The organism is Vibrio sp. NC2 (assembly GCF_025195005.1).
GTDB lineage: Bacteria > Pseudomonadota > Gammaproteobacteria > Enterobacterales > Vibrionaceae > Vibrio > Vibrio splendidus.
This window is the reverse complement of record NZ_JANVFC010000022.1, coordinates 1-57509: the sequence shown is the minus strand read 5'-3', so window position 1 is coordinate 57509 and position 57509 is coordinate 1. Positions and strand designations below refer to the sequence as shown.

Annotated in this window: 56 protein-coding genes (1 of these 56 running past the window's edge); 30 read left to right on the top strand and 26 right to left on the bottom strand. The window is 43.8% G+C overall.

Going from position 1 to position 57509, the window contains the following annotated elements:
• On the top strand, positions 1 to 460 hold the 3' portion of the coding sequence (locus NX845_RS20210; RefSeq protein ID WP_017093702.1) for a hypothetical protein. It extends 101 nt beyond the left edge of the window; the window shows 460 of its 561 coding nt (coding positions 102-561); the start codon falls outside the window, past its left edge; it ends in the stop codon at positions 458 to 460.
• 335 nt (positions 461 to 795) lie between these two features.
• On the opposite strand, the gene NX845_RS20205 is transcribed toward NX845_RS20210, so the two are convergent.
• Complete coding sequence (locus NX845_RS20205; protein WP_260257094.1) at positions 796 to 2019, bottom strand: AraC family transcriptional regulator; 1224 nt, start codon at positions 2017 to 2019, stop codon at positions 796 to 798.
• A gap of 20 nt (positions 2020 to 2039) precedes the next feature.
• Between NX845_RS20205 and NX845_RS20200 the strand changes: the two genes are divergently transcribed.
• Positions 2040 to 4046, top strand: a complete 2007-nt coding sequence (locus tag NX845_RS20200; protein WP_065682794.1) for a TonB-dependent siderophore receptor — start codon at positions 2040 to 2042, stop codon at positions 4044 to 4046.
• A 211-nt stretch (positions 4047 to 4257) separates the two neighbouring features.
• Here NX845_RS20200 and NX845_RS20195 read toward each other — a convergent pair whose 3' ends face one another.
• The 6 genes from NX845_RS20195 to NX845_RS20170 all read right to left on the bottom strand — a co-directional run bounded on the left by NX845_RS20195 (position 4258) and on the right by NX845_RS20170 (position 10195).
• Positions 4258 to 5202, bottom strand: a complete 945-nt coding sequence (locus NX845_RS20195; protein WP_065682793.1) for an ADP-ribosylglycohydrolase family protein — start codon at positions 5200 to 5202, stop codon at positions 4258 to 4260.
• A gap of 192 nt (positions 5203 to 5394) precedes the next feature.
• The gene (locus NX845_RS20190; protein WP_065682792.1) at positions 5395 to 6321 is read right to left on the bottom strand and encodes an amino acid ABC transporter permease; all 927 of its coding nucleotides are present in this window, start codon (positions 6319 to 6321) and stop codon (positions 5395 to 5397) included.
• 134 nt (positions 6322 to 6455) lie between these two features.
• Complete coding sequence (locus tag NX845_RS20185; protein WP_012600468.1) at positions 6456 to 7265, bottom strand: transporter substrate-binding domain-containing protein; 810 nt, start codon at positions 7263 to 7265, stop codon at positions 6456 to 6458.
• A gap of 12 nt (positions 7266 to 7277) precedes the next feature.
• A complete protein-coding gene (locus tag NX845_RS20180) occupies positions 7278 to 8075 on the bottom strand; it encodes an amino acid ABC transporter permease (protein ID WP_009845515.1) in 798 nt (265 codons plus the stop codon).
• Entirely contained in the window at positions 8075 to 8821 is a 747-nt protein-coding gene (locus NX845_RS20175; RefSeq protein WP_311319419.1) for an amino acid ABC transporter ATP-binding protein, read from the bottom strand. Before NX845_RS20175 ends, NX845_RS20180 begins: the two co-directional genes overlap by 1 nt.
• Positions 8822 to 9046: 225 nt before the next feature.
• Positions 9047 to 10195 (bottom strand): iron-containing alcohol dehydrogenase, encoded by a 1149-nt coding sequence (locus NX845_RS20170; protein ID WP_065682791.1) that lies wholly within the window; start codon positions 10193 to 10195, stop codon positions 9047 to 9049.
• A gap of 193 nt (positions 10196 to 10388) precedes the next feature.
• Here NX845_RS20170 and NX845_RS20165 point away from each other — a divergent pair, with 193 nt between their 5' ends.
• The 10 genes from NX845_RS20165 to NX845_RS20120 all read left to right on the top strand — a co-directional run bounded on the left by NX845_RS20165 (position 10389) and on the right by NX845_RS20120 (position 17245).
• The gene (locus NX845_RS20165; RefSeq protein WP_004731459.1) at positions 10389 to 11273 is read left to right on the top strand and encodes an AraC family transcriptional regulator; all 885 of its coding nucleotides are present in this window, start codon (positions 10389 to 10391) and stop codon (positions 11271 to 11273) included.
• 210 nt (positions 11274 to 11483) lie between these two features.
• Complete coding sequence (locus tag NX845_RS20160; RefSeq protein ID WP_065682790.1) at positions 11484 to 11948, top strand: GNAT family N-acetyltransferase; 465 nt, start codon at positions 11484 to 11486, stop codon at positions 11946 to 11948.
• 198 nt (positions 11949 to 12146) lie between these two features.
• On the top strand, positions 12147 to 12497 hold the full coding sequence (locus tag NX845_RS20155; RefSeq protein ID WP_017081510.1) for a hypothetical protein: 351 nt from the start codon (positions 12147 to 12149) through the stop codon (positions 12495 to 12497).
• A 119-nt stretch (positions 12498 to 12616) separates the two neighbouring features.
• The gene (locus NX845_RS20150) at positions 12617 to 13078 is read left to right on the top strand and encodes a GNAT family N-acetyltransferase (RefSeq protein WP_241902545.1); all 462 of its coding nucleotides are present in this window, start codon (positions 12617 to 12619) and stop codon (positions 13076 to 13078) included.
• 578 nt (positions 13079 to 13656) lie between these two features.
• On the top strand, positions 13657 to 14904 hold the full coding sequence (locus NX845_RS20145; RefSeq protein WP_065682788.1) for a RidA family protein: 1248 nt from the start codon (positions 13657 to 13659) through the stop codon (positions 14902 to 14904).
• 237 nt (positions 14905 to 15141) lie between these two features.
• Positions 15142 to 15498 carry a hypothetical protein gene (locus NX845_RS20140; protein ID WP_065682787.1) on the top strand — a complete coding sequence of 119 codons (357 nt, stop codon included), beginning with the start codon at positions 15142 to 15144 and terminating at the stop codon, positions 15496 to 15498.
• A gap of 94 nt (positions 15499 to 15592) precedes the next feature.
• Positions 15593 to 15742 carry a hypothetical protein gene (locus NX845_RS20135; RefSeq protein WP_175400158.1) on the top strand — a complete coding sequence of 50 codons (150 nt, stop codon included), beginning with the start codon at positions 15593 to 15595 and terminating at the stop codon, positions 15740 to 15742.
• A 120-nt stretch (positions 15743 to 15862) separates the two neighbouring features.
• Positions 15863 to 16327 carry an acyltransferase gene (locus tag NX845_RS20130; RefSeq protein WP_017081516.1) on the top strand — a complete coding sequence of 155 codons (465 nt, stop codon included), beginning with the start codon at positions 15863 to 15865 and terminating at the stop codon, positions 16325 to 16327.
• A 70-nt stretch (positions 16328 to 16397) separates the two neighbouring features.
• Positions 16398 to 16916, top strand: a complete 519-nt coding sequence (locus tag NX845_RS20125; RefSeq protein WP_065682786.1) for a GNAT family N-acetyltransferase — start codon at positions 16398 to 16400, stop codon at positions 16914 to 16916.
• 44 nt (positions 16917 to 16960) lie between these two features.
• Positions 16961 to 17245 (top strand): YciI family protein, encoded by a 285-nt coding sequence (locus NX845_RS20120; protein ID WP_065682785.1) that lies wholly within the window; start codon positions 16961 to 16963, stop codon positions 17243 to 17245.
• 176 nt (positions 17246 to 17421) lie between these two features.
• Here NX845_RS20120 and NX845_RS20115 read toward each other — a convergent pair whose 3' ends face one another.
• Positions 17422 to 17868 (bottom strand): DUF417 family protein, encoded by a 447-nt coding sequence (locus NX845_RS20115; RefSeq protein WP_065682784.1) that lies wholly within the window; start codon positions 17866 to 17868, stop codon positions 17422 to 17424.
• 267 nt (positions 17869 to 18135) lie between these two features.
• On the opposite strand from NX845_RS20115, the gene NX845_RS20110 reads away from it, so the two are divergent.
• Entirely contained in the window at positions 18136 to 18498 is a 363-nt protein-coding gene (locus NX845_RS20110; protein WP_065682783.1) for a RidA family protein, read from the top strand.
• A 120-nt stretch (positions 18499 to 18618) separates the two neighbouring features.
• Here NX845_RS20110 and NX845_RS20105 read toward each other — a convergent pair whose 3' ends face one another.
• Together NX845_RS20105 and NX845_RS20100 are read right to left on the bottom strand one after the other, a co-directional pair.
• The gene (locus NX845_RS20105) at positions 18619 to 20205 is read right to left on the bottom strand and encodes a BCCT family transporter (protein ID WP_004731433.1); all 1587 of its coding nucleotides are present in this window, start codon (positions 20203 to 20205) and stop codon (positions 18619 to 18621) included.
• A complete protein-coding gene (locus NX845_RS20100) occupies positions 20205 to 20612 on the bottom strand; it encodes a hypothetical protein (RefSeq protein ID WP_065682782.1) in 408 nt (135 codons plus the stop codon). The genes NX845_RS20105 and NX845_RS20100 overlap by 1 nt, the downstream gene beginning before the upstream one ends.
• A gap of 43 nt (positions 20613 to 20655) precedes the next feature.
• On the opposite strand from NX845_RS20100, the gene NX845_RS20095 reads away from it, so the two are divergent.
• Together NX845_RS20095 and NX845_RS20090 are read left to right on the top strand one after the other, a co-directional pair.
• Positions 20656 to 23823: a chitinase C-terminal domain-containing protein gene (locus NX845_RS20095; RefSeq protein WP_065682781.1), complete on the top strand. Its 3168-nt coding sequence runs from the start codon at positions 20656 to 20658 to the stop codon at positions 23821 to 23823.
• Between the two features lie 295 nt (positions 23824 to 24118).
• Positions 24119 to 25582 carry a sensor domain-containing diguanylate cyclase gene (locus NX845_RS20090; protein WP_065682780.1) on the top strand — a complete coding sequence of 488 codons (1464 nt, stop codon included), beginning with the start codon at positions 24119 to 24121 and terminating at the stop codon, positions 25580 to 25582.
• A gap of 134 nt (positions 25583 to 25716) precedes the next feature.
• Here the strand turns inward: NX845_RS20090 and NX845_RS20085 are convergent, their stop codons facing one another.
• Positions 25717 to 25971, bottom strand: coding sequence for a YgjV family protein (locus tag NX845_RS20085; protein ID WP_010430226.1), 255 nt, complete (start codon positions 25969 to 25971; stop codon positions 25717 to 25719).
• Between the two features lie 268 nt (positions 25972 to 26239).
• Between NX845_RS20085 and NX845_RS20080 the strand changes: the two genes are divergently transcribed.
• The 3 genes from NX845_RS20080 to NX845_RS20070 all read left to right on the top strand — a co-directional run bounded on the left by NX845_RS20080 (position 26240) and on the right by NX845_RS20070 (position 28652).
• Positions 26240 to 26830 (top strand): DUF4136 domain-containing protein, encoded by a 591-nt coding sequence (locus tag NX845_RS20080; RefSeq protein ID WP_017093719.1) that lies wholly within the window; start codon positions 26240 to 26242, stop codon positions 26828 to 26830.
• Between the two features lie 178 nt (positions 26831 to 27008).
• Positions 27009 to 28193, top strand: a complete 1185-nt coding sequence (locus NX845_RS20075; protein ID WP_102444199.1) for a D-alanyl-D-alanine carboxypeptidase family protein — start codon at positions 27009 to 27011, stop codon at positions 28191 to 28193.
• A gap of 165 nt (positions 28194 to 28358) precedes the next feature.
• Positions 28359 to 28652, top strand: coding sequence for a YkgJ family cysteine cluster protein (locus NX845_RS20070; protein WP_017076090.1), 294 nt, complete (start codon positions 28359 to 28361; stop codon positions 28650 to 28652).
• A 266-nt stretch (positions 28653 to 28918) separates the two neighbouring features.
• On the opposite strand, the gene NX845_RS20065 is transcribed toward NX845_RS20070, so the two are convergent.
• The 6 genes from NX845_RS20065 to NX845_RS20040 all read right to left on the bottom strand — a co-directional run bounded on the left by NX845_RS20065 (position 28919) and on the right by NX845_RS20040 (position 34562).
• Positions 28919 to 30601, bottom strand: a complete 1683-nt coding sequence (locus tag NX845_RS20065; RefSeq protein WP_108092111.1) for an RluA family pseudouridine synthase — start codon at positions 30599 to 30601, stop codon at positions 28919 to 28921.
• Positions 30602 to 30752: 151 nt separating this feature from the next.
• Positions 30753 to 31373: a glutathione S-transferase family protein gene (locus NX845_RS20060; protein ID WP_065605157.1), complete on the bottom strand. Its 621-nt coding sequence runs from the start codon at positions 31371 to 31373 to the stop codon at positions 30753 to 30755.
• 38 nt (positions 31374 to 31411) lie between these two features.
• Entirely contained in the window at positions 31412 to 32443 is a 1032-nt protein-coding gene (locus NX845_RS20055; RefSeq protein ID WP_065682777.1) for an NADP-dependent oxidoreductase, read from the bottom strand.
• Between the two features lie 138 nt (positions 32444 to 32581).
• Complete coding sequence (locus NX845_RS20050) at positions 32582 to 33172, bottom strand: TetR/AcrR family transcriptional regulator (protein WP_029222534.1); 591 nt, start codon at positions 33170 to 33172, stop codon at positions 32582 to 32584.
• 156 nt (positions 33173 to 33328) lie between these two features.
• Positions 33329 to 33802: an FKBP-type peptidyl-prolyl cis-trans isomerase gene (locus tag NX845_RS20045; RefSeq protein WP_065682776.1), complete on the bottom strand. Its 474-nt coding sequence runs from the start codon at positions 33800 to 33802 to the stop codon at positions 33329 to 33331.
• Between the two features lie 133 nt (positions 33803 to 33935).
• Positions 33936 to 34562, bottom strand: coding sequence for a thioredoxin domain-containing protein (locus tag NX845_RS20040; RefSeq protein WP_065682775.1), 627 nt, complete (start codon positions 34560 to 34562; stop codon positions 33936 to 33938).
• A gap of 271 nt (positions 34563 to 34833) precedes the next feature.
• On the opposite strand from NX845_RS20040, the gene NX845_RS20035 reads away from it, so the two are divergent.
• Positions 34834 to 35469, top strand: a complete 636-nt coding sequence (locus NX845_RS20035; RefSeq protein WP_029222001.1) for an OmpA family protein — start codon at positions 34834 to 34836, stop codon at positions 35467 to 35469.
• Positions 35470 to 35581: 112 nt separating this feature from the next.
• On the opposite strand, the gene NX845_RS20030 is transcribed toward NX845_RS20035, so the two are convergent.
• The gene (locus NX845_RS20030) at positions 35582 to 35941 is read right to left on the bottom strand and encodes a glutaredoxin (protein ID WP_004731371.1); all 360 of its coding nucleotides are present in this window, start codon (positions 35939 to 35941) and stop codon (positions 35582 to 35584) included.
• A gap of 89 nt (positions 35942 to 36030) precedes the next feature.
• Positions 36031 to 37623 (bottom strand): nitric oxide reductase transcriptional regulator NorR, encoded by a 1593-nt coding sequence (norR, locus tag NX845_RS20025; protein ID WP_004731373.1) that lies wholly within the window; start codon positions 37621 to 37623, stop codon positions 36031 to 36033.
• Between the two features lie 349 nt (positions 37624 to 37972).
• Here norR and hmpA point away from each other — a divergent pair, with 349 nt between their 5' ends.
• Entirely contained in the window at positions 37973 to 39169 is a 1197-nt protein-coding gene (hmpA, locus tag NX845_RS20020) for an NO-inducible flavohemoprotein (protein ID WP_017078299.1), read from the top strand.
• Positions 39170 to 39307: 138 nt separating this feature from the next.
• On the opposite strand, the gene NX845_RS20015 is transcribed toward hmpA, so the two are convergent.
• Positions 39308 to 40255, bottom strand: a complete 948-nt coding sequence (locus tag NX845_RS20015) for a TDT family transporter (RefSeq protein WP_004731381.1) — start codon at positions 40253 to 40255, stop codon at positions 39308 to 39310.
• A 351-nt stretch (positions 40256 to 40606) separates the two neighbouring features.
• Positions 40607 to 42013 (bottom strand): H(+)/Cl(-) exchange transporter ClcA, encoded by a 1407-nt coding sequence (gene clcA, locus NX845_RS20010; RefSeq protein WP_017078301.1) that lies wholly within the window; start codon positions 42011 to 42013, stop codon positions 40607 to 40609.
• 541 nt (positions 42014 to 42554) lie between these two features.
• Here clcA and NX845_RS20005 point away from each other — a divergent pair.
• From NX845_RS20005 to NX845_RS19995, 3 genes are all read left to right on the top strand, one after another.
• A complete protein-coding gene (locus tag NX845_RS20005; RefSeq protein ID WP_065682774.1) occupies positions 42555 to 43538 on the top strand; it encodes a GTP-binding protein in 984 nt (327 codons plus the stop codon).
• A 182-nt stretch (positions 43539 to 43720) separates the two neighbouring features.
• Positions 43721 to 45007 (top strand): DEAD/DEAH box helicase, encoded by a 1287-nt coding sequence (locus tag NX845_RS20000; RefSeq protein ID WP_017078304.1) that lies wholly within the window; start codon positions 43721 to 43723, stop codon positions 45005 to 45007.
• A gap of 136 nt (positions 45008 to 45143) precedes the next feature.
• A complete protein-coding gene (locus tag NX845_RS19995) occupies positions 45144 to 45764 on the top strand; it encodes a LysE family translocator (protein WP_065682773.1) in 621 nt (206 codons plus the stop codon).
• A 267-nt stretch (positions 45765 to 46031) separates the two neighbouring features.
• On the opposite strand, the gene NX845_RS19990 is transcribed toward NX845_RS19995, so the two are convergent.
• Positions 46032 to 48068 carry a PhoX family phosphatase gene (locus tag NX845_RS19990; RefSeq protein WP_260257093.1) on the bottom strand — a complete coding sequence of 679 codons (2037 nt, stop codon included), beginning with the start codon at positions 48066 to 48068 and terminating at the stop codon, positions 46032 to 46034.
• Between the two features lie 254 nt (positions 48069 to 48322).
• Here NX845_RS19990 and NX845_RS19985 point away from each other — a divergent pair, with 254 nt between their 5' ends.
• From NX845_RS19985 to NX845_RS19965, 5 genes are all read left to right on the top strand, one after another.
• Positions 48323 to 48664, top strand: a complete 342-nt coding sequence (locus tag NX845_RS19985) for a YggL family protein (protein ID WP_004731398.1) — start codon at positions 48323 to 48325, stop codon at positions 48662 to 48664.
• A 387-nt stretch (positions 48665 to 49051) separates the two neighbouring features.
• Positions 49052 to 49735, top strand: a complete 684-nt coding sequence (locus NX845_RS19980; RefSeq protein WP_065682771.1) for a spondin domain-containing protein — start codon at positions 49052 to 49054, stop codon at positions 49733 to 49735.
• 9 nt (positions 49736 to 49744) lie between these two features.
• Positions 49745 to 50425 carry a spondin domain-containing protein gene (locus NX845_RS19975; RefSeq protein WP_004731401.1) on the top strand — a complete coding sequence of 227 codons (681 nt, stop codon included), beginning with the start codon at positions 49745 to 49747 and terminating at the stop codon, positions 50423 to 50425.
• An 82-nt stretch (positions 50426 to 50507) separates the two neighbouring features.
• A complete protein-coding gene (locus NX845_RS19970; RefSeq protein ID WP_065682770.1) occupies positions 50508 to 51239 on the top strand; it encodes a response regulator transcription factor in 732 nt (243 codons plus the stop codon).
• A gap of 66 nt (positions 51240 to 51305) precedes the next feature.
• Positions 51306 to 52679 (top strand): HAMP domain-containing sensor histidine kinase, encoded by a 1374-nt coding sequence (locus NX845_RS19965; protein ID WP_065682769.1) that lies wholly within the window; start codon positions 51306 to 51308, stop codon positions 52677 to 52679.
• Positions 52680 to 52831: 152 nt separating this feature from the next.
• Here the strand turns inward: NX845_RS19965 and NX845_RS19960 are convergent, their stop codons facing one another.
• The gene (locus NX845_RS19960; protein ID WP_065682768.1) at positions 52832 to 53305 is read right to left on the bottom strand and encodes an exoribonuclease R; all 474 of its coding nucleotides are present in this window, start codon (positions 53303 to 53305) and stop codon (positions 52832 to 52834) included.
• A gap of 157 nt (positions 53306 to 53462) precedes the next feature.
• Positions 53463 to 54392: a DMT family transporter gene (locus NX845_RS19955; protein ID WP_065682767.1), complete on the bottom strand. Its 930-nt coding sequence runs from the start codon at positions 54390 to 54392 to the stop codon at positions 53463 to 53465.
• Between the two features lie 149 nt (positions 54393 to 54541).
• Here NX845_RS19955 and NX845_RS19950 point away from each other — a divergent pair, with 149 nt between their 5' ends.
• Positions 54542 to 55000 (top strand): Lrp/AsnC family transcriptional regulator, encoded by a 459-nt coding sequence (locus NX845_RS19950; RefSeq protein WP_017078313.1) that lies wholly within the window; start codon positions 54542 to 54544, stop codon positions 54998 to 55000.
• A gap of 169 nt (positions 55001 to 55169) precedes the next feature.
• Here NX845_RS19950 and NX845_RS19945 read toward each other — a convergent pair whose 3' ends face one another.
• Positions 55170 to 55412 carry a hypothetical protein gene (locus NX845_RS19945; RefSeq protein WP_017062621.1) on the bottom strand — a complete coding sequence of 81 codons (243 nt, stop codon included), beginning with the start codon at positions 55410 to 55412 and terminating at the stop codon, positions 55170 to 55172.
• Positions 55413 to 55681: 269 nt separating this feature from the next.
• On the bottom strand, positions 55682 to 56257 hold the full coding sequence (locus NX845_RS19940) for a hypothetical protein (protein ID WP_260257092.1): 576 nt from the start codon (positions 56255 to 56257) through the stop codon (positions 55682 to 55684).
• Between the two features lie 96 nt (positions 56258 to 56353).
• Between NX845_RS19940 and NX845_RS19935 the strand changes: the two genes are divergently transcribed.
• Positions 56354 to 57031, top strand: a complete 678-nt coding sequence (locus NX845_RS19935; protein WP_065682765.1) for an SH3 domain-containing protein — start codon at positions 56354 to 56356, stop codon at positions 57029 to 57031.
• Positions 57032 to 57509 lie beyond the last annotated feature (478 nt).

The window sequence follows — 57509 nt, the reverse complement described above, 5'->3', positions numbered from 1 at the left end:
AGCTATTGGTATTACTACGAAGATCATTAAGGTTGGTAGTGCTTATCCGTGTGATACTTTTTCGATTCTAATGTACGAAAAGATTGGTGATGAACTCGCTCAAGAACCGGAGACGCTGAGAATGACAGTCTACGAAGATCTAGAGTACGTATTGTTTGATAATATCAAGCCAGGTAGTTACGTTGTTAAAGAAGCACGCTGCAATGTTCCAAGAGGGATCGCTGTAGACGGATATAAACGTTACCACTCTATCGAAATGTCGAGTGAGTACATGGTTAAACCCAACACATTGACTTTAACTGATGACCTAATCTTTGCTGCTCAGGAAACTGAGAAGGACTTTTATTTCACAGTTGAATCAAGTGAAGAAGTTTCCATTTACCTTGAGGGTCTGCTTGCGGTATCAGATACTATCGGTGAAGAGTGGAATATAGAAACTCCTAAGAGTCAGCAGCTCTAATCGTTCGTCGGCTCCAAAGTACTAGCTGCCTTAAAACTGGTTAACTTAGCTGGAAATTGTAAATAAACTCAATGGTACGCTGTGTCATTGAGTTTATTAGTTTTGAGGGGCGACTTAGATTTGATAGTCAGTAATGCCCGAATGTTACTACTACAGAACTGCACTCTTCATTGAGCCTCCTTTTGGCTCCTAATTGTTTGCCTGCAATATCTTCGAAGTAAAAACCTTGCGACGATACTACCCCAAAACCTGTTTGTAGCATCGCTAGAATCAGAGTTATCGACATTCATTTCCCAATTTTAACTCGGAATTATTAATCTTACTGGTTTCAGTAACTAACGGTTTCTTGCGACTGAACTTTTTACAAGTTCATGGGGCGGAACACCAAAAGTTTTCTTAAAGGCGCTGGTGAAGTTAGAAGGATGCTGATAACCCGCTTCATAGGCCGCTTCGGTTATCGAAACCAAACCGCGTTCTAAGTGTTGTCGCGCGATGTCTAGACGTCGGTAGCGGATATAACCGTTAATAGTCAGGTTGTAAGACTGCTTAAATCGACGCTGAAGATTGGAAATGCTCATCGAGAACTTACTCGCGATGCTTTCAAGGCTGAGTTGTTGATCTAGGTTGATTTCAATGTAGCTGATGATGTCTTCAATCTTGGCATCGAAACTCTTTGATGTACTGGCCATATAAAGGTTTACACTCGAGTTTGTATTGTGTGAGGCGATGACTGGATCTGTGCTCTCTGTATTTGTGAGGTCATCATCGGAAGTACATAGCTGACAACATTGAATCGGCATCTGCGACAGGGTTTGAGCAAGTAACTGCTGGGTCAGAGTCTCTACGACAAGCTTATCTTGGAAGTTGGTTGGTGTCGCTTGGCTGGTAAGTGCGTTCGTGAGTTGAATGATGTCAGCGTTAATCTTTACGTTGTAAAACGCCTTATGTGAATCGAGGAATGATTTGCTAGAACAGTGGTCACTTAAACGAGGCTCGACCCATTGCGGTTTAACCAAGATGTTGATCTTATTTATCTTATTACCTTGGATTAAAGATCGCCTAAAGTTGGCAGGCTTGGCAAGGTTAACCACCACACCTTGTGGGCCAGAGTTGGCATCGAGATCGAACTCGAGATCGTCGTAACCAAAGGTGAGCTTTCCCTCAAGAAGAATCGTAATCAGGATGGCGGAGTGGGCGGTCGATACGATGTTGCTATCGACCAATTCAACACAACGACCGCCATGTACAAAAATCTGGTCATTGTATTGGTAAGAAAGGAATTTCCCCTCAGCAAGTGACGTTTGCTTGGTTTGGCCTTGCGTCACGATGATCTGCTTTTCCGTCTGTTCTAGTTTTTTGGTCAGGGCTATTTTCTTAGTTAATGTCGATTTTTTGGCTAATACATTTGCTTTTGCCACAGCCGTTTCGGCAAGTTGAGTCTGCTTTGATGTTACTTCACCCATTTGACCGTTCCTCATAACATCTGTGCGTTTTTGCATAAGCAAATCATCTGTGCATTTACAAATTACAACTCTATCATGTTTGAGAATTATTATCATTTACATCTAGGATTGAATTTATGGAAAGCCCCGTCAGCTCAACAATCAAGCTTTCAGCCCTCTGTATTGCTATTGCCAGCGCGTTTAGCAGCCCTGTAACTGCAGAGGAGAACACATCGCACTTTGATGAAGTCGTGGTGTGGGGAACGAGAGTATCAAGCAACACTGAATCGATCATTGCCGATGACATGTCACTCAAGCAAGCTGACCATATGTCAGATCTGCTGCGTGAAATCCCTGGTGTTGATGTTGGGGGAACGCACTCGGTCAACCAACGAATTACTATTCGTGGCTTGAGTGAAACTGACTTAGATATTCGACTGGATGGTGCTTCTCAACACGCAAATATGTTTCACCATATCGGTAACTTAACCCTAAACCCAGACATATTGAAGTCAGCGGATATTCAAGTGGGTAATAACTCGGTGACGCAAAATGGGTTAGGTGGCTCAGTACTGTTTGAAACCAAAGATGCCAAAGACCTGCTTCGTTACGACGAGAGTTTTGGTGCTCGTGTTTATGGCGGTTACGCAACCAACGCAAGCCAGCAAGGTTCACTCACTGTGTATGGTTTGTTGTCAGATAACGTCGATGCCATGCTTTACAGTCATTACATGAGTCGTGATAACTTCGAAGACGGCGCCGGTAATGAAACCTTTGGGTCAGAAGGTGATGTTTACAACATTCTCGGTAAGATTGGTTTTGAGCCAAGTGACTTACACCGCTTTGAACTTTCTTATGATCTGTATCGTGATAGTGGTGATTACAGCCCGCGTCCAGATATGTCAGGTGGTGCTAACGAAGGCTTATCTAGCGATATCCTGATTCCAACTGATTATGACCGTGACACTATTACGGCAAGTTATGAACTGCGTGGCGAAAGTCATCAAGGTAACGTCACTCTGTACAACACAGAGACCGAGATTCAGCGCGATGAAAGTGTTATGGCACCGCGTTGGCCATCGAACCGCTTATCTAACAATACGGCGAAAAACCAAAACTTTGGCCTGAATGCTAAGTTCCAATCGGACTATCGCCTGATGTCATTTGATAATATCGCGACTTATGGCTTTGACTACATGGACAAGTCATCGAGCAGCTATTACGGCAGCAGTAAGTTTATGGATGAGTCAGCAATTTCTACCGCACTTTTTGTTGAAGACCAGTTCTACTTTACTCAAGCCTTTTCGATCACTGCAGGTGTTCGTTTTGATGATTACCAGCGTAAAGCCGAAACAGGAAACGATGACTTTGACGACGTAACATGGTCGTTGGCAACGCAATGGGACGTGACCCAAGATTGGACGCTGTTCGCGAGCACCCGTTCGCTGTTCAAAGGACCCGAGTTGATGGAGACCTTTATTGCTTACCAAGACGCAGCGTTCTTAGCTGACGACATTAAGGCTGAAACAGGGCAGAACACCCAAGGTGGTGTGCGCTTCGATAAACGTTTAGATAATCACTTTATTGGCGCAAACTTAACTGTATTCCAAACCAATATCGATGATTACATTGCCGAAGAGTATCAGCCCGCAAACCAGAGTTACTTGATTTACAACTTAGGTGATGTCGAGATAAAGGGTTTTGAGGCGAGCTTGTCTTATGGTTACGAGATGTTTAACAGCAAGCTTTCTTATGCTCGTTCAGATACTAAAAACAAAGACACAGGCGGCGCTGTCGCGGGTGGCAATGGACGCAGTATTGATATGGGCGACAGCATCACGTTAACACTGGACTATCAATCTGAAGCGTTGGAAACGATTTTTGGTTGGAATTCAATGTTTGTTAAAGACGAAGACAATGTATTCGATGGTCAGCCGATCAAAGAAAGCTATGACGTTCATAACCTGTATGCTCAGTGGGTGCCATCAAATGTGGATGGATTGTCTGTCACCTTTGGTATCGATAACGTGTTTGATGAGCAATACACCTCACACGCGTCTCGTTCGGGTACAGCAAGAGGCTTTACCTTGGATGACTATGAACCAGGTCGTAACTACAAGCTTTCCGCTGCTTATCGGTTCTAGAGAAGGTTCTAGTTCTCAGGGTTGGTTAGCGCAATAAACTGGCGGTCGTAGGGATCCGCAAAGGTTATTGACCAAAACTGAAGCTATTCCTTTAAGTCATTCTTTTAAGTGATTACTTTTAATGATTACTTTAGGTGGCTAGTGAAAAGAAAAGCGCCTTTCGAGCTCTTGAGCAAGAAAGGCGCTTTTGCCTTGTTCGTTATTGTGGGAGTCATTCAATAGGCAAAGACAGCACACCGCCATTGAGTTCGACTTGTTTTAGCCATTCGGTTGGAATTTCGCCATCTTCTTCGTAGAAACACGCCGCTAATACAGCGCCAATCACAATCGCACGCCCGCAGCTGTCCCCACCACATAAGATGTTGTCTCGAATACCTTGTTTAAAGCTCTGGGCCCCCGCAATGATGCGAATCAGCAAGGGAAATGCGGCACTCAATTCGCAATGCAATCCAAACTTCTTCGCGGCATCTGTAATCGAAAGCTCCGGATCAGCCAATGCTTCGTCGATTTGATCGTGTATAAACTTGCTGCAAGTTTGTCGCGCCATTTCTACCGACTGCAAGGGCGAGTTGCCTTGAATTGCCGCTTGAACCAATAGGGTGATGGCTTGCGCCCACTCCACTGCTTTGTCGTTATTGTTAGTGACTCGCACCGCACTCTCTACCATGGCTGGCAAAGTGTGAGAGGTGTAAGTACACGCCACCAATGGGATGATCTTTGAGACGGCAGGAAGTTGCGTATCGTCTGCGCCACAGGCAGTAATCGGGGCGTCCTCTAGTTCTAATTGATGGATGTTCAGCAAGCTCATGCGCGTCGCTTTATCAATGTAGCCTTGCCAACTGCTACCAAAATCAAACCAGAAGCGGAAATGTTGAATATAGTTCGCTTCATCGTATTTTTGGTTGTCGACTAAGCTGTCGACCATCGCCAATAACTGAGCACCATATTGCGATTGCTCACCTGCGGTTTTACCTTGGTGCGCAAAGTAGCCTTTGTCTTGATAATCGAACCGATTCGGTGAGCGAAATTCAGGCTCAAAACCAGCAACCTGTAAGATCCTCTCTTGGTCATACAGCCAATGTAGCCCCATTGAAGCGGCGTCTCCAACCAATGCGCCAACAACGGCGTAAAAAGCTCTTTCTTTATGATTGTCCATGTTGAGTGATGTCCTTGAGAAGAATCAACGTAGTTCGATACGTTAAGTATAGTGATTAGGCGAGCATTTTGCTGTGTTTCTAAGAAGAAATATGAAGGGATAAGTCCTGATTGGTCAATAGCTTAAACCAATCAGGTGAAATTGATAAGGGCGATGAATAGTCTGGTGAATTCGTATTTTTGATTGGTGGTGTTATTGATGGTTGAGATAGGCACTAGAGCGCTGCTCAATTACTTTGAAAAGACGTGAAAGCGCAAAGCACAAAGCAAAATATACGAAGCCTACAATGAGCCAGATCTCAAAGATCAAACCTGAAGAGTTTGCCATTTCAGTACCAACAAACGTCATCTCTTGGATAGAAATCAGAGACACAATCGACGTGTCTTTAACCAAAGATATTGCTTGGCCAGCCAATGGCGGTGTGATAGCCGTTAATACTTGCGGGCCGACTACAAATCGATACTTAGACAATGCAGACAGACCGAGTGAATCGGCCGCTTCCCATTGGCCTTTAGGAATACCTTCTAAGCCAGCTCTAATTACTTCAGCAATATAAGCAGAAGAGAGCAAGCCAATACAGATAACACCAGACGCCAAGTTTTCCCAAAGGTTAGCTGGGCCGAACAGGAAATCTTGAACAGCATTAATCTCGCCGTTGTGTTCACGTAAAATGCTTTCTAAACCAAGCAATGGGATCAGCTGGTTAGAAACAAAGAAGTAAAAGATAAAGACAAACACCAGCGGCGGAATATTACGAACCAACTGAATGAAAATCAGTGCCGGTGTTTTGAAGAAAGCGATCTTTGAGTGTCTTGCCACACCTAACAATGTGCCAAAAGAGAGTGCTAACACCATACTCCATAAACTTAAGCGCAGCGTTGCGATCAAGCCTTGGAAAAAATAGGGAATACTGCCTTGAGAAGGCGGAATAACAATCAGGGTAAACGCATCTTCCCAGCGCCACTGGTAGTTAATACCAACAGCGGAACGATAATAAAGCCAGCCTGCAAACACACAAATGACAGCGAGTAACACGCCATCCAAAAGGTTAAGGCGTTGATACCAAGGCTTCATATAAACGTTGGGCTTAGGTGTTGTTAATGCGCTAGTACTACTCACGTCATTCCTGTTTAAACAATAATAATTAGTAGGCTGTTTTGTTGAGTTTTAGATCATCAATAGAGCGAATCAAGTTGCCGATGAGAAAGCAGTGCAGACAACGCACTGCCTCGATTCACTAGCAAAAGTTCTGATTACTGACCTTGAGCAATCTGGTCTTGCCAATCTAGAGTAGAGAACCAGTACTCGTAACGCTCTTTCAACCAACCGTCTTCAGTACGTGCTTTGATCCATTCGTTGAAGAATTCTGCCTTGTCAGTTTCACCTAGGCGAACTGCAAATGCTTCGTTACCTTTTGATAGACGCTCTTCAAATGGAATAAATAGCGTGTCTGCATTTTTGATCGTTTCGTGTTCTGGTTTCGGGCTAGACGCGATAACCGCGTGTGCGTTGCCGTTCAACACTTCTTGGAATGCTTGAGCATCGTCATCGAACTGTAGAACTTTCGCTTTAGGGAAGGTTTCACGAGCGACTTGAACCGTGAATGCTCCACGACGTGCTGCAATTTTTACGCGGCGAGAATCAAAATCAGAGATCTGAGTAAAACCTTCCGCTAGCTCTTTGTTAGCCGCCAGTTGAACGCCAGAGTGCGAGTAAGGTTCAGTGAACAATACGCTTTTAGCACGAGCTTCAGTGATAGACATACCGCCGATGATTACATCAAATTTTTTCGATAATAGGGAAGGGATAATACCGTCCCATGCCGTAGGTACAAATTCGACTTTCCAACCAGAATCTTCGGCAAGGCGTTTCGCCACGTCGATTTCAAAGCCAACGAGATCGCCTTGTTTGTTACGCATCGCCCAAGGAACAAATGTCGACATACCAACGCGCAGTGAGCCACGTTCGTTGATTTTATCGAGGTTAGGCGTTTCAGAAGCAAGTGCAGGCAAACTTACGGCAAGCGCAAGTAGGGCTGTAATCGCGGTTTTAAATAGCTTCATGCTGATAAATCCTTATTGTGTTCGCCAGTTAGCCCCGAGCTTATGCTCAAGCCAAGCAGCAACGGCAGAAAGTGAAAGTGTAAGAGCAAGATAAATGATCGCCACAGAGAACCAAATCTCGAATGGCATCGCGGTTTCAGAAACGATGTTTCTGGCTTCGGTTGTCAGGTCGAAAATAGCCATGACACTCACAATCGAAGAGTTTTTAATTAGAGAGATCACTTCATTGGTCAAAGGTGGCAAGGTGCGTTGCACCACCTGAGGAAGAATCACATCCCAGTAAGTATAGGTCTTTGATAAGCCCAAGGATTGAGCTGCTTCAAATTGTCCTCTCGCAATACCATTTAAACCGGCACGAAATATCTCGGCGGTATAAGCGCCTTGGAAAAGTGCCAAGGCTAAAACGGCAGTGCTAAAGCGATCGAGCCCTAATACGGGGCCAAATACAAAATAGAGCAAATAAATTTGTACTAATAACGGCGTGTTACGAATCAACTCAACATAGCTGGTGGCTAAGGTGCGTCCAACCACAGAATTTGAGTTTCTCAACAGCGCTGTCGTTAAACCAATGATCAACGTAGCGACCAAAGAAATCAAAGAGATATTGATGGTAACCAGTAGCCCTTCAACTAATTCTGCTGGCCACCATTCACCATCTTCATAGAAAGCAATATAGTCCGGCACGCGCTCCCATTGCCAGCTGTATCCCATGGTTTGTGCGCCAGAGTCGAGAATCCAAACAACAGCAGCCACCAGTACAACAATCTGTACTAAAGCAGATAGGGCGGGTTTAATAATTCGAATCAACATTAATAAGTCAGGATCTGATTTAGGAACGCTTGAGTACGTTCATGTTGAGGGTTTTCAAAGAGCGCTTGTGGCGTATTCGATTCCACAATTTGTCCTTCATCCATGAAGATAACGCGGTCGGCCACTTGTTTCGCAAAGCCCATTTCGTGGGTCACGCACACCATGGTGATACCTTCGCTCGCCAGTTCAACCATCACGTCGAGCACTTCGTTAATCATCTCCGGATCAAGCGCTGAAGTCGGTTCATCAAAAAGCAGTAATTCAGGCTTCATGCACAGCGAACGGGCGATAGCTACACGTTGTTGTTGACCGCCAGAAAGTTGCACTGGGTATTTGTTGGCTTGTTCAGCGATGTGTACGCGCTCGAGATAGTGCATTGCAATCTTCTCGGCTTCTCGTTTGCTTTTTTTCAGCGTACGTATTGGAGACAGAGTCAGGTTTTCAAGCACGGTAAGATGGGGGAATAAATGAAAATGCTGAAACACCATTCCGACTTGGCCTGGTGTGTTAAATTTACTCGGAAATACTTGTTCTAACACGCAAAGCTCGCCACTTTCGAAAGGTTCTAGCTGATTGATACAACGGATTAAGGTTGATTTACCCGAACCTGATGGCCCGCAAATCACCACTATCTCTCCTTGTTCAATATTTAAATCGATATCCTTTAGGGCATGAAAATCACCATACCACTTGTTAAGTGACTTAAACTTAACCATTTCCTTGAGATTGTTCAAATCGTTGTTCATACCTAGTAAAGAGACAGGTTTACCTTACCAATATAGAAATCTGAATGCACATAAAATTAAGGACTTATGAGAATTTAATAGCATCTTGTAGGGCAAATTAAAAAGCAGCGCCCAAAATGAACGCTGCTTTGTTTGTACGAAAGAAATAAGTAATGGGTTCAGTCAGATGTAAAAAATCATCTTTGTGTGACCATTGCCTTTGCTTTCTCTCTACTTTAGCAATTCTTAGTGAATCGCAGACTCTAAAATCTCGCGTGTTTTCTGAGGCGTGATTGCTTTGTTCTCGCCAAGCTCTAGGTAACCGTGTGACTCAAGTTGCGCTACAACACTATCAATCGCAGTGGCTTTGTTTGTTTCGTAACCGTCGAACATCGTTGGAACGTCTAGGCTGTGGTAGAACGCTTCGATTGCAGCAATAGTGCGCTCGGCTAAATCAGCACCCGCTTCTAGGCCAAATACGTTACGACCCATTTGCTCTAGCTTGCCACGCTTCGCTTCGATTTGATTACGAAGTAGTGAAGGTTGAACAATCGCAAGCGAACGTGCGTGATCTACATGCCATAGCGCAGTGAATTCGTGGCCAATCATGTGTGTTGCCCAATCTTGAGGAACACCCGTACCAATCAGGCCGTTAAGCGCTTGGTTTGCTGTCCACATTAGGTTTGCACGCCATGCGTCGTTGTCACGCTCGTCGTATTGCTTACCCAGTACAAGTAGGTTCTTAAGCAGTGTTTCTGCGTAACCGTCTTGAACCATCGCGTATGTTGGCATTGTGATGTATTGCTCACATACGTGAACCCATGCATCAACTAGACCGTTGATCAGTTGGCGCTCTGGCAGAGACTTCATTACATCTGGGTCCATAACCGCAAACTTAGGCTGTACCGCAGGGTTCATGAATGCCAGTTTCTCTTGAGTCTCTTTACGAGTGATTACCGAACCCATGTTAGATTCAGAACCTGTCGCAGGAAGTGTCAGTACCGCACCAATAGGAGTTGCTTCAGTTACTTGGTGTTTACCCGCTAGGATATCCCAACCGTCGCCGTCGTATTTAGCCGCTGCAGCAACGTACTTAGAACCGTCGATTACTGAACCACCGCCAACAGCGATAATGAACTCTACGTTTTCTTCTTTAACAAGAGCGACGGCTTTATCTAGCGTCTCTTTGGTTGGGTTAGCTTCAACACCAGCGAACTCAATCCAAGCGTGATCCTTTAGAGAAGCGACAACTTGGTCGTAAACACCGTTGCTTTTGATTGAACCGCCACCGTAGATGACTAGTACTTTCTTCGAAGTATCAACCGCTTGGCTGATAGCGTTGATTTGGCCTTGGCCGAAGTGGATAACTGTAGGGTTAACATAAGTGAATTGCATTAGAGATTCCTTGTGTAAAGCTCAATTTGTTATTTTATTTGATTGCTCAATTTCTATATTTGCATATTAGTACAGTAATCCAGGGTGATGAAGAGCTGATCCTCCAAATAAATTGCCTATTTCTACAAAATTGATATTCTTTCTCTGCTTTAGCTTACTTACTCTTAGCACTTGGAATGGAAAGTCGCCACTTATGAAAACACTCGCGCAGTTATTACAGTCTTATGTAGAACACAAAGGTTGGGATGATCTCGAAGGGATCAGAGAAACTGAAATTGGCGGTGTGTGGTTGTATAGAAGCAGTGGCGGGAATCAGCGTCAGCCATTTACTTACCAGTCGGGTATTATCATGCTCGGGCAGGGCAAAAAGAACATCTACATTGGCGACAGACCCGTTACTTACGCTGCTGGTGATTATCTTGTGGTAGGCGTGCCAATGCCATTGGAGTGTGAAGCCTTGCCTGTAAATGGAGAACCATTGCTTGGTTTGTCGATAAGCATCGATTCTCAGCGCTTGCATAGCTTAGTCAAAAAGCTGGAAGATCAAGGCTTTCTAGAGAGCTACTGCAACAAGCACAAGCAGAATTCGAGCGGCTTAGAATCGGCGCCAATGGAAGAGCAAATGCTGGAGAGCTTTACTCGATTGGTCAAAACTCTACATTGTGACATTGAAGCCAACATATTGGGTGATGCCATGGTCAGCGAGATTGTCTACCGCGCATTAACAGGTTCAGAAGGGCGTGTGCTGTTTGATTTAGCTCATCATGACGGACACTATGCACGTGTCGCTAAAGCGCTGTCTAAAGTGCATGAAGAGTACGACCAAACCATCACTGTTCAATCGCTTGCCGACGAAGCCAACATGAGCGTGTCTGCCTTCCACAATGCATTCCGTAATGTCACCTTTGAATCACCTCTTCAATATTTGAAGAAGGTAAGGCTTAACAAAGCCAAAGAACTGATTCAGCTAGAAGGCCTTCGCATCAGCGATGCTGCTCGTCGAGTCGGCTATTCTAGCCCATCCCAATTCAGTCGCGAATTTAAGCGCCACTTCAATACTACTCCAAGAGCTGTTTAGCCCTTACTCAATATTTATGTTCCGAAACGTGCGGTATTTCATGTTATGCAATATTGTTTGTATATTTTAGTTGCCCGAAAAACGGATGTTTTATAAACATCTGTTATTAAACAACAAAACATAGTCGTCATGAGTAAGTTGTTAGGAAGGAATTTGCGTTCAAGCGTTAAACTTTTCGGACTAACGGCGATTATTCTCACGTGAGGAAATATGGACGTTCATTGTAAAATACTAGAAAGCAAAGATAGCCTTAAGTATCGCGCACTACGACTTGAGAGTTTGAGATTACATCCAGAATGCTTTGGCTCTGGTTACGAAGCCCAGTCAAAAATGCCAAAGTTATATTTTGAAGGACTAATTGAAGGTGCTTCTCAGGAAAGTGTCATGATCGGTGCATTTATCGGGGAAGAACTTGTCGGCTTATGTGGACTGACACCTATTGATGATTCTTCTTTAGAAGTCATTCAAATGTTTGTGACTTCAAGCTCTAGAGGACGTGCTATCAGCATCAAAATGCTAAATCTCGCTAAGCTTTTATTGGAGTCACGCAATGAAGCAGAATTAAGACTCACCGTTTTTACTAATAATACTCACGCGATAAGCACGTACAACAAATCAGGTTTTGAGTGCTTACAAACTTTAGGAAATGAGTCGGTAATGACTTTTAACCCTTGAACTCGAAAGCTTCACAAAAATGATTCAACACATATGGCGTTCTGAGCTTGACCGTGAGTTTATGAATTGGATGAGAAGTGAGGCTGGGTTGACTATGCGTGTTGTTTTTCAAGAATACACCAAAGTTGGAGTCTGTGATGACATTAGAAGATTTCCAGTCACAGCTGCTTAAATCATGTTGATACTCTAGGAGGTCTTTTGTTCGACTTGTTGAAGAAAGTAGCACTAATTAATCTAACAGCAGCATTGGCAGTTTTAGCGCTATCTCAGTTTTTTCCTTTCTTTGCCACGACAAGACTTGTCGACTTTCTATTTTTTGTGGTCATTGTCATTTGGGTTCTAGCGAAGTTAATGTGGGAAGGTGGTGTTCATAGTAAGACGACACGTCTTGATGACCCTATAACAGATAAAGTCTACAAAATGGTCGAAGGCCATGATTTTGATAAAGACCAACAAGAACACTACCGAATGAACTACCACACAGGGCTAGTGTTGTTCATCGCTGGTTTACCCGCTTTTATTGCTTGCTTTGTTCTTCAACTTCTTTGAGTTCCAGTAGAACAAATGAGTTGCAATGATACTTAATATTTGGAAATTTTCGCTTAAAGTGTGTTTCGTGCATCAATGACGTTTAAAGTTTCGCCAGTAAGATATTAGCTGAGAAGGTAATGATGGAAGAGTATTTGGAACTAGATATGCTCACGTTGGAGTCAATTTCTAAAGAAGCCGGGTTTCCGATCGAAAGAGATGTTTATTTGGCGTCACGTGCTGAATCAATTGAGCAGGGGTTGTTGTTTGAGTATCGTCGACAAGACAAATTAATTGGTTATGTAACGCTACGTGATTTAGGAGATGGTCAGTGGTTTGTGCCTATGTTTGTGGTGCATCCAAACTATCGAAGTAAGGCGGCATTCCTTTTTTTGTTTCGTTCCATTGCCGATCAACTTAAAAACAACCACTCAACTGTTTTAGTGAGCAATGTCCTACGCCTCAATGAGTTATCGGTGCAGTTTCACAAGCATCTGGGGTTTGAGGTCACTCGTGAAAATCATTTAGGCTACGAATTTACGTTAGATTTAACACCTGAAGTAAAAGATAAGTGGTCTAACTTCTTAGGTATTCAACGCTGAAACTTTTAAATTTGGGTGGCGTCTAGTGGATGGATTCTCCGAATACCACGAACGAGCACAATCCCCCTTGTTAATCAAGATGAGCAAATGTATCTAATGGTAGGTAATATTAGTCTGCTGGTATTCGATTTTCGAATATATTATTAATGTGTTTATATAATATCAGCCCTCTAAAATAATTAGTTAACCAGCCTAAGAGTTTATGCACGTATATAAGATAGTTAGCTCAATAATTAGTCTAGTAAGAGGATTTGAGGACTTTTAATGTGAACAACCTATCAAATCTTTTCTAAACTTAGAAAGTTATCCATCTCTTTATCTGAGTGAGTATTCATGATTGTTGAATATATCAAAAGATAAAGAGAATTTATTACTCGTTTCGCCCTATTATTGCGGATAATTAGTCGTGTTGTGACTAATTATTCTGTAACTCCCTGATTTATGGTTAAGTGATAGCCTGACGGGTATCACGTTTACCCTAAAATAATTCACTTAACATGGCGCTACTTTAATCATTCTTTCCAATACGATTGTTCAATATAAATACGTATTCCTATATTATTAAAAGGATAATTCCGATGAGTAGCGATATCATTAAAATTTCAAGAAATACTGAAAACGCACCAATTAATTCTGTATCTACACAAACGGTCGCTTTTTCTCATTATAATAACTTTTCTGCTCAATTACCTGTTGACCCTAAAACAGGTCAAATAGTATCTGGTGATATTAAAGACCAAGCAACGCAATGCTTAAATAATATTAAAGCGATTGTTGAAAGCATCGACCATGTTATGGATGATGTCGTGAAGATTAATGTTTTCGTTAAGAATATTTCTGATATCGATGCTATTGATGAAGTTTACAAAAGCTTCTTTAACAACAGCCTGCCTACACGTACCGTTGTCGGTGTAGCTGCACTGCCAAACAGCGATGCGCTAGTGCAAATGGATGCTCTTATTTCAAACGGCGAAGGCACTACACCACAAGCACCTTGCGCACTAGTTAAGGTATCAAGAAATACGGATAATGCGCCTCAAAGTGCTGTGTCCACGCAGACTGCGGCCTTTTCTCACTACAACAATCTTTCAGCTCAGTTACCGATAGATGTAACCACAGGTGAGTTGGTTGATGGTGGTATCGAAGCGCAAACGGCCCAATGTCTATCAAACATTAAAGCTATTTTAGAAAGCATCGGACATGTCATGAATGATGTGGTTAAAACGACTATCTACGTAAAAAATATCGCAGATGCGGAAGTGGTAAATGAAGTATGTGCTAAATTCTTCCCAAGCTACGTTCCTGCTCGTACCGTTGTTAACGCAGCTGAATTACCAATGGGTGCTTTAATTCAAATTGATACATCCGTTTCACATGGCGACGGTACACCGCCGCAATTACCAGAAGACACTCGCTTACTGGTTATTGAAACCAATAATACTGTTGCAGCACCATTCATGCCTTATTCGCATACTGTTGCTTTCTCTCACTACAATCATATTTCAGGACAATTGCCTTTAGACCCGAAAACAAATGAAATTGTTGCTGGTGGTGTAAAAGAGCAAGCGGAACAATGTTTAAACAATATTAAGGCGATAATTGAAAGTGTTGACCATAGCATGGACGATACGGTGAAAATTAATATTCAACTTAAGGATATTTCAGACATTGATGCGGTAAACGAAATCTACACCGCATTCTTTAATGCTGAGCTGCCTGCAAGAACGGTAGTAGGGGTTTCAGAAATTCCAATGAATGCTTTAGTGCAAATTGATGCTGTAGTTTCTAACTGTGAAGGTACACCTCCACAATACGTCGTTGCTTAAATTAATTGCACCCTTCTCGATAATAGCGATCAGATCTCGGCTTTAGCTCTTAAACATTGAGTCGAAACATAAGCCGGCGGTCTGATCTGCTAACTCACCACAGATACTGCCAATCCCAAGCCTCGCTACACAACTTATTCGAAGCAATATAACCAAGCTTCGACCCGACATATGGTGATTATTAAGTCGAAGTGTTTTAATATGAAAAACAGACGCTTAACGTAAGAAAACCAGTTTATGCAATTTCGAATTATTTTACTGCTGTGCCTATCCCTTATGGGTTGTTCGTCTAATCAAAAGCTAATGCCTGATCCGACAACCATCACGCTATTTTATGGTGATACATCCATCTCTGCAGGTGTTTTAGAGGATAAAACATTTAGTTCGGTGCTAACCAATAGAAAGGAGAGTGTTACTTTCTCGGGCTCAATATCAAAGCAAAACTCAGGCTATTTTGTCGATATGTTAGTGATTCGAGAAGATAAAACGCGTCAATCGACCAGACAGCTCAACACTTCGCTTCATATGGATCCGGGAGAGTTAGTGGATGTTGGCGGTGTGAATAACGATGTGTTCAGGGTAATCCTCGAGTAACAAAACTAAAGTGTTCAATTAATCTGAATTTTTGCTTTACCTCAACCTAACTTCAAGTCTTAAGCTTCTCTTACTCATTGAAAAGGAGCTTATTATGCAAAATAACTACGTAAAAGAACTCGCTGTTAAAACTTATCAAGAAGATCTTCAGAAAGATTACGTAAAATCTAAAGCTCGCCCATTTCATGCCCCAAGTTTTATCAGTGGAGTGTTATTGTCAGTTTTGCTGGTTGGGTTGTTTTAGCAAACAGACTCGTGGAATGTTTGATCCACCGCCAACTCTCTCTACTCCAACTTGCTTGTGCTTAAATGGCTACGGCACAATCGTTTATGTTGAATTGTTACGCTAATGTCGAGAGGAAGTATGGCAAGTCCAAGAGTGTTAAAGGTACAGATTACTGACATTACCTGTGGCAAGAATGTCACTATCATCGAGCCATCTAATGTGTATGGTTGTGAGCTTCAAGATGATGTGTTCGTTGGCCCTTTTGTCGAGATTCAAAAGAACTCCGTGATAGGCGAGAGGAGTAAGATTCAATCTCACACCTTTATTTGCGAGTATGTGACTATCGGAAGTGACTGCTTTGTTGGGCACGGGGTGATGTTTGCCAATGACTTGTTCAAAGATGGCAAACCAGATCCAAACCCAGACAGTTGGGGACGGACCGTTATCGCAAATAACGTTACCATCGGTTCTAATGCGACAATGTTGTCTGTCAGTGTTTGTGAAGGAGTGGTAATCGGTGCGGGCAGTGTGGTGACAAAAGACATCACCGAGAAAGGTATCTATGCTGGCAACCCTGCTAAGAAGTTAAGAGACTTACCTTAGATTCATAAGACAAGCTGAGCTGTATGAATCATAAGGTGCGGCTTTTTAGATAAGCGACAGAGTATTGATTATGGATGTATTTTTACACTTACTTCACCCAAGCGATGCCAGTGCTTTATTGGAGTTTGAAGTTGAAAATAGAGAGTGGTTTGAGCAATTTGTCCCAGCTCGGGAAGACCGTTTCTATTCTAATACGGGTGTTGTCGAGCAAGTGACAAGCTTTCTAACAGAGTATGACAATGGCGAGATGATTCCTATGTTGATCAAAGACGCTAATGGCACTATTTGTGGGCGAATCAATGTTCGTGATATTGACCAGAACGCTGGAAGTGGAGAACTAGGTTATCGAGTAGGTCACGCATTTGGTTCTAAGGGTATTGCGTCTAACGCGGTGAGGAAGTTATTTATCTACTTGGCCGAGCACTCATCCCTTAAATATGTTGATGCCTATGCGTTAGTGGGTAATGTCGGCTCAAATAAAATATTATCCAATACAGGATTTGATTTAGTTGAACGCGTTGAAAGTTACGCCGTGTTCAAAGGGAAGGCTCAAGATGCTCATTATTATCGCAAAGCGTTATCTGTGTAACTGAATACTTTCAATGTTAACTCCTCTTATAGTAAGGAAAGATTATGTTTATTGTTTCTCTTGAATACCAAGTGCCTTTGGAAGAAGTAGATCGCTTCATTCCAGAACATGTTGAGTTTTTAAACAAGCAGTATGAACTCGGGCACTTTCAGTTGTCGGGTCGTAAGAACCCTCGAACTGGTGGTGTTATTTTATCCACGCTTAGTAACAGGGAACAGTTAGACATGATTTTGACCGAGGATCCCTTTCTACGAGAGAATATCGCTAAGTATGAAGTCATCGAGATATTGCCGACCAAGGCGTCTCAAGAGTTCGAGTTTTTGTTATAGGTTACATTTACTCTACGAAGTTAATTAGTATCTTAACTTGTTATTTTAATTAAACTTTATTATCTAGATTATCGCCTTATACATTAGAAGCTGGCAGCGTCCTTCTAGCCAGCTTCGAGCCTTTTTATTTTCAGGTTTAAGGTTACTTCTAGTTTCGGCCACTTATAGATTTACGGTTACTTCTGAGGTTTGTTATGTTCGATTACGCTAATGGCGATCGCTAAAAATAGGATGTCTTTCACTAGGAAGAAGTTAGTGACTAAGATGCCATCCGATACTTTCCAAGCATTTGGCGTTGTAATTAGGAAGCTGAGTGTCACAACAAAGATGGCCGCTGCAGCAATGCCTGAATAGAAAGCAATTGTTGGTTTCTTAAATCCAACGATCAGTCCAATCGCGACAATGATCTCCGCGCCACCCACCATGTTAGACACGGCTTGTACTGAGAACAGATTGTAAAGCCAGTTCATTGCTGGGTGGTTTGCGATTAGGGGTTCTATAAGCATCGCTTCAGTTGGTGTAAATTTGTAAATACCAATCCAAGCTAACACTAATGCTACGCCAATCACGCCTAGGTTGTATCCGACATTACTCTGTTTTAAATCATAGGTTTGAACATGCATAAAAGTACTCCATTTAATAAAATCCCTGAATATGACCGCAGGAGCTCAGATTAAATTTCGCATTGAGAACAATAATTAATATATTTATCTAGAGACTTATTGTCTCGATATGAACTTAAATACTGGTGATGTTGAGAACCGAAGCAATGTGTAGGCGATAGTGCTGTTCAAAAGGTACAGCGAGCCTTCCAATTTTTGTTTTCAATATTCACGATTTGGATTAGATTACGTTGACGTAAATCCCTAATTATAAGAAGAGAATCGCTCGTGAAAATCCATAGAATTAACCCGACCAAACGTTGGTCAGATGTAACTGTATTTAATGGCATCGCAAGTTTTGTTGAGGTACCAGAGACGGATACATCTGCAGGAATTAAGAGTCAGGTTCAGCAAATTTTTGATCAAGCTGAAGAAATGATGACTTTGGTAGATAGTGACAAATCTCGCGTATTGTCGGTGACGATTTATCTAACAGATTTCGCAAACTTTGATGCACTGAATGAAGTGTGGGAAGCGTGGTTCCCTGAAGGCTGTGCGCCAAGCCGTGCATGTGTGAAAGCAGAACTTGTTAACCCTGATCTATTGGTTGAGATGTCGTTTATGGTTGCTGCGGGTGAAAAATTCCAGTAATTGAAGATACTGGTACCAACAACCTTATAGAACGTTATAAATACAACAAAGCCACTCAGGTAAATCACTTGAGTGGCTTTTTAATTTTATACGCTACCCGAAACTAAATCGGGTCAGGCATTAAGCGAGACCTTGATCTCTGGCCATCTGCTTCGCGATTTTCGGTGCGTGCCATAGACACGGCAACAAGATGAACGATACAGGAACCGCAGTGATTACAATGAATGACTGTAGAGCGGAGATGCCGCCAGAACCCATTGAGATAAGAGCAATGGCTACTGCACCCATGATGATACCCCAGAAGGTACGTACGGCTGCGTTTGGCTCTGTAGTGCCTGTCATTACCACACTGATGGTGTAAGTCATCGAGTCACCTGTTGTCACGATGAACGTGGTCGTCAGGATAAGGAACAGAATCGCAATCAAAGTAGGGAACGGCAGTTGAGCGGTAATTGCCAGTAGCACAGCAGGAAGGTTAAAGCCTTCGAACGCGCTAGAAATTACGCCTGGGTTCTCTAATTCAAACGCTAGACCACTACCACCAACGATGCTGAACCAAAAACATGTTACTAGCGGTGCAACGATGCTGATAGAAACGATCATTTGGCGAATCGTACGGCCACGTGAGATACGAGCAATAAAGATCGCCATCATCGGACCATAGCCTAAGAACCAACCCCAGAAGAATACCGTCCAGCCACCTAGCCACGCTGTATCTTGGCGGTACAGTGCCATTGGGATGAAGTTATCCACCATTTCGCCCATACCTTGTAGGTAGCCATCAATGATGAAGCTCGTTGGGCCGACTAACAGAATGTAGCCGATTAGGCACACTGATAAGATGATGTTGTAACGGCTAACCAGTTGGATACCTTTATTCACGCCACTCAATGCAGACAGTGTGTACATTGCGATAGCGAAAACGATAACCACACTTTGAGTTGCAAAGCTGTCGGAAATACCAAACAGTTCGCTCAACGCGTAGCTGATTTGCAGTCCAAGGAAACCGATAGGGCCAATAGTACCTGCGGCTACAGCGACGATGCTGCACGCGTCGACTACGTTACCAATCCAGCTGTTGATTGCTTTATCGCCAAGTACTGGGTAAAGCAGCGTGCGTGGCTTAAGAGGAAGACCTTTGTCGTAATGCAGGTGCATTAATACGATGGAAGACAAACCACCTAAGATTGCCCATGCAAGGAAGCCCCAGTGCATGAAAGATTGTGATAGGGCGTTGAACGCCATCGCTTGAGGATCAGCGTTGCCATAAAGTGGCGGAGCTGAAACAAAGTGAGCAATAGGCTCTGCGGCTGCCCAGAACACACCACCGCCGGCTAGCAGCGTACAGAGGACGATAGACATCCATTTAAAGGTGGTCATTTCAGGGAGAGCAAGCGTTCCTAAACGAACGTGGCCTGTGCGTCCTAGTGCAAGCACTAAGCCGATAATGAAATTGAGTAGTAGTAGGACTTGCCAGAAAGCACCGAACCACTTAGTTGAGTAACTAAAGCCGATGTTTACAAGTTCGGACAACACAGAGGTGTTGGTGAAAGCAAGGACGACAAAGAGGGTTAAAAAACTCCCACTAAGCCAAAATACTGGGTTTCCGAGTTCCAGTTTTTCACCCAAAGATTGAGCTTTATTGAAATCGATAGAAGTAGCTTCTGCGTTGATGTTTTCGTTGGCGACTTGCGTCAAGTTGGACATTATTTCTTCGCTATATTTGGCTCTTTCAAGCCTATGTATTTCTCCCACACTTGCATAGAAGTGTGAGGTTCGTCAAAAAAGCCGCAGATACTAACACATTTGTTATCAAAAGGTGGGCGAATTCCAAAAAGAAAGCCAAATCGACTGTAAATCTCTACTTTTTGGTTAGTTTTGATACGAATTTTTTCCAAACGCTGAGTCACATTTCTGATTTTTGAGACATTATTTTTTAGCTTTCCGAAATAAATTAATATTAGTTGTTGGTGCAAAATAAGTGTCGACTCATTGCATGCTATAAACAAATTAATGCGAGTCATTTTATAAATAGAGAATATTTTAGGTGTTAAATTTGCGTTGTTACCTACAGTTGTTTTGCGAAGAGATTTAAGTGGTAAGTAAAGTCCCATTTAAATTAAACATCTTGAAACAACAACTTAAGGGATAGCTAACATGCACCTAAACCAAGGAAGAGTGGCCAAGAAGGTTTTTACACTCAGTACTCTCACCGCGTCATGCTTAATGGCGTTCAATAGCTATGCGGCTGTGGATTGCTCAACGTTAGAAACGTGGGACTCTGCCACTGTATATACCGGTGGTGATCAGGTTTCACATGACGGCAGCGCGTACTCAGCAAACTACTGGAATCAAAATAACAACCCAAGCCAATTTGAAGGCGATTACGCACAATGGAAGAAAGTCGATGTGTGTAGTGGTAATGGCGGTGGTGGTACACCAAACGAAGCACCAACGGCTTCATTAACAACGCCTACAGCATCAGATGTGATTGTTGAAGGCGACAATGTCGTATTAAACGCAACAGCACTGGACGCTGATGGTAGTGTTGCTTCCGTAGAATTCTTTGTTGATGGTTCTTCGGTCGCGGTTGTGACAGCGGCACCATTTGAAGCAACGTGGGCTGCAACGTCGGGTAACCATCAGGTTTCTGTTGTCGCGACAGATAACGAAGGTGCGGCAAGCCTTGCTAGTGAAGTTTCAGTGGTTGTTGATTCAGCTCTGCCAGGAAATGAAGCACCGACAGTTTCGGTTGCGCTTTCAGCAGCTTCGGTCGATGTTGGTGGTGTAGTAACGCTTACCGCAACAGCAGCAGACAGCGATGGCACTGTTGATAAAGTAGATTTCTATGTGGCAGGCGCTCTTATTGGCACTGCTGCAACTACCCCTTACACGCTTGATTACACAACTACTCAAGCGGGTTCTTTAGCGGTTTACGCGAAAGCTACCGACAACCAAGGCGCAACGACAGATTCAGCGCTGGCTTCTTTGACGGTGAATGGCGCGCCAACAGTAAGCACATGCCGTCCTGATGGCTTGTATCAAACTCAAGGTGTCGATGTACCTTACTGTACTATTTACGATGATGAAGGCCGTGAGAAAATGGGCGCGGATCACCCACGTCGTGTCATTGGTTACTTCACCAGCTGGCGTGCAGGGGACGACCCGCAAGCCGCATACTTAGTCAATGATATTCCTTGGGAACAACTTACACACATTAACTACGCTTTCGTGAGCATTGGCTCAGATGGCAAAGTAAACGTGGGTGATGTGAACGATCCGAATAACGCAGCGGTTGGTAAAGAGTGGCCGGGTGTTGAAGTTGATCCTACCTTAGGCTTCAAAGGTCACTTCGGTGCATTAGCGACCGCTAAGAAAAAACACGATGTTAAGACTTTAATCTCAATCGGTGGCTGGGCGGAAACGGGTGGTCACTTCGCCACTGACGGTAGCCGAGTAGCTGATGGTGGTTTCTACACCATGACGACCAACGCCGACGGTTCTATTAACCATCAAGGTATCGAAACATTCGCCACTTCAGCGGTTGAAATGCTTCGTAAGTACCAGTTCGATGGTCTAGATATCGATTACGAATACCCAACTTCTATGGCGGGTGCCGGTAATCCGTACGACAAAGACTTCATGGAGCCGCGTCGTCAATACCTGTGGGCTTCGTACCAAGTCTTGATGAAAGTGCTACGTGAGAAGCTTGATGCGGCGTCTGCGCAAGATGGTAATCATTACATGTTAACGATCGCGGCGCCTTCTTCTGGTTACCTGTTGCGCGGTATGGAAACGTTCGATGTGACTAAGTACCTCGATTACGTAAACATCATGTCTTACGACCTTCACGGTGCGTGGAACGATCACGTAGGTCATAACGCAGCCTTGTTTGATACGGGTAAAGATTCAGAGTTAGCACAGTGGAACGTTTACGGCACTGCGGCTTACGGTGGTATCGGTTATCTGAACACGGATTGGGCTTACCATTACTTCCGTGGTTCTATGCCAGCAGGTCGTATTAATATCGGTGTGCCTTACTACACTCGTGGTTGGCAAGGTGTAACCGGAGGCGAAAATGGTCTTTGGGGCCGAGCTGCTCTTCCAAACCAAGCTGAATGTTCAGCAGGTACCGGTGAAGGTGAAAAGAATAACTGTGGCCATGGTGCAATTGGTATCGACAACATGTGGCACGATACCGATCCAAAAGGCAACGAAATGGGCGCGGGCTCTAACCCAATGTGGCACGCGAAGAACCTAGAGAAAGGCATTTGGGGTTCTTATGCAGAGGCTTACAAGCTTGATCCTGTGAATGATCCATCTGATGTTCTAACAGGCACTTACACGCGTAACTACGACAGCGTGGCGGTTGCTCCTTGGTTGTGGAACGCAGAGAAGGGCGTATTCCTTTCAACGGAAGATAAAGATTCTATCAACGTGAAAGCAGACTACGTTATCGACAAAGAGATCGGCGGTATCATGTTCTGGGAACTAGCAGGGGATTACAACTGTTATGTACTCGATGCAAGTGGCAACCGAACGTCTATCGATACGACAGAACAAGCGTGTAACAGCGGTAACGGTGAGTTCCACATGGGTAACACCATGACGAAAGCTATTTACGACAAGTTTAAGTCTGCGACCCCATACGGAAACAAGGTAGCAACGGGCGCTATCCCGACAGAAGCTCTAGATATTACGGTATCGGTTGGTGGCTTCAAAGTCGGTGACCAAAACTACCCAATTAACCCTAAGATCACGTTTACAAACAACACAGGTCAAGCACTTCCGGGCGGTACCGAGTTCCAGTTCGATATCCCAGTGTCAGCACCTGATAACGCAAAAGATCAATCGGGTGGTGGTTTAACTGTGATTGCTTCGGGTCATACTCGTGCGGATAACATTGGTGGATTAGATGGCACCATGCACCGAGTGGCGTTTACTTTGCCTACATGGGAAGAGCTTCCAGCTGGTGGTGTGTATGAGCTAGATATGGTGTATTACCTGCCAATCTCGGGCCCTGCTAACTATTCAGTGAGCGTGAACGGAGTCGATTATGCCTTTAGCTTTGAGCAACCAGACCTACCATTAGGTGATATCAGTTCAGGTGGCGGTAACGCTGGCGATGGTGGCACCAACCCAGGTACATGTGATACATCCGGTTTAGCGGTTTACCCAGACTTACCTCAGAAAGATTGGGCGGGTAACCCAAGCCATGCAAACACTGGCGACCAAGTGGTTCATAACGGTAGTATTTACCAAGCGAACTGGTGGACAAGTTCTGAGCCGGGTAGTGATGGTAGCTGGACTCAGGTTTGTTCTTAATTTAATGCTAACTAATCCATTTATAGACAATAGATCGCAGTAATAGCCAGTAAATACGAATGCTTTTACGTCTATTTATCAGGGTTTTAGTGTAATTTAAGTCATCAACTTCAACGTAAAATTAAAACGCCGAACTGAATCCAGTTCGGTGTTTTTGCTTTAAGTCACAGATTGCGTATAGAAACCCTTAAAAATATCGACACTCGTTCAGTAAAAAATAAAACCATGATATAAAACAGTCTGTATATAAGAGAAGTCACAGCGTTACCTAAAATTATAAATCTATGGGGTAATCTTGAAAGTCAGACGTAAATACATTCTTAGTTTTTCCATTGCGCTCGCCATTGTGTCGATGATTCTTTCGGCCTTTCAATTTAACCGAACTGAAAGGTCACTGTTGGAATCCAACCAGCTATTTTTTCGAACGATTGTGAATGCGAGTTACGATATTGTCGACACAACAGTTAATGAGGCGATAAAGACATATCTCAAAGGAATTACCGATACCGTTGCGTCCCATGTATGGCATGCCACACCGGAACAGGAAATTGAACAGGTAAGCCAGATCGCCAATGAATTGCACATTGGACAATCAGGTTATATCTATTTGATGTCACCGCAAGGCGTTCACCTCTACCATCCTTTCTTGCAAGGAAAGAAGCGCGGGCATCTTACTCATATCCAAAAACAGCTCAGTATCGACTCTGGTATGATCGAATACTTTCACGCTAATCCACATGAGATAAGTCGGCGTGCAAAAGTTGCCTATTCGATGAGGCTACCGAGTGGCAATACTTTGGTCGCGACGACCTATAAAGAAGAATTGATGTATTTGGTCGATCTTGAAGGCTTAAAAGATAAGCTGAGAAAGTACGCGTTCGGTGATAGCGGATATGTGTACATTATTGATCTTCAGGGTAATTTAGTGCTTCATCCTGATTATGAACACAAGTCATTGAAAGCCTTGATAGGCTACTCGTCCGAACTGCTCATTGATCGAATCGCAACCCAGCCAGAAGGTCACTTTAGCTATTCAATTTCCAGTGACAATGGTACGACCAACAAAAACGTCTTCTATAAGTTTTACCCCTATCTGAATTGGGTCATTTCCGCCGGTATTTTAGAGCAGGAGCTCAATAGAAATCATAGTTTGCTGTTCATTAGTTTAATGGCTTTGGTCGTGAGCCTATTGAGCATTATCATCGTGTTGGTGCTTTACCTGCGGCATCGTCATCTCAAAATCTTGGATGTTGCGAGCCTTGATTACCTCACTGGTCTTCCTAGCCGGCGGAGTTTTATCGAGCAGTTAAAGCTGAAAATTGCTCAAAGGTCGCCTTATCCGCTAACAAATGTCGGTGTCGTTTTGCTTGATATTGACCATTTCAAACGGGTGAACGATCAATATGGTCATGCTCAAGGCGATAGGGTTATTTGTGAGGTCGCAAAATCACTGAAGAGATTTGTTAATCGTCGTCGCTTGATTGCACGCTATGGCGGTGAAGAGTTTATTTTGGTGACGTTTGATTGTGATGAGCGTGAGTTATTCGAATTGTCCGAGGAACTCAGACGAAGTGTAGAGCAACTGCAAGGTTTGGTGTCACCTGTCACAATCAGTGCTGGCTGTTGTCACGATCGAGCGCTCACCGATATTGAAACAGCGATCGATAAAGCTGACAAAGCGCTTTATCAAGCAAAAGAGAGGGGACGTAACAACACTCAGACGTATCAAAAGAACGAATATCGCGTTGCTTATATGTGATCAGTTGAAAGAATCGATATCTTCAAGGTTGGAAGATTGGAAATCATGCTCTTGAGAACGACAGACACAAAAAAGCCCAAATAGATCGCTCTATTTGGGCTTTTTCAGAATTATTTGAAATGCGAATCGCTAATTTAAGCTTTCGCTGCTTTCATCGCTTCCGTTTTTTTTTCCTTTTGCATTTTTGCAAGGAAGTAGATGTTTACACAAGCGATGAAACCGTTGGTCGCGACCACTGGCCATGCGTCAATCATAACGCCGTATGCTGTAAAGAGAGTACAGCCAATAAAGTTAAGGACACGCAGACGAACGATATCTTTCATTGTTAATGAAATTGCGACCATAATAGATGCCGCGTAACCTAAAATTTCAACCATATTGAATTCCATTGTTTGACCCTCTTAAATTTGCCGATACTTTGTCGGTACCAATTCTTCTCTTCATGAGATGATTGAGGAAGCTCCGTGCCTCGAATGGTCTGGTTATGTTTAACGAGGTAGACTATACCAACTCTGTTTTTGTGATTAAACCCCCAAAACGGGCAGAAGTGAAGGTTAGCGATTACGCAAACGTTTAATGACCTTTCTATTAACATAATTACTATTTATGTTGGGAGGTTAATTGATATTTATTCTTATATAGGTAAGGAAGCCGCGAATGATAAAACGATCCATTTGTGCAACAAAAAGCATAAAAAAAGCAGCGTTATTGGCTTTGATAGCGATTGGACTGACAGCATGTACCACACAAGAAATGCCGCCAACGCACAATTATGGTGTGGTCACCAGTGGTGATTTTGAGTTCATGAAACACGGAGTAACGACGTACTCTTGGCACCCTGAATCAGAACAGGTTTACCTTTCTCAAAAATACGATGAGACCGTAGTAACCGATCTAGTGCGTGATGCGATTGAAGATCAACTCGCTACGAAAGGTTATCAACTGAATCAAAATGGTGCAGTTGGTGATGTTGTTGTCGGTTTTGGATTGGCCGAAGAATCAGAGTTAAATGATGACTCGATTTTCGATGCGATTAAGCTTTCAACAGGGGTGCCATTTTATGATGGTGACGGAAAGGTCGCCGAGAAAGGATCGCTGTACATTGCTTTTTTCGTACCTAACTCTCAGGTCGTACAATGGCAAGCATTAGCACAGTCTGGCATTCAACCTGATTTAGAGCCAAGCGAGAGCAAACAGCGTATTACTGGCTTTGTTGAAATGTTATTTAGACGCATGCCTGAGCGATAGAATTAGGCGTTGGATGCATTCGTTGAGTCAATATTAGTTGTTGAAAATATGGTCAGATCGCAGATTATACTTTTTTATTTGTAACGAATGGTACAAATACGTAAAGCAACGTAAAGTTCGCGCTTCTTTTGCTAGCATTTGTCTATACTGCTCAAAACGTTAACTTAGGTTTGATTCAATGAAACTGTTTTCCAAATACTCTCTCCCTCTATTAAGTATATTCATTGTAAGTAACGCAGCGATGGTAAGTAACGCAGCTATCGCAGCACCTTCTATAGTACCAAGCCCACCTAGCCTAGGCGCAAAAGGGTATGTGTTAATTGATTTTAATTCTGGTGATGTGCTGGTAGAAAAAAACGCACACACTAAGTTAAACCCAGCGAGTTTGACCAAACTGATGACTAGCTATGTGGCTGGGCAAGAGATGCAGCGAGGCAACATCTCGGCTGACGATCAGGTACGAATCAGCGAGAACGCGTGGGCGAAGAACTTCCCTGACTCTTCAAAAATGTTCATCGAAGTGAACACCGATGTAGCAATGATGGACCTTTACCGCGGCTTGATTATTCAATCAGGTAACGATGCGAGTGTTGCGATTGCGGAACACGTTGCGGGCTCACAAGATGCATTTGTGGATCTTATGAACTCTTGGGCTACGTCTCTGAAACTAGAAAACACCCATTTTGCGAACGCGCATGGTTTAGACGCTGACGATCTTTATTCGACTCCTTATGATATCGCGCTGCTCGGTCGTGCCATTATTCGTGATTTACCGGATGTTTATGGCTTATACAGCGAACGTTCGTTCAGTTACAACGGTATCACACAGCATAACCGTAATGGCTTACTGCGTGATAGAAGCTTGACGGTTGATGGCATGAAAACGGGCTATACCTCAGGCGCTGGCTACAGTTTAGCGAGTTCGGCGACACAAGGTGAGATGAGACTTATCGCGGTTGTTATGGGCGCATCAAGCGTTAAGAGCCGTGAGTCAGACAGTAAACAGCTATTAAGCTATGGCTTCCGCTTCTTCGATACTCTAAACCCACATCAAGGTGGAGATGAAGTCGCTGAAGAGAAGGTATGGTTTGGAGCCAAAGATACATTGAAGCTGGGTGTTGCAGAAGACACGTTTATCACACTGCCTAAGTCAGACAGTAAAAAGCTAACGGCATCGATTGAGCTTGATTCTGAGTTGAAGGCACCGATTGCAGAAGGTCAAACACTAGGTGTGGTTCATTACACAGTCGATGGTGAAGATGTGCAAACTCAGCCATTGATTGCGCTAGAGGCTGTTGAACAAGGTGGAATATTCAAACGTCTGATGGATTACATTAAGTTGTTTTTCGCGAGCCTATTCTAAATAGAATCTTTACCGAGCTAAAAAATAAATTAATGGGTGTTGTGAGTGAATCATAGCGCCCATTGTTATTTCTACATCCATGAAAACACCCGTCATCTACTTTCTTTATTAGCCGTAGCGGACGGTTTCGATTACTATACGCAAAATTTAGCAGTGTAGTCACTTATGACCATAGAGATAAAGAACGTAACCGAACCTGAAGTAACTTGTGCCAATTGTCAGGCATGCTGTTGTCGTTTAGAGGTTATGATCATCACAGATACCGGCGTTCCTGAAGAGCATATTGCTTATGACGAGTGGGGCGGCGAAACCATGCTGAGATTAGATGACGGTTGGTGCTCTGCGGTAGATAGAGAAACACTGATGTGTACTATTTACGAAAACCGACCTTGGATCTGCCGTGAGTTCGAAATGGGCTCTTACGAGTGTGTGGAACAACGCACTGATGTTATGGGTTAGGCGTCTGCAACATTGAAGCTAATAACGAAAGTACGCTACCGGCCTGTGATAAGCACATAAAAAATTAAACTTCAGGGTTCTATATCTCAAGCAGATTTAGAACCCTGATTTGTTTAACGAGATAAAAACTCAACGAAACAATAACTTAAGTGAAATAAGAGCTTTAACGAGACAAAGTTTTAATGGGACATAAATTTTAGCGCGGTAATAGTTTCATCGCGGTAATCGTTTTATCGCGCTAATAGTTTTAGCACGATAAGAACAGCTTAAAACTCAGAAGGCACTTCAAATTCCATCCATTCACCGGTTGTTGGGTGAATCAACTTTAGGTAACCCGCATGTAGGTGCAAGCGCTCACGTTTGTATCCGTATAAGTCGTCACCACGAATCGGTACACCAAGCCCTAATGGATGAGCACAATGCACACGCAGTTGATGGGTACGGCCTGTTTTCGGATACAGATGAACCTTGGTTTTACCATTGCTGGTACCAATCGCTTCCCAATAGGTGTCTGCGTTTCGGCCGTGTTCATGGCAAACCAGTTGTCTTGGTCTGTCTGTGATGTCACCGCGCAAAGGCAGGCTGATATCGCCAGATTTACCGTCGATCTCACCATCTAACAGAGCTGTGTATCGTTTCTCGACGGTTCTATCAATGAATTGCTTCTGAATGTGCTTGTTTGACTCCGCCGTGAGCGCCAAGATCAACAAGCCTGACGTCGACATGTCTAATCTATGGATGATTAAAGGCCCTGTCGCATTCGGGTAACGCGCTTTAATGCGTGTATAAACCGAGTCTTCGATAAACTTACCAGGAACCGACAAGAACTCCTCAGGTTTATTCACCACCACGATCTCGTCGTCTTCATAGACAATATCAAAAGACTTACCTAAAGCAGGGTTCACGATAAGCGGGTTATCTTCTAGCTCGATGCCGTTTAGCTGGTGGTCGAGGATCTCAAAGCTTTTACTCTGACAAACCGGGTAGAGGTTTCCGTGTTGGCGAATGACAGCTGTTGGAGGTAATCCCCACCAAAACTCAGACAAAGCTAATGGCTTAAACCCGTGTTCAAAAGCAAAGTTAAGCAGCTTGGGCAGGCAACAGTCGCCAGAGCCTTCAAGAGCGTCTTTGCCATCTAACAATTCAAGTAGGCTCTTTGATTCGAGAGCTTGATTGATAAAGCGATAGTGAGAGAGACGTTGAGTTTCCAACTGTTCTGAAATGGCTTGATGGTCTTGCTTACGGTTTTTCAGTTCGCTTTCGATCAAATCAACTTGTGATTGGCGTTCTGCGATCTTTTGTTTCCATTCGATACGAAGCGCTTTTAGGTCGCGTTTCTCTTGGCTACTTTGATTGCCCAGTTGTTTGAGCAAATTCGCCGCTGACTCTAGATTCCCCAACGCTTTCTCTTGATTGGCTTGCTCTCTGAGTTCGCTACGTTGAGCTTTTTTCACGGTCATCGCCAACTGAAAGGCTTCGATAGCTTGTGCTGATTCGACTGTCAACTCTTCAAGCTCAGCCACTAATATGTCTAGGTTGTGCGATTGTTGTAGCTTCTTAATGTCATCCGCTAGTTGTGATTGGCGAGCGAGGTTTGCACTATTGTGAGATTGAAACTGTTCTGAATCGAAGGCTGGTGGAACAAAGTTAATGTTGTTTAACTGAGAGGTCAAAGACGGATCTAACTGCAAACCTGAAAATGCAGAAAGGTAGCCTAGCTCTTGAGTTATTGGATCCTGAACAAGAAGCACGGCATAGAGGTTGCCTTGCGATGTTTCATTCACACTACAGTCGATGAGTGACTGTTGAAGCTGCAGCATAGCTAATTCACACGTAGGGTGCGGGGTATAGTAATACGGAAACGTAAACCGAGTGGGTAGCGATAAATCTTGGTTCCCTGATTGGTTTAAAGCGTGCAGTGGTGTGTATTGAGCAAGGTTTGCTGACATGAAGATCAAACTCTATGGCTGTTCAGTTAGAGTTCGGTATTGTTGTCGAAATGAAGGCAAATGAGAAGCCAAAGCGAAAGATAAATCGGCTTTGGCTTCATTTAGTTGCTTGTGCTTATCCTAAGTGCGTCCGAGCTTGATTGAAACTCGATCAGTTCGAGTGTTCTAGCTCTACTTGCTCTGCTTTTTGGTAAGCAGGGTGGTCAGCCAAAAGCTTACCGTATTTAGCAATGTTAGGGTAAAGCGCAGTTGCACCAAAGTTACCAACGATTTCTACGATGAACGACATCATAAAGTCTGCACCTGTTAGTGTGTCTGCAACCAAGTAGGTTTTACCTTCAAGTGCATTATTCACGTAAGTTAAGATCTTTTGGTTTTCATCGTCAGCGTAGCCGCCAAGGAAATTAGTCTCGCAACCGTCTTTCATCACAAAGATTTTAAGCAGCATCGGCAAAATACCTGAACTCTCGGCAAAATGTAGCCACTGTGAATATTCTACGTAGTCAGCTGTGCCGCGTGCTGGTGCGAACTTACCCTGACCGTATTTGTCGATTAGGTATTCCGTGATAGCGCCAGATTCAGTGATCACGATGCCATCGTCTTCAATGACAGGAGATTTACCCAATGGGTGAACGGACTTAAGCTCTGGTGGCGCAAGAAAAGTGACACTGTCTCGTTGGTATGGCTTGATCTGGTAATCTACCCCAAGCTCTTCCAACAGCCAGATGATGCGCTTTGAGCGTGATTTATTCAGGTGATGCAAAGTAATCATGATTCTACCTAGTTAACTAACGGGTTCAGTTTTTGAATTTATTTAGCTTCGTTTGTTTTGATAACAAGCTTACCGAAGTTTTGGCCTTCTAATAGACCCATGAATGCTTGTGGCGCCTCGTCTAGACCTTCAATTAGGTGCTCACGATACTGCATCTTGCCTTGAGACAACCATTCTGTCATTTGAACAGCAAACTCGTTATAACGGTGCGCGTAGTCATCAAAGATAATGAAGCCTTGCATCTTAATACGCTTGACCAGCAGCGTACCCATCAGGCTAGACATGCGATCCGGGCCTTCAGGCAGTGATGTCGCATTGTATTGAGAGATAAGGCCACATACAGGAATACGAGCACCGGTGTTAAGCAATGGCATTACGGCATCGAAAACCTTGCCGCCAACGTTTTCAAAATAAACGTCGATGCCGTTGTCACATGCTTTAGCCAGTTGCTCCGCGAAGTCGTCAGCTTTGTGGTCGATACATTCGTCAAAGCCAAGCACGTCTTTCGCGTACTGACACTTCTCTTGACCACCAGCAACGCCGATAACACGACAGCCTTTTAGTTTGCCGATTTGTCCAACGGTTGCGCCTACTGCACCTGTTGCCGCCGCAACGACTAGCGTGTCGCCTTGTTTAGGTTGGCCGATATCAAGCAAACCCATGTAAGCTGTAAAGCCAGGCATACCCATGATGCCCAGTGCGTAAGAAGGGTGTGTTGGCTCTTTACCTAGTTTGATTAAGCCTTCACCGTTAGACACACCAAGATCTTGCCAACCTGTGTAAGCCAGTACCCATTCGCCAACTTCGTAATCAGCGTGGTTTGATTCTTCAACCTGACATACGGTTGCACCAACCATCACTTCATCAATCGCAACTGGGTCTGCGTAAGATTTAGCATCGCTCATACGACCACGCATGTATGGGTCTAGAGAAAGATAAACTGAGCGAAGTAACATCTCGCCGTCTTTAATTGTTGGTGCGGCTACTGACTCTAAACGGAAGTTATCTTGAGTCGGTGCGCCAATTGGGCGAGAAGCCAATACGATGCGGCGATTGTCTTGTTGAGTCATTGGATATCCTTAATTTTATATTATGTTCATTATGAATTAGACCAGTCGTCTAGTCTTGTTATCTAAAAATCCCGCCGTCATCAAATTGATAAGAGGGCGGGTTATCTGTCGTTAATAAAGACTAAACACAGTACGTGGTTAGTTTTTACCTTTTAAAATCTGTTGGGTTAGGTTTAAAGCTGATTCTAAGCTGCTTGAGCTCTGGCTTAGTTTGCTCAACAAACTTGCGCCCAACCACATAGAATATAGATTTTGAGCGGTTTCTTGGCTGTCTTCAACTTTAATGGAGCCATCTTCAATACCACCAGCAACACAGTGTTGTATCGTAGAGGTCACTTTTTCAGCCCCTTTTAGTAAGGCTTGACGCATAGGATCAGAAAGATCAGAAACTTCGGCGCTGAGCTTAACTACTAAGCATTTATGAGCGTTACAGGTACCGTTTTCAATCTGTGACCATCGAGTGAAATAACTGATAATTCTCTGGTAATGGTTGCCTTCACCATGAACCAAAATAGTTTCAACCCTGCTGATGTAGGTCTCAAAATAGTGTTGGATCAGAGCCTCGCCAAATTGCTCTTTCGATTTAAAGTAGTGGTAAAACGACCCTTTCGGCACGTCCGCTTCTTTAAGCAATTGCGATAAGCCAACGCCGTTAAAGCCGTTGTTCACTATTAATTGGTAGCCAACATCTAAAACATGCAGGCGTGTGTCATTCGTTTTTTCGTTCATGGGCAGTACTATAAATTAAATTAGACCAGTCGTCTAGTGATCGGTTTTTGAGGGTATATTCAGTCGTTGCAAAAGTGGCTTCAACTATTCAAACGTTCACATATAAGAAAGCCCCAACATAGCTAGTATGTTGGGGCTTATATCAGTCACTATCGGTTATTTGATAGAGATTAACTCAACATCAAAAATCAGAGTTGATGATGGTGGGATAGGGCCTGAACCGCCTTTACCGTAAGCCAATTGGCTCGGGATAAACAGGCGAACTTTTTGGCCTTCAACCATGTAAGTCAAACCTTCTTGCCAGCCTTTGATTACTTGCTTAAGAGAAAATGAGATTGGCTCGCCGCGCTCAACAGAGCTGTCGAAAACAGTGCCGTCGATAAGTGTACCGTGGTAGTGAACCGTTACTTTGCTGTTCTTAGTTGGGTGCTCTGTACCAGTACCTTCTTCAAGCACTAGGTATTGAAGACCACTTTCAGTCGTAACAACCCCTTCTTTAGCGCCGTTTTCGACAAGGAACTGTTGGCCTTGCTCGATATTTTCTTCGCCAGATTTATGATTCATCCAAGTGCGGTAGATCATGAAGCCAGCCAAAATAAAGACAATGACCGGGATGATAAATTTAGACATAGTAAAACCTATTTATAGTTAATGCTGTATTTCATAGTTAATGCTGTATTTCATAGTTAATGCATAATTTGACAGTTAATGCAGAATTTCGCAGTTAATACAGAGTGTGTTAATCAATTGGCTAAAGCCGTGATTAGGGTTGAGTCAAAAGGTAGTTGATCGTTTTTGCGATGCCAGCAACGTCTTGGTGACCTGCTGTTAGTACTTGGTATTTACCGTTGATGATAAATGTTGGTACTGAGTTGATTTGACCTTTTACTGAGATCTCTTCTGCTTTCTTAACGAAGTCAAATAGAGCAACTTGCTGCTCTTTATTCAGTTGGTATGGGCTAACCAAACCACGAGAAGTGAACGCTGTCTCTAGTGCTTGTTGACGCTGTTCTGGCGTTGCATCTGCACCCATTTGAACGGCACCAAATAGGTCGTCCATGAACGCGTGGTCAGGTGTCGCGTCAAGTTGCATCACTGCCGTGTAGTAGATCATTGCGCTGATTTGAGCACTTTCATTGAACGTTACGTGCATCTTGCCAATAGTTTGGTCTGTTAGCGACTCAATCTCTGGAATTGCACTTTCCATTTGACGACAGTGACCACAGTTTAGAGAGAAGATTTCAGTGATCGGAGACAGGTTAAATTCAGTTAGAGCAGTAGGAAGTGCTTCGTATTGAACGCCTTTCTGTGGCTCGTCTGTTTCACTACAACCCGCAATAATAAGTACGGCAGCGAGTGCTGTGATGAATTTAGTAAATGGTTTAAACATAATGTTTGCTCTAGCGTTGAGAAGTCGTGAGATTCTAACTATTTAGTACGAATTGGAAAACAATTATAAGGTAAATAAATGCAAACAGTTCGAACTAGAGGGTGATGACAGGCTAGTTGACGGTTAACTGTGATCAAAAGCACTTTTTTTGGATGTGCTTTCTTTTCGTATAAAGTTTTTATCTAAAGTTTTTCCCTCGGTGCCGATATAGACATTAGTGAATGGTTTATCTGCATGAGTGGTTGGTGAAGTAATGAGATATTTAGCGATAATGTTAAGCATAGCTTTGGCAGGGTGTGAAACGACGTTACCAACGGGTATGTTAGGTGACGATCTGCTAGAAACTGCACCGCAAACCGATTACGACCTTATGCATCCTGAATGGGGTGTGGTTCAAACGACATCTGTAGCGAGCAATCGCAGTTACTCAGTCCAGAACAGCACTCATCAACAAAAAACCATCACAACCAACTATGGACGTGGTGTCTCGACTAATGACCCACTGGAAGTTTTTTTAAGACAAAACCGTATCGATTTTGAAGTACTTCCGGGCAACCATGTGATGGTAAAGCTGGAACAGCACGTGAACTTTAAAACGGGTTCGGCATTCCCTGAGCCAGCCTACAATCAATGGCTGGATACTTTAGGCAGTTACCTTTCTCAACGCCAAGACATTGATGTGGTGATTGAGGGCCATACTGATAATACGGGCAGTGATCGTGTTAATGATCCGCTTTCTGAGCTACGTGCAAAAGAAGTGAAAGCGCGCTTGGAAAGTAACTATGTTTCGAGTCGTGCTATTTACACTCGCGGCTTTGGCGAATACGTTCCGGCTTGTACTAACGCTTCTCCGCAAGGCAAGGCGTGTAATCGCCGTGTAGAATTGATGCTGATTGTGTCGAAGTAGTCATTTGAGCTTTCTTCCCTAAATTGAAAGCGACGAGTTCCAAATAATAGACATAAAAAATCCCTCATATTTGAGGGATTTTTTGTATCTGACTTTCGTTTCGCAGATTAGCTTATGCGAATTGCTTTTCTAAGTAAGTAACGATATCCGAAGATTCATACATCCACTCAGTTTTGCCGTCTTTTTCGATACGTAGGCAAGGCACTTTAACGCGACCGCCACCAGCTTCAAGCTCAGCACGGTGTTGATCATTGTTCTTTGCATCACGAAGTTCAAATTGAACCGATTGACGTTTCATCGCGCGGCGCACTTTTACACAAAATGGGCACGCTTCGAATTGGTATAACGTGTGCGTCTTTGCCTGCTCATTCACTTTGCTTTGCTCTTCTTGAGAACGTTTCACACCACGTGGGCTGAATACAAAATTCAATAACAAGATGACACGACCTAAGAACCAACGGATAAACTTCATAACTCTCTCTACATATTTAAAATTAGCGTTACAATTTGCAGCATTATATACACAAGTTTTGCTAGATGCTCGCAACAAACCGCTAATATCTATTTTGTCCGTTCGATCGTGTGAGACTTAGCCACATTTAGTCCTAAACGCTTAGACAGTCGAGTCAGATTTGCTCGGTCTGTTTTCAGAACTCGTCCTGCTTGCGCCCAGTTAAAGTTGGCATCTTCCAACACTTCAGTAATGATGCTGCGTTGAAAATCGTCCGTCGCGCCACGTAAACCAGCGGATAGGTCGATCGTTGGTGTTGATAATGGTGTGTTTTTTACCTGTGTCGTCGCAATCGGTTGATCTTGGTCGAGTGGACCACAATCTTCTTTAGTGATTGTCACGAGGTTTTTGTTAGTGCTGCGAGCCAATGCTTTCAGTGCTGAACGGCTGATAACGTGTTCAAGCTCACGAACGTTACCTGGCCAACCGTAACGGTTTAGGAAGACCAGAACATCAGAACGGAACTTAACTTGGTTGATACCAAGCTTACGGCGCGCTTGTTCTAGGAAGAAACCAGCTAATAAGCTGATGTCGTCACCACGTTCTTTCAATGCAGGTACCGCGATAGGGTACACACTAAGTCGGTGATACAAGTCGGCTCTGAATCGACCGTCTTCAACTTCTTGTTTTAAGTCTCGGTTGGTTGCAGCCAGAACACGAACATCAATGGTTTGGATGTTGTCTTGGCCTACCGGTTGGATTTCGTTGTTTTGCAGCGCACGCAGTAACTTACTTTGTGCTGCCAAAGGCAGTTCACCAATTTCATCTAAGAACAGTGTGCCGCCATCGGCTAGAGCAAACTTACCTAAGCGGTTTTTGTCTGCGCCAGTAAATGCGCCACGAACGTGACCAAACAGTTCACTCTCTACCAAGTTCTCAGGAATAGCAGCACAGTTCACGTAGACCAGCGGATTACGCTTACGTTGCGATTGGTGGTGCAGGGTACGAGCAACGAGCTCTTTACCAACACCAGTATCACCATGAATCAGAATATTAAACTCAGACGGCGCTACAACCGCAATATCGTTCTTAAGCGCGACCATGGTGTCACTGTTACCAATCAACTCGCCGCCGTCACGTTCCCACGCTTCTACGTTCAACTCTTCCAGTAATTGTTTTGACTGTTTTGCTTGATGCTCAAGTTGCGAGAAAGTCATCGCCATCTGCATGGTTGAAGCCGCAATAGCAGCGAGAACTTCTAGGTTACGAGCAGGAATATTCGCAAAGACATCAGGTTTTAGGCTGTCTAGGGTTAGCACTCCTAACAATTTGTCACCAAACAGCAGAGGCAAACCCATGCAGGCATGCATTGGTAAATCGCCGTCGTGGTCGATCAGTAAGCCATCGAAAGGATCAGGCAATGAGCTATCAGCATCAAAACGAACAGGAGAACGTGATGCGCAAATCTCATCAAAGCGAGGGTGTTCCGAAATGATAAAGCGGCGACCGAATGTATCTCGACTGAGCCCTTGCATTGCGATGGGTACTAGCGTGTCGCCTTGAAGGCTTAAAAGCGCGACGCAATCACACGTTATGGTTTTACGAATGGCATCGATTAGGCGATTAAAACGGTCTTGATCGTTCACACCGCTGGCTAAACCAATGGTCATTTCCATGAGAGTGGATGCTGAGATATCTTGCATAAAGGGCTCATACTGTTTGTATTTTTATACATGGTAGAGTCTTTATGACACAAAAAAAAGGTCTTTTTGACTAAAGTTTGAAGTGGATTTTTGAAAGGATGCCAGACACAGCAAGCTTTCGCATGTTGGCACCGTTTGTGCAATGTGTCCATTACGTGTTGTCTATATGACTGAATAACTGACCTATAGTTGATTTGAATCAATTAATGCTCATTTATCAGTCCACGTGATTCTCATAAAAAATGTAGCCAGAGAGCTCATTGAGAATGAATTGGTATAAAGTCATCTTTAAATAAAACTAGTCAATTTGACTCAAGTGGTCAAAAGACTAAGTGTTCGGAGTAAATCAATGCTAAACAATCTACATATCAACATCATCAAATCGACGATTCCTCTTTTAGAAAGCGCAGGCCCTGCTTTAACTCAACACTTCTATCAACGTATGTTCACGCATAACCCTGAATTGAAAGATATCTTCAATATGACTCACCAAAGAACAGGTCGCCAAGGTGTGGCACTGTTTGAAGCTATCGCGGCTTATGCTAAAAACATTGAAAACCTAGCAGCGTTAACCACCGCGGTTGAACGTATTGCACAGAAACACACAAGCTTTAACATTCAACCAGAGCACTACCAAATTGTTGGTTTGCACCTGATTGAAACATTGCGTGAATTAGCTACTGAGGCATTTACTCCAGAAGTAGAAGAAGCATGGACTGCCGCTTACCTATTCTTAGCGCAAGTATTCATCGACCGTGAAGCTGAACTTTATCTACAGCGCAAGCAGGCTGTTGGTGGCTGGGAAGCAGCACGTGCATTCGTAATTGCAGACAAGATCGAAGAGTCAGCACTCGTAACAAGCTTCATCTTACAGCCAAAAGATGGCGGTGAGGTTTTGGATTACACACCAGGACAATACATCGGCATTGAAGTGAAACCTGAAGGCGCACAATACAGCGAAATTCGTCAGTATTCACTGTCAGACAAGCCGAACGGAAAATACTACCGTATCTCTGTGAAGCGTGAAGGCCAAGGTCAAGAAACGCAAGGTGTTGTTTCTAACCACATGCACGATACCGTTGCTATCGGCGATGAGGTTAGCCTATACGCACCAGCAGGTGACTTTATGTATCAAGAGCGCAGCAAGCCAGTAACGCTCATCTCTGCAGGTGTGGGTGTAACGCCAATGCAGTCTATGCTTGAGTTCTTGAACAACGAGCAGAAAAACGAACCGGTTCTTTACCTTCACGCTTGTGAAAACGTAGGCCAACACTCTTTCACGACTCGTGTTAAAGATATTGTTGCTGACAAAGGTTGGGAAGCGAAAACGTGGTACATGAACAAAGACGAGTCTGCTTGTGAGAACACACATCAAGGTCAAATGGATCTAGCGTCTATCTCTGATACTAAAGGCTTTGAAGAGAGTGATTTCTACATCTGTGGACCTGTTGGCTTCATGAAGAACATCGTAGAGCAGCTAGACGCACTTAAAGTAGATCGCTCACGCGTACACTACGAAGTATTTGGCCCTCACGCTAACTTCTAATAGCTCTCGCCTGAACTATTAACACCTTGCCTATTCAAAGGCCTCACATTGTGAGGCCTTTTTTTGTTTGGTTCTCCTGTCTGACATATCGAATATTGGAGAATTCGATCGAGCAAACTAAGCTCTTCTAGCTTAGGTCTAAGAACGTTTGACCTTTTTAGACATGTAGTCAGTATCAAAAAACTCAGGCCAGTACATTTTCACGTATCCACCTGCAACCCAAATTACTAGGATGGTCGCGATGGTTAGCTCGAAGAAACCAAACTTGTGCAGCCAATACCATTGTGGGTATTCCGCGCCGAAAAACGTAGTTAGACGATGCATGGCAATAGCGCTGATCACGGAAGGGAAAGTGACGGCAGCAATCGAAGGTTGGAATTTCAGACGCATCAATCGTATGTAACACAAGTAAATCAATAGTGTCATGGTGATAGCAATACCAGCCAACGCGCCTGTTAGAATCGGGTCTGGGTTGTCGAAGTTAACCAAGTAAGCCGCTAAAGACAGGTTCACAGGTGCTGCCATGATGGCTAAGGTTGGTCTTGCTCGGCGTGGCAGGTTTCCTTCGAATACCAAGCGGTACAACACCACTGGCAGCATTAGGAAATAGATACCGATACAAGTGGCCGCAAGTGTTTCTGAAAAAACGGTGTGCCCAAATTGTGAACCTGCTAAGGAACTGCTGATTAACCCCACCGGATACAGAAACCAACTCGGTACAATGTTCGACATTTTAAAGTTGATGATCTGGAAACTAAAGAACAACACCATCATGGTAAAATGCAATAACAACGCGCAGAACCAGACAGGGTAAGCAATGACTGGTGAGATTTCGGCTAAATAGTCGCATAGAATCAATAACGCCATGCTCATTGGTGCCATCAAGCTTCCACTAAGCGGATGACGAATGTCATTGATGAAAGTATTAAAGCTGGTGAGATACCGAAGTAAAACGGGTAGCAATAACAGTGCGCCAAATGCAGCAAGGTAAGGGCGAATGATCTCACCAACCCCTGGCAGATATAATGCCCAAGCTTGTCCTAGTCCAATAACACCAAGTGCCAAAGACGCCTGAGATGGCGGCACATTTTTTACTTGGGTTAACCTTCTCCAGTTCAACGCCTTTCTCCAACTAGTTATTTATATAATATGAGTCAATTATAGAATTTTTGCTCTAGAGTGAGCGCTCAGCTGTGTCCTCAATAGATGTTAAGGACACTCAAATAATTTTGAGTGGATGATAGCAAGTTTAACGTTTGCTTTTTTGACTTTGATACGAAATCGGGACATTAAGCACGAGGAAAGTGTGCTTTATTTTTTGATTGATTTATAAATACTGAGCTTGGTTTGCTCATGTATCAGTGGAATTTGACTGTATTAGTGGAACTTAACGAGTTACGTTTAAGTCCCACATTTGAACTGAAGTTTTCAATGTAATTAACGAACTTCCTCTTGCTGAGGGAGATCTTGCTGTCTTAGTTTCTCGTTTTTCAGCGTACGGTTAAGTAGTTGGCTGTAAATTGGCTGACCACCTAACATCTGAGCAATGATTACCGCGCCTAAGCAGGTGATGATCAACGGTAAGATGAGGTAGTAGTTATTGGTCATTTCAATAACCAACAGTATGCCAGTGATAGGCGCTCGCACGGTGGCGGCAAATAAGGCGCCCATGCCGGCAATCGCAAACATACCCGGCTCTATGTTCAGTTCAGGAAAGAATGCAGCCGCGATAAGCCCAAACGCGTAACCAAAGAGTGTTCCTAGGGCAAGCATTGGTGCAAAGATACCACCCGGTGCACCAGAGCCGAAACAAAGTAGCGTGGTGAGCACGCGCCCTAAGAAGATTAACAGCAGCACGTTTGCGCTGTAGTTGCCATTCGTGATGTTCGGGATGATACCAATACCACCGCCAGTCAACTCGGGTATATAGAGCAGCAATAAGCCAAAGCAACCGCCCAGCAGGGAACCTGTCATTAAGTAGCGTTTACGGTCATTCTTGTGTATTGCCACAAACAGGTCTTGCGAAAGTGTAATCAGCTTATTGAAAATCACACCAAACAGGCCGAACAACACGCCTAACAACAAGAATAACCACAGAGCATCCAGTTCAGGCGGTTGGTATTGAGGCATAGTGATAACGGCAGATTGTCCGTTGATTGATCGAAAAACGATGTTGGCTGAAACCGCGGAGATGATGACGGCTTTAATTGATATGAGTGAGTAGCGAAACTGTGGTCTCATCTCCTCGACTACAAACATGATGCCAGCCAGTGGTGCATTGAATGCGGCGGCTAAACCACCTGCGGCACCCGAAGCTAATAGTGAGTGGCGAGTATCGTCATCTTTAACTCGAAAGATATCGGTGACCATGCGACCAATACTGCCGCCCATTTGAACGGTTGGTCCTTCTCGACCTAAAACCATACCAGAGCCTAATGCGCCCATACCGCCAAAGAATTTTACTGGCAATACTCTCCACCATCGAACAGGGCGCATACCGTCCATCGCACCTTCAATTTCGGGGATGCCTGAGCCTGCAGCCTCTGGAGCAAAGCGATGAACAAGGAAGTAACCAATAAAGGCAAATGCAGCACTAATAAGGAAAGCGGCTAGCCAAAGGGGTAAATAGCTACCGATTTCATCTTTAAGCCAATCGGTACGAGTTTCTGTGATGAAATGAACCGCGACTTCGAAATAGGTACCCACTACGCCAGCAAGTACACCTACAATACAAGAAAGAAAGAGAACGGAAGCGGGTGTCTTATCTCTTGAGAGAAATTGATTAATAGCATCCCTTGGCATTTTGGCTAATAAGGATTGCTTAATTTTCTCTCTTCTGGTCATTGAGATAAGGCTCCTGAATGGGTTGAGGCGGGACTGCAATAAATTATACGCGTCCTCTTCATATCCTATAGCAGCAAAGATGCAAAGTTGAATTTCATTTATGGAATATACGTGTTACATAAATGGAATCTATAGGCAATAGTTGAATCGCTGTCACAATTTTGATCGATTCTCCGGTGGCGGCTTGAATATCCCCAAAAATGAACCATAGTTAAATCGTAAAGCAACATAACAAACCGCAAGGAGACGTGAGGTTTTACACACAATTTGGATGGATTCAGAATAAAGTTTTAGTTCCTCGTTAAATGTTCAGGTCGATATTTAAGGCTTCCTGATTCGCGAACTCACGATTGAGTAACGAGGGTGAGGCGTACTGAGTAAGTACGCCTTTAGTTCGTCTGGAGCATTCCTTTTTCATCGTTCCCCCCCTTTCTAGTGACACTCATACAACTTCTGGCTTAAATCATTCTCCGTATAAACAAGCGATTGGGGTCAATTCCTCCGTGATTGTGTATATACTCCTAAAAAAAGGAGAACTGATATGACCAAAAAAGTTCCTACAAACATAATTACGGGTTTCTTGGGTGTTGGCAAAACGACAGCCATTTTGAACCTGCTCAAAAATAAACCTGAGAATGAAAACTGGGCTGTTCTGGTTAATGAGTTCGGGGAAATTGGCATCGATGGCGCATTGATGACAGATCAAGGTGCTTTGATTAAAGAAGTACCGGGTGGCTGCATGTGCTGTACCGCTGGTGTGCCTATGTCAGTGGGTATTAATGCTTTACTACGCCAGAAACCGGACCGTTTATTGATTGAACCTACAGGGCTTGGTCATCCAAAGCAGGTTATTGCGACGTTAACTTCAGAACAATACACACCTTATGTTGATTTAAAAGCGACGCTTGGCTTGGTTGACCCACGAAACCTATCCAATGAAAAGTACACGTCGAATCAGAATTTCAATGATCAACTGGACAGTGCAGATGTGATTCTTGGTACTAAGGTTGACCTTGTTCATTCTGAAGACATCGATGTGTTCAATGATTGGGTGACGGATCAAACGCCAGCAAAAGTCTTCCATAAGCTAATTCACGATGGTGAAGTGCCATTGGAAGTGTTGGACATTGAAAGAGTATACGGCAGTGCTTCCTCTCATATTGAAGCGCACCATCACGATCACGCTGAACAAGAGCCTCAATTCCAACTTCCTCCCGGTGAAGCGTTCATCCGTAAAGAGAATAAAGGACAGGGCTATTTCAGTTGCGGTTGGCTATTTGGTGCAGAGCATAAGTTCGACTTTGATGCGCTGTTTTCAATGCTGTCGGATCTTACGGCTGAGCGTGTAAAAGCCGTGGTGAATACTGACCATGGTTGCTATGCGTTTAACGTGGCGAATCAAGTGGTGTCCGTGAATGAAATTTCCCTTGATGGCTTTGAGTCTCGTCTTGAAGTGATCGACTCGCAGTTAATGCCTTGGGACGATCTCGAGCAGATTCTACTCAAGCTGTGTGGCATCAAATAGCGCCATTTTTACTGTTTGAACTGATGATCTCGGTGTTTACTTCGTTGAAGGTGGGGTAAACACCAGATTAAATGAGAAAGTTTGCGTTATATCACGATAAATGTGAGATAAATCACTCTAATTACTTTATAGTGCTCGGCTGAAATAAGAATGTAGGCTGTCTGCTTAAGGAACCCGTAACAATGTCATTTTCCTCTCAAGGTTTTGCTCCTGAATTAGTCAAAGCGTTGACTGAGTGTGGTTATGAAAAACTCACTCCAATTCAACAAAAGGCGATTCCAATGGCTCGTAAAGGCCATGATATTTTTGCTACTGCTCAAACCGGTACGGGTAAAACAGCGGCATTTTCATTGCCTGTTATTCAGCACCTTTTGAACAGCGGTAAAAAGGCGTCTAGAGGAACGGCTCGCGGCCTTATTCTTGCTCCAACTCGAGAGCTAGCTGCGCAGATCGCTCAAAACATTAAAGACTACGTTAAATACACTGAACTAAGCGTTTCAGCGGTTTACGGTGGTAACAAAATGTCTTCACAAGTTCGTCAATTAGAACTGGGTGTTGATATTTTGGTTGCAACACCAGGCCGTTTAGAAGAGCACTTAGAAGCGGGTAACGTGTCTATTGCTAACCTAGAATTCCTAGTATTCGATGAAGCTGACCGTATCCTTGATATGGGCTTTATCAATGCCGTTCGTAAGATCATGTTGGATGTAGAAACATCGCCGCAAATCATGATGTTCTCGGCAACGACTTCTACTCAGTTAAACCAACTGTCTGTTGATATTCTACGTAAACCAAAACGTATCAGTGTTGAGCGCGAAAACTCAACGGCTGCTACTGTTGGTCACGTGGTTTACCCTGTGGATCAAGAACGTAAAACTGAACTGCTTTCTGAGCTGATTGGCCGTAAAAACTGGCGCCAAGTGCTTGTGTTCGTGAACTACAAAGAAACAGCGAATGACGTCGTTAAAGAGCTTAAGTTAGACGGCATTAAAGCGGTACTTTGTCACGGTGATAAAGCGCAAAGTGCTCGTCGTCGTGCTTTGGATGACTTCAAAGAAGGCAGAGCTCGTGTGATGGTAGCTACCGACGTTGCAGCTCGTGGTCTTGATATCGAAGACTTACCACACGTAATTAACTACGACATGCCTTTCCTAGCGGAAGATTACGTTCACCGTATTGGCCGTACAGGTCGTGCTGGTAAACAAGGTCATGCGATTTCTTTCGTTAACCGCGAAGAAGAGTTGACTGTTGTTCAAGTTGAAACACTGATTCAACAACGTATTCGCCGTGTTGAACAACCGGGTTATGAACCGAAGAAACGTGATGCTTACATCGAGAAACTGAACACTAAATCGGCGTACAAAAACCGTCAGGGTCGTAAGAACAACGCAAACGAAGAGCCTCAAGATCAAGCAAGCGCTGAACGTCGTTTGACTATGATGAAGCGAATTAAAAACCGTCGTAAGTAAAATTACGGTTGGTAATGGAAAAGAGCCACTGTATTGTGGCTCTTTTTCGTTGTGTCGCTAAATATAAGGTAGCTCCTTAGAAAGACAGCTCAACAAGCTAAACACTTAAATAAAAATAAGTCGATAAGGTAATAATATGGATAGCGCACTACTTTGGGCTTTTATTCCCACATTTTTCTTTGTGTCAATTACGCCCGGTATGTGTATGACCTTGGCTTTGACGCTAGGAATGAGTGTTGGATACAAGCGTACATTATGGATGATGATCGGTGAATTGGCTGGTGTTGCGGTGGTTTCTATTGCTGCGGTATTGGGTATTGCATCTATCATGTTGAATTACCCATGGTTATTTACGGTTTTCAAATTTGTTGGTGCAGCTTATTTGTTCTATTTAGGCGTCCAGATGTGGCGCTCAAGAGGCAAATTGGCGATCAGTACTGACAACCAAACAACAAAAGTCAGTAATGATTGGGATTTGGTGGTGCAAGGCTTCGTGACAGCGATTGCGAATCCGAAAGGTTGGGCATTCATGATTTCGTTATTGCCTCCTTTTATTAACAGTAATAAAGACTTAGCACCGCAGTTGTTGATTTTAGTGTCTATTATTCTGGTTTCTGAGTTTGTCTGCATGACCTTGTATGCGACAGGTGGTAAGAGCCTAAAACATATGCTGGGTAAAGCCGATAACGTTAAGTTGATGAACCGCATTGCAGGTACGTTAATGATGGGCGTTGGTGTGTGGTTGTTCGTGAGTTAACTGTGATTAACGGTATTGCGATCAACTATAACGGTTGAGATCCCCGACTCAGTCGTTCCTCCTTCTCGAGGATGACAAGTACTTGGGATGACAAGTACTTAGGATTACGTGAGTTTTGAAAATTCGGATTCTTACTTAAACCGAAGGTCGAATAGAACAGAAAAAGAGCGATAGGGCGTTTGGCCTTATCGCTCTTTTTGATTTTACTTAGCTAGCGAACAGAAACTAGATAACAGTAAGGTTACTGATCTTAGCTAGATTTTCTTATTAAACCGCGATTTCACCGCCGTCTTCACGACGAATCACAACGGTAGATGCTCTTGGGCGCACATTACCTTTAGTCTGTGCGGTCGCATCTTCTGACGATGGCCAGTTTGCTGGGTGTTGAATGTTCACAAACAGTGATTTGAAATCTGGGCTGATGGTAAAGCCTGTTACTTCACAACCGTTTGGACCAACAAAGAAGCGTTTAAGTTGTGCTTGGTTGTTTGCATCAATCACCGCACTGTTGCCGCTGTCATCCGTTAACTGAGATGGAACCACTGCCAGCATTTGGTCATTGGTGTAGCCCTTTACTTCATCTGCGCCGTTATCAGTCTGAATCCACAAGATGCCACGAGCATCAAACGCTAAGCCGTCAGGGCTTGCGAATTGGTTCATGTCTGTTAGACCTGAGCGGTTAATAGACTTGTCTTCCACTGCTGGAGAGCCAAATACGAAGATATCCCAATCGAACTCGCCTGCCGTTTTACCTTCATCCCAACGAATAACATGACCGAACTTGTTGTCTACGCGAGGGTTCGCAGAGTTCGCTTCTTTACGCTTGTTGTTATTAGTTAGCGTTAGGTAAGCCGTACCTGTCATCGGGTCAACAGAGCACCATTCAGGGCGATCCATTGGCGTTGCGCCTACAAGGTCGGCTGCGCCTGCGGTATTAATGATAAGTGCTGCTTGAGAATCAAATGAATCACCTAGCTTGCCGCCGTTTGTCGTCTTGCTGCTCAGAGTCAGTGGTAGCCAAGTACCTGAACCATCATCATTGAACTTAGCCACATACAGCGTGCCTTTGTCCATATACTTGTCACCCGCACTTAGGCGATTGCTCGGCTCTGCATCACGCGGGTCCCATTTCTCTTCAGAAACGAATTTGTACAGGTATTCAAAACGAGAATCGTGACCAGAGTAGAATACGATCGGCTCGCCTTCGGTCAATTTACCGAACGTACAGCCTTCGTGACGGAAGCAGCCCAGTGCAGAACGTTTCTTCGCGCGAGAGTTTGCTGTGTATGGGTCGATTTCAACAATGTAGCCGTGACCGTGTGCTTCGTTACGGTAGTCATCAATCGGTGAATCAGCGCTTGGTGTTACATCAAAGCGTGCAAATTCGTCTAAGCGTTCTTGTTTGTTACCTGAAAGCGTGTCCCAACCGTAACGTGTTTTGTCGGTAGCGATACCAATACGTTCTTGCGCTGGCGTTGTCTCGCCTTTGTTCACGAAATAACCCGGCCAGTTTTCTTCACACGTTAGGTAAGTGCCCCATGGCGTGTAGCCATTACCACAGTTGTTCAACGTGCCACGAGCTTGGCTGCCGTCTTGTGAGAACTTGGTTTTGGTAAATTCACTGTGAGCAACAGGGCCAGACAGGTCCATTACTGTTGCGCCTGTGTAGCGGCGGTTCAGTGGATCGTTATCGACCATCACCCATTGGTTGCCTTCAAGTTTTACTCGAACAACACTCACGCCGTGCGCGTTGATCTCTTTGCGAACTTCATCAAGGCTAGGGCGGTTGCCTTCATCGTATGTAGGACCAATAGCGTGCAGTGCTTTTTGGTCGATGTATTCGTGGTTGATCACCAATAAGCCATCATTGCTGTTGCCATTAAGCGGGAAGAAGTGCATACCGTCGTGGTGCATGCCCAGTGAGTTAGCTTGATCTTGTGCGTTGTTGGTGCCGTCTTTTAACCAAGCCTTGCCTTGCTTGTTAAGTGGAGTACCCCAAGGAACTAATACCTGTGCTGTATAGCCTTTTGGTACAACGACACTGTCTGTCAATGATCCTTTAACCGATTCGAATGCCAGTGTTGCAGTGCTTTTTTGTGCGCTCGTTGCTTGCATTGTCGCAGCGTTAGCCGTGCTGTGACCCGCTAAACCAAACGCGCCAAATGCGCCAAATGCGGTCATTGCACTGATGCCTAAACCGCCTTTGAGAACATTTCTTCTTGAAAGGTTCGCATCTAGAACTTCTTCGAAAGGCTTGTTGTTACTCTTGTTAAAACGAGTGCTATCAAATGTTTCCTTGCTCATCGGGACTGCTTCCTATTGGCTGACTTTATTATTCGTTATTTATGACTTACCCACTTACTAATGAATTGGTTAATAACTTGGGCTGATGTGTGAGCAATCGTGAAGCAGTTAAGTGACAGATTTTTATAGTTTTGATTAAGGTTTTGTTTCTGTAGCACGATTTTTGCTGCTAAGCCTCTCGTGCAATACAAAACTCTTGGGAATTAACGAAGAACTGTGTATAAATGCTTTATCAAACGAAAAGAGAGACAGTTATGAAATTAGATAAAATCGAAAACAAAAATCGCCGCCTACGCAAGAAGTTATACCTAGGTGAATTCGCTATTCTAGGTTTTGAAGTAAGCTGCACGACTTCGATTGCTGATTTTGACCAATACGATGTGTTCATCGATGAATTTATCGATTTTATCGACAGCATCGGCCTGTGCTTTGGTGGCGGTGGTTTAGAGCTGTTCGAAGGTTTCTTATGTTCTATTGAGCGCTACCGTTCAGTGACAGAAGCAGAGCAACTGCAAGTAGCGCAGTGGCTTGAAGCTCGCGCAGAAGTAAGCAAAGTAGAAGTAAGCGAACTTGTTGACGCAAACTACGCATTCTAAATTGGTGTTGTTCGGCTAGCTCAGTTGGAAGCTAATAGAGCTTTCCTGAGATAAGCTTTATACATCAGTGAAAGGCCCAGTCGGTATATCGATTGGGCCTTTTTGCTTTTGGTCTGCGCTATTTTTGAACCATGATCCCTTGTGTAACTCTCATTTCTAGAACGAGAATTTCTATTTACATATCAGTATTTTAGGTCTGTCTTTCTGGATAGTAAGAAGTTTGAATAAACTTGTGAGAGTTTTATGAGAATTCAATGAAGTTGCTGATAGATTTGATCGTCATTCTTAGAGTCAACAACACCACAGTTCGTTCTGGCAAAGATAACGGTATATCGCTGTTATTCGTTTTGTTGGCAACGATAGGACTCGATAAAGGATGGAATCAAAATGAACAAACGTACTCAAATCAGCTTAGTGATCAGCTCGGCTATGTTGGCCTTCGGAGCGGCTCAGGCTCAGGCTGCAGAGCTTGAGGTGACCGTTACCAACGCAACGAAAGGGATCTACTTTACGCCTATCTTGGCAGCCGCTCATGACTCCAGCTTGTTCATGTTTAGAACGGGTGAGAGTGCTTCTGCGGAATTGGAATCGATGGCCGAAGGGGGCGATATTTCAGGTCTATCGAGTTTGATTGCAAACGTGGGTGGTGTGGTGGTTGAAAACCCAGCTACCGGTATTCTTAACCCGGGCGTCGCAACTACGTTTGATATCGACACTGGTGATTTAGCTTACTTGTCATTGGGTGCAATGCTGCTGCCAACCAACGACGGTTTTGTTGGCTTAGACAGTTGGAAAATCCCAACTCAAGCGGGCACCTACAAAGCGACCCTCAATGGCTATGACGCAGGCACTGAAGCGAATGATGAGTTGGCTGGCAGCATGCCAAACCCGCCATTTATTACCTTTGGTGCTGGTGGTACGGGAGTTGAAACTGCAGTGTCAAACGCTAAGGTTCATATTCATCCGGGCAACATTGGTGATAGTAACGCGGCTGGCGGCATCAGCGACCTCAATAGTAGCAGTCATCGTTGGTTAAACCCTGTGGCTACTATCACCATTGTTGTGAAGTAAGGGGGATGTATGAAAGCTAGAATTCTATTTATCGCTGCATCAGTAGCTGTGTTAGCAGGTTGTCCGGACGATGACGACGATTACTATCGCTATGATGTGAGTGTGACTAACCTCACCCCCAATCAACCAATGTCACCACTCGCAGTGTTGACTCACAATAATAGCTTCAATCTGTTTGAAGTTGGGCAAAGCGCCTCTGTCGATCTGGAATACTTAGCGGAAGGAGGCAGTAATGCACAATTGCTTGCGCTCAGTGACAGTGACGCCAATGTTTATCAAGGCATCTCAGGCAATGGGCTGATTCTTTCAGGTGAGCAAGACACGGTGTCTATTCGTGTTGACCCAAATCAAGAAGGGTATATCTCAGTTGCTTCCATGTTGGTGAACACCAATGATGCGTTTGTTGGTGAATCCGGTTTGTCGCTTAAGTCATTAGCCGTGGGTGATACCTTTGTGATGAACATGAATGTTTGGGACTCAGGAACGGAATTGAACGACGAGCTTGCTGCAACCATTCCAGGACCTGCAGGCGGTGGTGAGGGTTTTAATACCACACGAGACGACACCGATGTAGTGAGTTTCCACTCTGGTGTAATCAGCCAAGATGACGGCCTTACGACGTCTGCTTTAAGTGCTAACCATCGTTTCCTCAACCCAGGAGCAAGAATCACCATTACTCGAACTGAGTAATAGGGTTGAAAGCACGATGAAAGAATTCCTGCTCTGTTCCGGTCAATTGAAAGGTAGGCAGACTCCGAATAGAGCAGGGATCATGAATAGTGCTGCGGTAAATTTGATGGCAAACATATTGTTGGTTGAAGATGATGATGACCTAGCTGAACTGGTGCAGATGCATCTTAAGTTCCAAGGCCATGACGTAATAAGAACTAATGTGATTGAAAAGGCTCAGGCGCTCTATAAAGATGGTCATTTCGATTTGATCGTACTGGATCGTGGCTTGCCTGACGGAGATGGACTCGATTTTTGTCGAATGTTACGTCGACAGGAAGATTGGACACCAGTGCTAATGCTAACAGCAAGGGATGCTGAGCTAGATAAGGTGTCAGGTTTAGAAGCCGGTGTTGATGACTACATAACGAAACCTTTCAGCGTTCTCGAGTTTCAAGCAAGAGTGAGGAACGTACTTCGCCGTTTAAGCCATGTTGAATCAGTCACTCAAGAGGCTATGACGACAGAATCGATTATGAATTTTGGTGGGCTCATTATTCAACCTGAACGCCATCAGGTGTCACTCAATAACCGAGATGTACCGCTTACTGCTACCGAGTTTACCTTACTTCATTTCTTAGCAACCCGCCCGGGACGTGTGTATAGCAAAGACGAGCTGCTCGATCACGTTTGGAATACTCATCACTCTGGCTACCACCATACTGTGTGCAGCACGGTCAACCGTCTAAGAACCAAGCTTGCGATGCCGAATAGTGATGATGATTTCATTAAAACCGTTTGGGGTGTTGGCTATAAGTTTGAGTCGAAAGCTTAGGTCTATGTGTCGCGCCCTAAGTTTACTAAAAAGCAAGTAAGATCTACGAGCCATCGAGGAGAGAACATGAGTTTCAAATCGCGTTTAGTGCTGTTCACAAGTTTGTGGTTTTTGTTGGTAAGTGTGGTGATTGCTTACACTTATCATTGGCAAAAAGAGACCATAGAACAAAGAACTAAGCAGAGCTTACATAAAGAGCTCGCAGTTCATATGCGCGATGATAATCCTCTGATGATTGGTACCGACTACAACCCCAAAGCACTCAAATCTATATTCCACACCTTGATGTTGATAGGGCCTGATTTTGATATCTATTTTCTGGATAGTCAGGGCAATATCACCACCAATGCAGCACCTGAAGGCACTGTGTTAGCCAATCAGATAGATCTAGCGCCCATTCAACAGTTCTTAAATGACGAGCCTTATCCTATTTTGGGCGCAGACCCGATCAACCCAGGCTCTCCTAAAGTATTTTCTGTGGCGGCGATTGAAGAGTTAGGATCGACGGTGGGTTATTTGTATGTGGTGATAGGAAGTAATCGCCATACTGTGATCACCAACTCTCAGGTTGATACACCATATATCGCACTTGCAGGGCTTGTGCTGGTTTCTATTTTTGGCTTTGCGATTGGCGCTTATCTGCTAGTGAAACGTAGTCTGTTGAACCCAATTGAGGCGGTAACCAATAAATTGCAGCAACAAGCTGAGCAAGATTTTAGATTGGAACCTAACTTTGTCCATCAAGTACCAGAGTTGGTGCCCATCGCACGTTCTTATCAATTGATGGCGAAACACATCCAACAACAGTTTTTGCAGCTTGAGTATCAGTCATCACACCGCAGACAAAGCTTATTACAGCTCAGTCATGATTTGAAAACGCCATTATCGAGTGTTCTTGGCTACCTAGAAACGTGGAAGATTCAAAATCCGAAGTCAGACCCGTTGATTGACGTCGCTTACCGTAATGGCAACAAGTTGTCTGAACAGCTCCATTCATTACTCGATAGCGCCAAGAATGATAATCCTTTGCCTACGTATCAATACGCTTCAATCGATTTTAATGTGTTGATGAACGAATGCTTAGAAACGATACAAAGCCAGTATCGCCATAAGAATGTTGAGTTGAACGTCAATATACCTATTGGAATCAAAGCTGTGGGTGACAGTGATTTACTTGAGAGGCTGATCTTGAATCTGCTAGATAATGCGTTGAGGCATAGCCCGAGTGGAACAATGGTGTCGTTAGATGTAGGTTTAGAATCGGATTCAAAACGGGTGAAGGTCGTTATCCATAATGAAGTTGAACGAGAGGCCCCTAATGGTTCGTTAGGTATTGGCACCAAAATCGCTCAGTCGATACTGATGTTGCATCATAGTGTCTTAGAAACAACAAAAGCAGAAAACTCATTTCAACAAAGTTTCTATTTGCCTTCGGTTTAGCCCTGTCTGTCTTCGATTTAGTTCTAATTTCTTTCGATATCGTTCTACTTGCCGCCGTTCTAGGGGATAGGCGAGTTGTTCCTTGAGTAACGAACAACTCGTTGAGCAGCTTTTAAGTTGAGAAGTTGAGAAGTTTTTAAGTTGAAGGGGCTTTATGCGTCTTTTTTGGCTTCGTTGCCTTCATCGCCTTCATTTAGTTCAGCATAGAAGTGCAGCAACTCTGTGAGCTCTTTTACCCAACCAAATGCTTCTGTCGGTGCTTTCAACAAAATCTTCTCGACTTTGTCACAGTGAGTTTCAAGGCTGATCGCTTGCTCAAGGTTGAACGACATTGCATAGAAGTGCCAAAGCAATAGTCGAGTCATGCGCTCGATGTTTTGCTGTGAGTTATCCGACTCACTAAACGCAAGGTTCACTTCACTCAGCGCGATTGCTGTCATTCGCAACATCGCATCAAACTTCGCTGATTGCATACGCTCTTCATTGGTTACTTCTTCCTGTTCGAACGTAAACAGTTCCGTCATTGCATCTTCAGGGACAAGGCGATGAATCATTCTTAAACTAAATTCTTCTAGTTCTTCACGAGGCATGTTGTTTAAGCAAGTTAAAGTGTAATCGCGTTGCATGGTGTTCTCTTGGATCTGCAAAAAGGTCGGACAGTTTAATGGAGAAGCGAGTTCAGAAAAAGCAGATTTTAGATAAGCTTACGTTTGTAGGCTTATCTATGTACTACAAGCCCTAAAATTGATGTTTAGGGGAACTGTATTTAGGTTTAACGCAGTATCAGGCTTTGCTATGGCTTGGCGGTTGATACTGCATAGACTGATCGTTTCTCATGAAAATGTTACTCGCGACCAAGCTGCCAATACAAATTGAACCAAGCGCTAACCAAGTCATCGTATCTGGAATCTCGTTAAACAGTGGGACCGCCAACAAAGTTGCAACGGCGGGTGTTGCACTACCAAATGCTGCTGAACGTTCTGCCCCTAACGTGTTTACAGCATATAAATAAGTGAAAGCCGCGATTAAACCTGCACCAACGCCTTGTACCGTTGAATGTACGGCAAGCTCTGTGACTGGCCATTGAGCAATTGGTGTGCTCATTAAATGGCTAGGTAGGGTTCCTGTAAGGATAAGGACCAGTAGTAGCAAGGTGGAACAGAATGAAATGAAACCCGCACTCACAAGCGCATTAAGATTGGCAACACGTGCTGAGATGGTAAAAGTCGCCCACATCAAGCTGCCACACAAAAATAACAAGTGACCTTTGGTGTATTCAAAGTTGAAGCTGCTTAAGCTATTTCCTAGAAACAACAATATCCCGAGTAAAACAAGACCTAAACCAACGACACGGTGTCGGCTAAGCGGTTGTTTAAAAAAGAGTACCGCGATCCCTGTTACGAACAAAGGAAGCGTTCCCGGAACCAAAGCACTCCCGTGTGATACCGGAACAAACTGCATGGCTGTCCCAGCAACGAGTAAATAAGGCAACCCGCACCCCACAAACATACCGGCCAAGTATCGATTCGGGACAGCAGCGATCGTGCTGCGTGCTTTCCACATCAAAGGCAATAGCACCAATGCAGGTATGAGGAATCGAGTCAGTGCGATGTCTGCAGGTGTTAAGTCTGAATTTGCGCCGCCTTTAAGAGAAAGGAAAAAGCTCGCCCAGATGAGCAGAGTGACAATAATAGATAGGTAGCCAAGCTTCATAATAAACAAGGAAAGTGGATGATGACTCATTATGGGGTACTTGGTGTGCCACAAGTTGGCAAGTTTTGTTCGAAATTGAGTCACGGTTGATGATTTCTGCTAATATTTCCCAAATTGTTGACGAATTTAACCAATGATCGGTATTTGCTATGGATAGGATTGATAGACATCTTCTTGAGTTGCTTCAGAAAGACGGCAGGCTAACCACGGCTGAGTTAGCTGATGAGGTTGGCTTATCGGCTTCACCGTGCGCGAGGCGCATCAAAAGACTGGAAGAAAAAGGGATTATTGATGGCTATCGTGTGAGCCTGTCACGAGAACAGGTCGGCATCGCAATGAGTGTGTTTGTTGAGGTGAGCTTAAACAACCACCAAGAAGTGTCGATCGATAAATTTGAAAGTGCAATTGTCGAGATGGAAGAGGTCATTAGCTGTCACGTTGTATCCGGAGCTTATGACTATCTTTTAGAAGTTGTCAGCCCAAATCTTATGGCTTATGAAGCATTTACAAGAAAGCTACAGCGACTCTCTAACGTAAAAGATATACATACTCATCTTGCGATTAGGCAAGTGAAAGGCAATGCGCCACTTCCGGTTTATACTGACTAAGCTATAGGTAGGGGAGATGTCTTTGGGTGAAATGAGCTGAAAACGAAATGACTTTCGTTGTTAAATTAGGGTGCCGCTGCTCTTAAAGACAGTCGTCAAATACCAGATGCGCAGCAATAAAAAACGGAGCGCCTCGTGAAAGGCACTCCGTATATGATAGGTGCAAAACTTAGTGATACTTAAAGTTAGAGATTGAACAATCCCCAGTTTGAGCGTTAATTCTGAATGAGAAAGCATGTGAATGATAATCCACACCGTCATTCCAAATCGTCTCTCCAAATATCTTACATAGCTCTAGCTCACTTACTGAACCGAACTCTTCCATGTGTTTAGCTACAGATAAAAGTTTACCTCTTATCTCCGCAGTCCATTCCGTGTTACTCAAGCAGTTGAAAGCCATAGTTTTTTGCATATTACCTAGCCAAAATGTTTCTTGTTATTAAGTTATATGAATAATCATGATAACAATTTCTTGGCGTTTGTAAATCTATTTTGTGATGAATATCTCACATACTCGCTTGCATTGGTCGGAAATTGAACTTTATTGTTGATAGTTCGCACATTAGTTTTACAACTTATTGATAAAGCTTTGATTAACGAGTTATCTGACTATTTTGGCTTGAGGGAAGCATATTTATCGGAAAAATCCAGTCGATAAAGCGATGAAACCTAGTAATGCTTTCAGTTTGGGCCATCGTTTGTCGGTTGGTTTATGTGGCGTGCTTCGTCAATCATCGTGGCTTCTTTGCGGTATTTTGAAGACAGCTGACGGAACTTTTCACTGAGTGTATGGAGATCTTGCGAGAGTGATTGTGAGCTTTGTACATGCACCTGCGCACTTTCTGTCTGTCGCGGTAGTTTTGCGTTGGTGCAATGTTTAGCGACGGCTTGCCAAGAGTGCGTTAGAGACTCCGCCCCATCTAGCTCGGTAGACACAACGTATGCCTGTTTTAATAGAACCTCAGAGACATCGTAAGCAGTATTCATATGACTATTGAGCTGTACATTAAACCTTTGTTCGTATTTTGCCCAAAGTTCAATGATCTGCTTTTTGGTGAAATGTTTGGATAACAGCGTTTGTGATTCATAGGTTGAGAGAACTTGGTTGAATTCTTTAGTGTATTGGTTGTACCGCCCTTCAAATGATAGTTGGCGGTCCAACAGTACTTGCCAGTTTTCACGGTCACAATGGTTTGCTAGCGCGACATTAGCACTCAAAGGTACACTTACAATGATAACCTTCACCCAAAAACTCATGACTTTCCTCTACTTACTGCGTTCTCTATAGAGAGTATAGATGAGCAGCAGCATGAGTTGATGTACACTTGAAAGATACCTAAAACGGAAGAGCTGGTGGATTTGATGAAAAAAGCGCTGATCGCTTTACTTGTGTTGTTAATATTGGGCGGAGGAGCGGCGTATTACTTCTTGGTCATGAATAAAGACCCAATTCCACCAGAGAAAATGGAAGAGCCAGCTGCAGAAGTTGCTCAGCAGTCAGATTCTGACCTCGCACCTATCATGGATCTTCAGCCTGAACCAGAACAGACCGAATTTTACGTTTTGGATAGAAAGCTCGAAGTGGTAGAGCAGCCTGAAATTGATGGGTTGATAACAGATTACCTCTATAAAGGTGAAAAGGTCGAAGTGTTAGAGAAACAAGGCGAATGGGCTCGTATCTCAGATTACATCGTTCTAAAAGAAGGCGGGCCACAGACTGCCGAATGGGTCTCGATGTCTGGCCTATCCAATGATGAAGTGATTATTTCCGAGAAAGAAAGCATAGAGATATTGGATTCATATTTGGTTAAATCCGACGATCTTAAGCTCCATAAAGAGACGTTCCGCAATACGGTTGCAGAGCTGATCTCGGATGGCGAATGTGACCCAAGTGATTTCGAGGAGTTAGGTGGTTGGGTGAAATCGGTGAAGTACAGTGACCGAGATGTCTATTTTATTTATTGCGGCGGACTATCGCTTGAAAATAAAATTTATTTAGATGTAAATACAAATGAAATATTTACGAAGTAAAAATCGCCCCATTTTAAGTGTTGGACGTATTAATATTCTTTAGGGTTACCGTTCATAAGTGAAATTTTTGAAATCTTACTCTATCGCAGAGTGGGCTTCTTTATTGGCACCTCATTATATTTAATCCGATATAAGCAGTATCTGGCTATTCCGTTTAAACAATGGGTCTACAGTTTTTATGGTATGAGAGTATTGTTGTCGGGATTCCGTAAAGCAGGAGCTCCGATTCTCGATAAGGAAGTTGTCGATAAAGAGACCATCGATCCAGAAGCTTCGGAAAACCAAGCTTAATGTTTTGCCTCTTACTTAACAGTAGAAATACCTTAACAGTAGAAGTAAGAAATGCCAGACAATAAAAAAGCCACTGAATTGAACTGACCCCCAATAGTTGGACACCAATTATTGGGGGTCTTTTTATGTCCAAATATAGCCGAGAGCTAAAATGTATCATTGCTAAGCAATACTTAGATGGCACGTC

What these genes read in the sequence shown, in the direction of transcription:
- NX845_RS20095 (WP_065682781.1), top strand. Translation starts at nt 20,656, where the DNA reads ATGCACCTAAACCAAGGAAGAGTGGCCAAGAAGGTTTTTACACTCAGT.
- NX845_RS19955 (WP_065682767.1), bottom strand. Translation starts at nt 54,392, where the DNA reads ATGAAGCTTGGCTACCTATCTATTATTGTCACTCTGCTCATCTGGGCG.
- NX845_RS19950 (WP_017078313.1), top strand. Translation starts at nt 54,542, where the DNA reads ATGGATAGGATTGATAGACATCTTCTTGAGTTGCTTCAGAAAGACGGC.
- NX845_RS20105 (WP_004731433.1), bottom strand. Translation starts at nt 20,205, where the DNA reads ATGTCCAACTTGACGCAAGTCGCCAACGAAAACATCAACGCAGAAGCT.
- NX845_RS19940 (WP_260257092.1), bottom strand. Translation starts at nt 56,257, where the DNA reads ATGAGTTTTTGGGTGAAGGTTATCATTGTAAGTGTACCTTTGAGTGCT.
- NX845_RS20000 (WP_017078304.1), top strand. Translation starts at nt 43,721, where the DNA reads ATGTCATTTTCCTCTCAAGGTTTTGCTCCTGAATTAGTCAAAGCGTTG.
- NX845_RS20140 (WP_065682787.1), top strand. Translation starts at nt 15,142, where the DNA reads ATGCAATTTCGAATTATTTTACTGCTGTGCCTATCCCTTATGGGTTGT.
- NX845_RS20085 (WP_010430226.1), bottom strand. Translation starts at nt 25,971, where the DNA reads ATGGAATTCAATATGGTTGAAATTTTAGGTTACGCGGCATCTATTATG.
- NX845_RS20195 (WP_065682793.1), bottom strand. Translation starts at nt 5,202, where the DNA reads ATGGACAATCATAAAGAAAGAGCTTTTTACGCCGTTGTTGGCGCATTG.
- NX845_RS20200 (WP_065682794.1), top strand. Translation starts at nt 2,040, where the DNA reads ATGGAAAGCCCCGTCAGCTCAACAATCAAGCTTTCAGCCCTCTGTATT.
- NX845_RS20030 (WP_004731371.1), bottom strand. Translation starts at nt 35,941, where the DNA reads ATGAAGTTTATCCGTTGGTTCTTAGGTCGTGTCATCTTGTTATTGAAT.
- NX845_RS20170 (WP_065682791.1), bottom strand. Translation starts at nt 10,195, where the DNA reads ATGCAATTCACTTATGTTAACCCTACAGTTATCCACTTCGGCCAAGGC.
- hmpA (WP_017078299.1), top strand. Translation starts at nt 37,973, where the DNA reads ATGCTAAACAATCTACATATCAACATCATCAAATCGACGATTCCTCTT.
- NX845_RS20060 (WP_065605157.1), bottom strand. Translation starts at nt 31,373, where the DNA reads ATGATTACTTTGCATCACCTGAATAAATCACGCTCAAAGCGCATCATC.
- NX845_RS19975 (WP_004731401.1), top strand. Translation starts at nt 49,745, where the DNA reads ATGAAAGCTAGAATTCTATTTATCGCTGCATCAGTAGCTGTGTTAGCA.
- NX845_RS19990 (WP_260257093.1), bottom strand. Translation starts at nt 48,068, where the DNA reads ATGAGCAAGGAAACATTTGATAGCACTCGTTTTAACAAGAGTAACAAC.
- NX845_RS20080 (WP_017093719.1), top strand. Translation starts at nt 26,240, where the DNA reads ATGATAAAACGATCCATTTGTGCAACAAAAAGCATAAAAAAAGCAGCG.
- NX845_RS20205 (WP_260257094.1), bottom strand. Translation starts at nt 2,019, where the DNA reads ATGATAATAATTCTCAAACATGATAGAGTTGTAATTTGTAAATGCACA.
- NX845_RS19995 (WP_065682773.1), top strand. Translation starts at nt 45,144, where the DNA reads ATGGATAGCGCACTACTTTGGGCTTTTATTCCCACATTTTTCTTTGTG.
- NX845_RS20065 (WP_108092111.1), bottom strand. Translation starts at nt 30,601, where the DNA reads ATGTCAGCAAACCTTGCTCAATACACACCACTGCACGCTTTAAACCAA.
- NX845_RS20180 (WP_009845515.1), bottom strand. Translation starts at nt 8,075, where the DNA reads ATGTTGATTCGAATTATTAAACCCGCCCTATCTGCTTTAGTACAGATT.
- NX845_RS19965 (WP_065682769.1), top strand. Translation starts at nt 51,306, where the DNA reads ATGAGTTTCAAATCGCGTTTAGTGCTGTTCACAAGTTTGTGGTTTTTG.
- NX845_RS20055 (WP_065682777.1), bottom strand. Translation starts at nt 32,443, where the DNA reads ATGACTCAACAAGACAATCGCCGCATCGTATTGGCTTCTCGCCCAATT.
- NX845_RS19980 (WP_065682771.1), top strand. Translation starts at nt 49,052, where the DNA reads ATGAACAAACGTACTCAAATCAGCTTAGTGATCAGCTCGGCTATGTTG.
- NX845_RS19960 (WP_065682768.1), bottom strand. Translation starts at nt 53,305, where the DNA reads ATGCAACGCGATTACACTTTAACTTGCTTAAACAACATGCCTCGTGAA.
- clcA (WP_017078301.1), bottom strand. Translation starts at nt 42,013, where the DNA reads ATGACCAGAAGAGAGAAAATTAAGCAATCCTTATTAGCCAAAATGCCA.
- NX845_RS20135 (WP_175400158.1), top strand. Translation starts at nt 15,593, where the DNA reads ATGCAAAATAACTACGTAAAAGAACTCGCTGTTAAAACTTATCAAGAA.
- NX845_RS20165 (WP_004731459.1), top strand. Translation starts at nt 10,389, where the DNA reads ATGAAAACACTCGCGCAGTTATTACAGTCTTATGTAGAACACAAAGGT.
- NX845_RS20130 (WP_017081516.1), top strand. Translation starts at nt 15,863, where the DNA reads ATGGCAAGTCCAAGAGTGTTAAAGGTACAGATTACTGACATTACCTGT.
- NX845_RS20150 (WP_241902545.1), top strand. Translation starts at nt 12,617, where the DNA reads ATGATGGAAGAGTATTTGGAACTAGATATGCTCACGTTGGAGTCAATT.
- NX845_RS20185 (WP_012600468.1), bottom strand. Translation starts at nt 7,265, where the DNA reads ATGAAGCTATTTAAAACCGCGATTACAGCCCTACTTGCGCTTGCCGTA.
- NX845_RS20075 (WP_102444199.1), top strand. Translation starts at nt 27,009, where the DNA reads ATGAAACTGTTTTCCAAATACTCTCTCCCTCTATTAAGTATATTCATT.
- NX845_RS19970 (WP_065682770.1), top strand. Translation starts at nt 50,508, where the DNA reads ATGAATAGTGCTGCGGTAAATTTGATGGCAAACATATTGTTGGTTGAA.
- norR (WP_004731373.1), bottom strand. Translation starts at nt 37,623, where the DNA reads ATGCAAGATATCTCAGCATCCACTCTCATGGAAATGACCATTGGTTTA.
- NX845_RS19945 (WP_017062621.1), bottom strand. Translation starts at nt 55,412, where the DNA reads ATGCAAAAAACTATGGCTTTCAACTGCTTGAGTAACACGGAATGGACT.
- NX845_RS20145 (WP_065682788.1), top strand. Translation starts at nt 13,657, where the DNA reads ATGAGTAGCGATATCATTAAAATTTCAAGAAATACTGAAAACGCACCA.
- NX845_RS20005 (WP_065682774.1), top strand. Translation starts at nt 42,555, where the DNA reads ATGACCAAAAAAGTTCCTACAAACATAATTACGGGTTTCTTGGGTGTT.
- NX845_RS20045 (WP_065682776.1), bottom strand. Translation starts at nt 33,802, where the DNA reads ATGTCTAAATTTATCATCCCGGTCATTGTCTTTATTTTGGCTGGCTTC.
- NX845_RS20175 (WP_311319419.1), bottom strand. Translation starts at nt 8,821, where the DNA reads ATGAACAACGATTTGAACAATCTCAAGGAAATGGTTAAGTTTAAGTCA.
- NX845_RS20160 (WP_065682790.1), top strand. Translation starts at nt 11,484, where the DNA reads ATGGACGTTCATTGTAAAATACTAGAAAGCAAAGATAGCCTTAAGTAT.
- NX845_RS20035 (WP_029222001.1), top strand. Translation starts at nt 34,834, where the DNA reads ATGTTAAGCATAGCTTTGGCAGGGTGTGAAACGACGTTACCAACGGGT.
- NX845_RS20100 (WP_065682782.1), bottom strand. Translation starts at nt 20,612, where the DNA reads ATGGGACTTTACTTACCACTTAAATCTCTTCGCAAAACAACTGTAGGT.
- NX845_RS20120 (WP_065682785.1), top strand. Translation starts at nt 16,961, where the DNA reads ATGTTTATTGTTTCTCTTGAATACCAAGTGCCTTTGGAAGAAGTAGAT.
- NX845_RS20070 (WP_017076090.1), top strand. Translation starts at nt 28,359, where the DNA reads ATGACCATAGAGATAAAGAACGTAACCGAACCTGAAGTAACTTGTGCC.
- NX845_RS20040 (WP_065682775.1), bottom strand. Translation starts at nt 34,562, where the DNA reads ATGTTTAAACCATTTACTAAATTCATCACAGCACTCGCTGCCGTACTT.
- NX845_RS20125 (WP_065682786.1), top strand. Translation starts at nt 16,398, where the DNA reads ATGGATGTATTTTTACACTTACTTCACCCAAGCGATGCCAGTGCTTTA.
- NX845_RS20115 (WP_065682784.1), bottom strand. Translation starts at nt 17,868, where the DNA reads ATGCATGTTCAAACCTATGATTTAAAACAGAGTAATGTCGGATACAAC.
- NX845_RS20050 (WP_029222534.1), bottom strand. Translation starts at nt 33,172, where the DNA reads ATGAACGAAAAAACGAATGACACACGCCTGCATGTTTTAGATGTTGGC.
- NX845_RS19985 (WP_004731398.1), top strand. Translation starts at nt 48,323, where the DNA reads ATGAAATTAGATAAAATCGAAAACAAAAATCGCCGCCTACGCAAGAAG.